Consider the following 56,751-nt stretch of genomic DNA (forward strand, 5'->3'; position numbering starts at 1 on the left):
GCATATTCGTCGCCCGCAAACGTCGGCTTGCCGCCCTTCCAGATCGACTGGTGCACGTGCATGCCCGAGCCGTTGTCGCCGAAGATCGGCTTCGGCATGAAGGTTGCCGTCTTGCCATAGGCATTGGCGACCTGGTGCACGACGTACTTGTAGATCTGCATCTTGTCGGCGCTGGAAACCAGCGTGTCGAACTTCACGCCCAGCTCGTGCTGTGCGGCAGCCACTTCGTGGTGGTGCTTTTCGACGACGACGCCCATCTCGGCCAGAACCGTCAGCATTTCGGAACGCATGTCCTGCAGGCTGTCGATCGGCGGAACCGGGAAATAACCGCCCTTGACGCGCGGACGGTGGCCGAGGTTGCCGGTCTCGTAATCCGTGTCGTCGTTGGACGGCAGTTCGGAACTATCGAGCTTGAAGCCGGTGTTGTAGGGGTCTGCCTTGTACTTCACGTCGTCGAAGACGAAGAATTCCGGCTCGGGGCCGACAAAAACGGTGTCGCCGATGCCGGATGCCTTGAGATAGGCTTCGGCCTTCTTGGCGGTGCCGCGCGGGTCGCGGTTATAGGCTTCGCCCGAAACCGGGTCGAGAATGTCGCAAAGGACGACCAGGGTGGACTGGGCGAAGAACGGGTCGATATGGGCGGTGGCCGGATCGGGCATCAGCACCATGTCGGACTCGTTGATGGCCTTCCAGCCGGCGATCGAGGAGCCGTCGAACATGACGCCATCGGCGAACATGTCTTCGTCCACACAGACAATATCCATGGTGACGTGCTGCAGCTTGCCCTTGGGGTCGGTAAAGCGCAGGTCCACGAACTTGATGTCGTTATCCTTGATCTGCTTCAAGATATCGTTTGCGGTCGTCATTTAAACGTTTTCCTTGAGTGTGATGATGACGAGGTGAAAACCCAAGCCTCCCCGGCTCGGGACGTTCTTGATTATATGGCGTCCACGCCTGTTTCACCGGTACGGATGCGGATGACTTCCTCGACGTTGGAAACGAAAATCTTTCCGTCGCCGATACGTCCGGTCTGCGCCGCATTGCGGATCGCCTCGATGACGGCTTCCGCATTCTCGTCCGCCAATACGACTTCGACTTTCACTTTCGGCAAAAAGTCCACGACGTACTCTGCACCGCGGTAGAGTTCCGTGTGGCCCTTCTGACGACCAAAGCCTTTTGCTTCCGTGACCGTGATTCCCTGAAGTCCGACTTCCTGAAGGGCTTCCTTCACTTCATCGAGCTTGAAAGGCTTAATGATCGCTTCGATCTTTTTCATGAGAAAATATCTCTCCGCTTCTCCCGTTAAAGCAGGTTCTTCCCGCTCTGCCACAAGAATGCACGTATTGTGCCAGATCGGAAGCGGGCTTGAAGAAAAAACTTCGCTCCCCCGGCTTTCCGGCACAAAATGCATTCGCTTTTTGCGGTTTTCCGGGGAATTTCTCGCGAAAATCCGAAAAATCCATGAGCATTTCTGTTGATTTGTATTATTTTAGCAATACTGAATATTTTGAGTTCCGGTGCTGATATATTGGTCTGATGATTATATTTTATGCATTTGACTATAATTCATTCACGGCTATCTGCTTATTTTTGTATCGATTGCCTTTTCGGCGTTTTGAAGGGATGATCGCGCCATGATATCCCCTTTGCAGCTCTTCCTGATCGATCCCGTTGTGATGGCCCGCATCGATGCTGCGGCGGGGCAATCCGGCATTCCTCTTTATGATCTGATGGAGCGGGCGGGCCGGGCGGTCGCGGCGGCTGCCCTGCGTCATTATCCGCAGGCGCTGCGCTTCGTCGTGCTGTGCGGCGGTGGCAATAATGGCGGCGACGGCTACGTGGCGGCCCGGGTGCTTTTGGAAAGCGGGGCTGCGGTTGCGGTTCATCATCTCGGCGATGCCACCGCGCTCAAGGGCGATGCGCGGACGGCGTTCGAGCGGAGCGGGGTCGCGCCGCTGCCGTTTGGCGATTATGTGCCCGTTGCCGGCGACGTGGTGATCGATGCGGTTTTCGGGGCTGGGTTGTCGCGTGATATTCCCGGAGAGCTTGCCGGGGTGATTGCGGCGGTAACAGGGGCGGGCGTGCCTGTGCTTGCCGTCGACCTGCCTTCCGGCCTCTGCGGCCGGCGGGGCGTGCCTCTAGGAGCATCGTTCAGGGCGGAGCGGACCGTGACCTTCATGGCGCGCAAACCCGGCCATCTGTTGATGCCGGGGCGCGAGCTGTGCGGGGCGCTTGAGGTCTTCGATATCGGCATTCCCTCCCGCATCCTTGCCGCGCACGCGGGATCTGTGGCGGAAAACGACCCGCTTGTCTGGCGAGAGGCCTTGCCCCGCGCCGATATGGAAACGCATAAATTCCGTCGTGGTCACCTCACCGTGTTTTCCGGGCCGGCCCATGCGACGGGCGCAAGCCGCATGACGGCGCTTTCGGCGCTGAAGGCGGGGGCGGGCATCGTCACCATTGCCGCCCCGAAGGCAGCGCTCGATGTGCTTTCAGTGACGCTGACGGCGGTGATGAACACGCCCATGGATAATGGCGATGATCTGCAGGACTGGCTGGACGACGGGCGCCACGGCAGTTTTGTCATAGGTCCGGGTTTCGGTGACCTCGAAAAGGCGCGGCAATTTGTGTCTCTGATTGGTGATAAGTCCGTCGTGCTGGATGCCGATGCGATCACGGCGTTCAGGGATCGCCCGGAAGCCCTGTTTGAACGGATCACATCCGGCGCGGGCAAATTCGTGCTGACGCCGCATGAGGGCGAGTTTGCGCGGTTGTTCCCTGACCTTGCCGCCGGGTCGGCGCTGAGCAAGATCGAAAAGGCACAGGCTGCTTCGGCGCGCAGTGGTGCGGTGCTGGTCTACAAGGGTGCGGATACGGTGATTGCCGCGCCGGATGGCCGGGCGCTGGTTAACACCAATGCCCCGGCAAGCCTTGCCACGGCGGGTTCCGGCGATGTGCTTGCCGGTATCATCGGGGCGTTGCTGGCGCAGGGAACGCCCGCTTTCGAAGCGGCGGCCGCCGGTGTCTGGCTGCATGGGGAGGCGGGACAGAGGGCAGGGATCGGCATGACGGCGGAGGATCTCGCCCATGCGGTGCGGCCGTTTAGATGAGTTCCCTCTGATGGTGTTGGGGTAGGGATTTGGGTCGAGTTTCTGCGGGCAGCTAGCAGCTCGCTGAACTTGTGGTTTTTGGGACAGTTCCATCATCCGTACTCCGTCACCCCGGACTTGATCCGGGGTCCAGCGCGATCAAGTCCTTGATCGCTAAAGACTCGTCTCACGGCGTAGACGCGCCGTGACTGGATGCCGGATCAAGTCCGGCATGATGGAGGTGCTTTGTCTTCGATCTGCCTGCCATCGTGCCCGAGGCTTTTTAAGGCCGCGTCTTCAATGCGCGGCTTTGCCACCCTGGCTCGCCATTGCCATTCGCGATGCACTGATCAAGAGCTTGCGTTCGGCGCGTTCCTGCTGCGGCGTGCGATTGTAGATTTCGCGATAACATTTGGAGAAATGTGAGGCGGAGACGAAACCGCAGGCGACGGCGACTTCGACCACTGGCATGGCCGATTGCACCAGCAGGTGACGGGCGCGGTCCAGACGGATTTCGAGATAATAACGGGCAGGCGAGCGGCCCATTTCCTGACGGAAGAGACGTTCCACCTGCCGGCGCGACAGATCGGCGGCATCGGCGATATCGAGCAGCGACAGCGGCTCGGCAAGATTGCCTTCCATCAATTCGATGATCGACAGGACCTTGCTGTTCTGCACGCCGAGGCGGGCGCGCAGCGGCAGGCGCTGGCGGTCGTTGGGGCTGCGTACCCGGTCGGTCAATTGCTGTTCACAGACACGGTTGACGAGGTTCTCGCCGAAATCCTGCCCGATCAGGCTCAGCATCATGTCCAGCGAGGCCGTGCCGCCAGCGCAGGTGTAGATGTTGCTGTCGACTTCGAAGAGATCGGCATAGACTTCCACCTGCGGGAAGGCCTCGGAAAAACCCGGCAGGTTCTCCCAGTGGATCGCGCAACGCTTGCCGTTCAAAAGGCCGGCCTGTGCGAGGATATGGGCGGCGGTACAGAGGCTGCCGATGGCGATGCCGCGATTATAGGCTTCGCGCAGCCAGGCGTTGACGGACTTGTTGATGTGCTGATCCACATCGATGCCGGAACAGATGATCGCCATCTCCGGGCGATTTTCGCCGCTGACATAACGCCGCTCGTCGGCAAGACAGGTATCGGCCTCGAGACAGATACCACTGGACGACATGACCTTCTGGCCATCGAGCGAAGCGATGCGCCATTCATAGGCCTGATAGCCCAACATTCGGTTGGCGATGCGAAGCGTTTCAACCGCTGCGGCGAAGGGCAGCATGGTAAATTGCGGAATGAGAAAAAAGACGATTGAGCGTTTCTTCTGGGAGTTCTTGCTCATTTGCCCGTGCTCCGTTGCGAATACGCAATTCCTCTCTTGGAATTGGTCTTCTGGATGTCCTGTTTACGACATCTTTAACGAAAAATACGCCTTGGAATCGGGGCTGTCAAAAAATCGCTTTTGAAATATGCAAAATTTACGACAAGCCTTTTAAAAAGGCGTTGTGTCGCATGTAAAACAGGCAGGCCGTTTTGCGCCGTTGCCGGGGTGTTCGGGGATTGGCCGGAGATCGCTCGCAGGTGTCGAAACGGCTGCGAGCCATGGGCTGGTCGTCATTTGCGGATGAGGCTTATGCGATTGTTGTCTGTCGTCGGCCATCCGATATCCTTCAGTGTTTCAGGCGGCAATGCCTCCAGTGCGCGGAGCATCCTTGCGCGACGCCATGATGCGTAAGCGGCGGAAACATGGCTGGACAACCGATGCAGCCAGCCGCCGGACGAGGGGCGGTGTGTGGAACGGTTCGCCGCCGGAAGATAATGTATCATGGTCATGTCTTGATCCTTTCCTGAACCACGATCGGTTTGCGATGTCGATATGCGCCTGCATATTCCATCAAACAAGAGAATGAATTTTATGTCATTCATCAATCATACGAATGATTTCCAGGTGGCCTTGCCGGATGTGTCCTGCTTCCCGTCTGGGGCCGCGTCGCACTTCGGCGATATGTCTTCCGGTCCTGTTCATTCGATGTCCGTGATGGTGCGCGCTTGTTGACATTCAATCAAACGAAATGATATCCATCTATAAATCAAAATATTTGAAGGTACGTGCCATGACCGTGACTTTCCGCCAACCGCTGCCGTTGCTGGATAACGACATATTGAGAACCTTCGTCGCCATTGCGGAAACGGGAAATTTTTCCACCGCCGCTGAAGTGGTGTTCAGAACGCCGTCAGCCGTTTCCATGCAGATCAAGAAGCTCGAAGAGCAGCTGAAGACGACGCTGTTCCTGCGAGATGCCCGCTCGGTGACATTGACGGCGCATGGGGAGACGCTTCTGACCTATGCGCGCCGTATGATCGCGCTGTCCAATGAAGCCGTGTCGCGTTTCGTCATGCCCGAGCTTTCCGGTGTGGTGCGTCTCGGCGCGCCGGAGGATATTGGGGAGCGTGGCCTGTTGCCGGGCATTCTCAAGCGTTTCGCCGAGGCTTTCCCGGGCATCATGATCGATGTCACCATCGATTCCAGTTCCAATCTTTACAAGCGCATGGACGAGCAGCGGCTTGATCTTGCCCTCGTCAACTGTGCCTCGCATCCCTTGAGGGACACCGGCGAGGTGCTGATGCGCGAGCGCCTTGTCTGGGCCGGGGCCAAATGCGGCACCGCCTATCTGCGCGATCCGCTGCCGATCTCCATCTGGGAAGAGGGTTGCATCTGGCGCTCGGAAGCGATCCATTCGCTGGAAAGACGTGGGCGCAATTTCCGTGTGGCCTATCTCAGCGGCCATACGATGGCGCAACGCGCGGCGATTGCCGCCGATCTCGCCATCGCGCCGCTGCCGCGGTCCTATGTGCAGAACGACATGGTCATTCTGGGCGACAAGGAGGGATTGCCGGAACTTGGCTGTTTCGATATCCGCCTGATCACCGGCGACAAGCCGTCGCGTCCGGTGCTTGCGGTTGCGGAAAGCATTCGCAATGCCTTCGTAGAGGCCGCCAAGGCTGCGTGACAGGGCAGGTGCCCGAGCGGCGGCGCCATGGCCGGGCAGACGGGCGTGGTGTCGTCAAACCGCCAGCGAATCCGGGGGCGCCGAACGGGACGTGTTTCCGGTTTGCCAGCTTCCGCGTTTGACCAGCCAGTCGGACGATGCCTGTAATCCGCCAAAGGGGAAGACGTGAATTTGCCGGACGGCTCCCTGCGGGTTGGCCTGCCAGTGCTGTTCGATCGGCCCGACGATGCTTTCCGGCGAATGCCCCTTGGCCAAAGTCGTGAGCGACAGCGCATTCTTCCTGAGATAGGCGATGGAATTGCCGACGCCGCAAAGTGCGGCATATTTCAGCAGCGTCGTGATCTTGGCCGGGCCGGAAACACCGATATGCACCGGCAGGTCGATGCCTGATGCGGCAAGCCCTTCCGCCCAAGCGATGAAGCGTGCGGGGTCGAAACCGAACTGGGTGACGATGCGCATGGTGGCATCGCTTCTTTCGGCAAAATCGCGTTTCAACCGCATCGCCGCCAAGGCCGTCTCCTCGCTGAAATCGGGACTGCCTTCCGGGTGGCCGGCGATTGCGATCCGGCTTATTCCATAACGGTCGAAGATACCGGTGGAGAGCATGTCCATGCTGGAGGCGAAGGGACCGGCGGGCCTGTCGACACCGCCGCCGACAACCAGCACATCCGATACGCCGGCTTCACCTGCCAGCCGCTTTACCTGCTCCTCAAATTCCACGCGTGAGGGGATGCGCCGTGCCGCAAGATGCGGCACAGGTTCGTAACCGAGATCGCGCAGATGTCTTGCCGCATCAACCAGCCTTTCCTGCGAGGCTGCGCCGGTGTCGGTCAGATAGACGCGTACAGCCTGCGGAAAAAGACCGGCCAGGCTGGCTGGGCCGAGCACCTGCGCGGGTGAGGCTTCAATGGAGGCGGGGATGATGGAAGAGGCGGAAATATCGGGCAATTTGTGCTTGATCCTTTTTATTATCATGCACCGATTTTGCGGCGAAGTCTGTGCCTGTTGCGGCAAGACAGCCCTGCATCTGCGACGAAGCTTGGCAACGGGGCGCGGCGCGGGGTCACCAGATCCGTTTCGTCAGCCCGTTCCACAGCCAGGTCCAGATCGTCGGCGGAAAGCGCAGCACCGATTTTCCCGGTGAGGGCGGCTGCGGCGCGAGGCTGCCGGAAAGCGCATCTTCGATGGCGTTGACGGCGATATCCACCGAGGCGGCGGTGAGAAGCAGCGGATAGGTGGCGATGGTATCGGCAGGCGATGGCTTCAGCCGTTTTTCATAAAGCGTGGCGCCGGTATCCACGCCCCTGTCGACCAGATGCACGGTCGCGCCGAAATTGCCCCGGTCTTTTTCCACCAGCGCCCAGTAACCGCCCATCTGGCCGCGATAGGCGGGATTGATGCCGGCGTGGAAATTGATGACCGGGCATTGCAGGGCCTGCAGCGTCGCCGGGCTCAGAAGACGGCAGGAAATGGTGAAGATCGCCGCCGGTTTCAGCAGATTGGCGGCCTTGTGACAGTCTTCATCGTTCAGCGAGGCAAACTGCGAGACGGGAATGGCAGGGTCAAGTTCGGCGAAGAGGCCGTGCCCGGCGATGATCTCCTGGCTTCTTCGAGCCGTGAAGCGTTTGCCGAGGCGGGATGCGACCATCGTCGCCATCTGGCCTGCGGCGACAATCCAGCCGAGCCGTCGCGCCCGGCGCCTGAGAATGGCGGATTTGCTTTCGGGTTGCTCCATGAAGACGTGGATATCCGGAAAGCGGGCGGCCAGTGCATTGATCATGACATTGGGGTTCGTGCCGCCTGCCGTCATCACCAGAAGCCGATTGTTGATGTCAGTCATATCACCCACGGGATTTTCCTAAACCATGATCCAGCCACGGAGTTTCCCTCGCGAAGCTCAAAACCCTGTTAATTTTCATCGACAGGAATTTTTGAAATGCCGCTGGAACCGATTTTCGGGACTCACGTTATTGTGACGCATATCACATCGGCGCTTGCCTTTGGACGGCAAGTCATAGGGGAGTAGTTTCAAATGATCACACGCATTCTTTCGACCGTTTTCGTGGCTCTGTTGACCGTCGTGACCTTGAGTTCCTGCGGCAACACCATTCGCGGCATGGGCCGGGATACGGCGAATGCCGTTGATGCGACGCAGGACGCCGGCCGCAGTGTGGACCGCGCCGCCCGCCGCTGACGACACCTCCCCTTAAAAAGTCCGGCGTCACCCTGAAACAGGGGTGGCGCCTTTTCTTTGACCGAATTTTTTTGCGAATGTTTGCCTGACGAGAATCACGGGGTGGGCATGAACGGATCGCTGAAGAGACTGGCAAGCTTGCTGCTGCCATTGCTGTTGCCATTTTCGGCTCAGGCCGGCGGGCAGGCGGATTTCTGCAGGAGCATGGACCATGCGGGCGGCCGTTATACCGTCTGCAGTTTCGATCCGGCAAGGAACACGATCCGGATTTATGACCGCGACCAGCTTTCCGGGCAGGGATACCGGACTTTCGCCGACCTGTCCTCCGCCCTGTGGCGGCAGCACATGTTCAGCATCTTCGCCATGAATGGCGGCATGTATCACTCCGATTATTCGCCCGTCGGCCTTTTTGTCGAAAATGGCGTGGAACGTTCGCCGGTCAGCACTCGCGGCGGCTGGGGCAATTTTCACCTTCTGCCGAATGGCGTGTTTTATCTGAAGGGCGCAAGCGCCGGGGTGCTGGAGACACAAGCCTATCTGGCGGCAGATCCGAAGCCGGATTTCGCCACGCAATCCGGCCCGATGCTGGTGATCGACGGCAAGCTGCATCCGCGATTTTTACCCGATAGCGACAGTCTGAAGCGGCGCAACGGCGTCGGTGTTTCCCGCGACGGCGTGGTGCATTTCGCCATTTCGGAAAATACCGTGCGCTTTTATGATTTCGCCACCCTGTTCAGGGATGTGCTGGATGCGCCCAATGCGCTTTATCTCGACGGCACGATATCAAGCGTCGATATTCCCGCGATGAACCGGCGGGATGCGCTGTTTCCCATGGGGCCGATCATCGCTGTCGTCGACAGGGTGCCGGATTAGAGCGCTTTTGCTTTTCCTCAAATCGCGAAATCGATCTAGCCCTTTGTCTTCTCGTATTTCCGGGCACAAATCCGCTTCACGCTTCTGCCGGAAGTGCGCCAGCCGGAAAGATCAGATCGGCGCTTTGGGATAGGCTTTTTCCAGCCCGGCCGATGCCGTCAGCCCCTTGCGGAAGGCAAGGCAGGCGGGGTGCTGGCTGGCCCTGGCAGTTTCCGCGAGGCGGATCTGCAGGCGGGCAGGGGCGTTGCCGCCAAGCCATTCACCGGCGGCTTCCAGCTTCAGGCTGTTGAGGAAACGGGCATTGGCCTGCTGGTCGAGATAAAGATTGAGGCCGGCGAGCAGGTTTTCATCCTGCAGCGCGTTTTCCATCAGCAGCAATATCCAGGCCTTGTCCTCGCTTGTCAGCGAGGTGAGTTTCGACGCGACCGTTTCGCGGTCCGGAAAAGAGGATGCCTGCTGCATGGAGAGACTCGCACCGTTGCTGTTGCCATCGTCGATAAAGCAGCGGTCGCAGCCTTTCAAGGCGCGGCGTTTCACCCGGAGAAATTCGATCGTGACGTGCCGCCGCCAAGAGTTTTCAACAGGCGTTTGTATCAAACCTTTAAATAACGGTTACACTTTAGCCTAAATTGAGGCGAAGCCAAAAACGGCGTTTCTTTGAGCCTCACGCTAACGCCTTGTTTTTTCATATACCTATGCGTGAGGCGAATGGCAGACCGGCGAAAAAGCCTTCATTTAGCCGCTTTTTGCATTTGCCTTCGCTGTCGGATTTTAATAAATGCTTCTCCCACGGGCCGGGTCTTGAAGATCGCCCGGAGAGTGAATAGCTGGAGTAATCATGGAAGAAACCGCTCAGAAATCCTGCTGGGGCGTCACGTTGCGCGCACTTGCAGGCTTTGCCGCTTTTCTCGCATTGACGTACATTTTTGGCAGCCCATAAGCACTTCTCCTGAATTGACGGGTTTTGAAACGGCGCGGTTCTCCTCTGGAGACCGTGCTGTTTTCGTTTGAGCGGCTTGCATGTCGCAGCCGCAAAAGCCGGTGACGCTCTTCGTTCTTGCCGAAGCGCCGGATTTTTCCGAAAGTCCCGCTATATTTGTGTCCGATGCTCCGGTGGCGATCCGCCGCGGCTTTGGATATGATGGTGACGGAATCTGATTAGCCAGGACAAAGCGCATGTTTCTTTCGGTCTTCGACGTCTTCAAGATCGGTATCGGTCCTTCGAGTTCCCATACGATGGGGCCGATGACGGCGGCCAACCGCTTTCTGGCGCTGATCCTCAGCGATGAGTGGCCCCGTCCTGCGGGGGCGGCCGTTTCACAGCTGAAGGTCAGCCTGCATGGCTCTCTCGCCTTTACCGGCATCGGCCATGGCACCGGGCGTGCCGTCATTCTCGGACTGACGGGCGAGCGGCCGGACCTTGTCGATCCCGATGCCATGGATGCGATCATCGAGACGGTGGAAAAGGCTGGCACGGTAGCGCCGCCCGGCCATCCGGCCTACACGTTCCGGCCGGCCGAGGATCTGGTCTTCGACAAGAAGAACCCGCTGCCCGGCCATGCCAACGGCATGACCTTCTGCGCCTTCGACAATCAGGGCAGGCTGCTGATCAAGCGTATCTATTATTCCGTCGGTGGCGGCTTCGTCGTGACCGATACGGAACTGGAGGCAATCAAGCAGCGCGGCAAGACCATCGATAATGGTCCGCGCGTGCCCTATCCCTTCGCCTCGGCAAAGGAGATGCTGGAAATGGCCGGCCGTTCTGGCCGCACCATCGCGCAGATGAAACGGGCGAATGAGGAGACGGTGGTGTCCCGCGAGGAGCTGAACGAGCGCCTCGACCAGATCTGGGAAGCCATGAATGGCTGCATCGAGCGCGGGCTGAAGGTGGACGGCATCATGCCTGGTGGCCTGAAGGTGCGCCGCCGCGCCCGCTCGATCTATGAGAAGCTGAATGCGGAATGGCGCAGCAACCGGTTGAACCCGGTCATGGCGAATGACTGGCTGAGCGTTTACGCCATGGCCGTCAATGAGGAAAATGCCGCCGGCGGCCGGGTGGTCACCGCGCCGACCAATGGCGCGGCGGGCGTCGTTCCGGCCACTGTCCGATATTTCCGGCACTTCCATGAGGATGCGACGGTTGACGACGTGCGTGACTTCCTGCTGACGGCGGCGGCGATTGGCGGCATCATCAAGCACAATGCTTCCATTTCCGGCGCGGAAGTGGGCTGTCAGGGCGAGGTCGGATCGGCGGCGGCCATGGCGGCGGCGGGTCTTGCCGCGGTCATGGGCGGCTCGCCCGAGCAGATCGAAAATGCCGCTGAAATCGCGCTTGAGCATCATCTCGGCATGACCTGTGACCCGATTGCCGGGCTGGTGCAGGTGCCCTGCATCGAACGCAATGCGTTGGGTGCCGTGAAAGCGGTGACAGCGGCGTCGCTGGCGCTGAAGGGTGACGGCCAGCATTTCGTGCCACTCGACGCCTGTATCGAGACGATGCGCCAGACGGGCAACGACATGAGCGAGAAATACAAGGAAACCTCCACCGGCGGCCTGGCCGTCAACGTTGTGGAGTGCTGAGCGGGCAGGGCGGCCGGCATCGTCCAGATGCTTGACGCCCGCCGCAAAAAGGCATTGATAGGGGCATGCCTCTACATCTCATCAAACTTTGCGTCGGCGCGGATTCACTCCAGGATTTGAGAGACTGGGTCGCCCAGCGCTCGCTGACGGCGATGGCCGCAGGGCTTGAGCCGCATAGCGTGCACACCACCCGGATGATTCCGAAACGGGTCGAGGAATTGCTGGAAGGCGGTTCGCTCTACTGGGTCATCAAGGGACAGGTGCAGGCGCGGCAGAAGCTTCTCGACCTGCGTTCCTTCAAGGGGGAAGACGGGATCACCCGTTGCGACCTCATTCTCGGCCCCGAGGTCATCGAGACCTCACCCGCACCCAAGCGGCCGTTTCAGGGCTGGCGTTACCTGAAGGACGACGAAGCGCCGCGTGATCTCGGCGGCGGCGGTGCCGGCAGTGAAGACATGCCTTCCGATCTGAGGCGCGAACTGGCCGAGCTTGGCCTGCTCTGATCCTCGGTGGCGCCTTGCTGAAATGAAAAAGCCGGCTTCCCTGCGGAGCCGGCTTTTCATTTGGGGAGACGGTATGCTTTTGAGGACGCGTGGCTTTAGCGGATGCCGCCAACCGCATTCGTTGCGCGGCCGTCCTGAATTTTCACCCAACGACCGGGGTTGGCGGTGTCCTGACGCTTCAGGTAGGTATATTCGGTTTCCGACCAGTTCATGACCTTGTTGCGCATGTTGTCGAGAACGAAATCGCCGCGATCGGTGCGAACGGTCAGAACGGCATGGCCTTCGCCATTCGGCTGCAGAACGACTGTGATCAGCAGGTTGGAAGCGGAGAAGCCCTTGTTCATCAGCATCTTGCGCTTCAGAAGCACGAAGTCTTCGCAGTCGCCGACCGTGGTGGGATAGGCCCAGCGTTCCTCGACGCCGTAGATTTCCATGTCGGTCATCGGCGTGATCGTGGTGTTGGCGGTGTAGTTGACGTCGAGCATCGTCTTCCAGCGCTCTTCGGTCAGCTTCATCGGGCCGGTGTCGACCGAGGTCGGCTGGCATTCGCTCTGGTAGGTCTGGCAGAATTCATAATGACCGATCGGTGGATTGGCCTTGCCGATGACACGCATCACGGCGGCCGGCGAAGCGCTGGCCTGCTGGGCGAAGGCGCTGACGATGAATGCGATCAGGACGAAAACGATACGGTTGTTGTTCATTGCTTGTCTCCCCGTGTTGAGGAGACATTCGCAGCTATATTTTGACCCGCCGGAAATTTGCGAGAGGCAATTTGAGCTTAAATTTCAGCAAATTAGCCGTTGTTTTGAATTGTATTTGAGTGAATTTTTACGCGTATTCGAAGCAAATTTTATTACAATTTTACGGATCGTGGCCTTAGGATTCCGGTAGCCATTTATGCCGCTGTATTAAAAGCGGTTTTCGGTGCGGCGGGATTTTCACGGCCGCGTGATGTCATCAGGCGGTGTCAGGCAGGGGCGCGGATTTCCCGTTTTGGGATGGGTGTTTCAAGCCGGCACAGCGCGAAAAAGCGGCGAAAAAAACTTCAAAAAAACTGCATTTTTTCTGGAAAAATAATGTGGCGTGCGCTTTTCGTCTCGATCTGCGGCCATTGTCGGGCCGAAAATCGAACAATTTGGTGTCTCCAGCTGCCGGGCACCTGGAAGGATGGCAGGAGAGGGCTGGGCCGGGATTTTGCGCTGACGCGTTTTCATCTCGCCGTGACTACCCGGCGCCGGAAATGCGTCGATGCGGCTCGATACGACGGCGAGACTTCTTTCGGCTCGAGGGCTTGGCCGGCCGGATTCAGGCCAGTGGCTGAATGACGGAAAAAAAAGATGTGGCAGGTGCCCGTCAATGCCGGGCGAACAGCCATCGCAAATTCAGTATCGTGAAACGGAAAAGGGATCGTCGGGACTGTGGCGCAATCCCGGTACCATGGTTTTGTGGCTGTTAATTGCCGTGCAGGCCGCGTGGCAACGGTTCAGAGAAATTCGATCAGCGCGTCGGGCGACTGGACGCGGTCGAATTCCACCGCGACGCCTTCCATGAAATGGCGCACGATCTTGCCGCTCATGTTCTTGCCGAGCTGGACCCGGCTGCCGAGCGGTGGCCGGCTTTCGATTTCGATGGCCGCACCCGAGAGGGAAAGGTCGATCAGCCGGCAGGAGACGAGCACGCCGTCTTCCAGAACCAGATGCGCCTTGGCATTGCGCGGGGTCAGGCGATCGTGGCGGCGGTCTTCCGGCAGGCCGAGCAGCTGCCGCTTGGCGATCCAGGCCAGCTGGGCGGCAAGCTTTTCGCGCTTGCGCTCCGGCGCATTGATGGCGATGACGAAACCGGATGCGGTGAGCGATGTCACCGTGCCCTCGATCCGGCCGATATGCTGGAGATAGGCGATGACGCGGTCACCATTGCGGGCGATACCCGAACAGCTGAACTGCGCTCTTTCGGCGGTCATCTCCGTTGCGGTGCAGTCATATTCCTGATGGTCGGGCAACATGAGGCGGCCGGTAAAGGACACACTGACGGCATCGTCGAGGTGAACCTCTTCGACCGGACGCAGGATTTGGGCAGTGTTGACCGAGCGGGATGCAAACATGGACAGCGCAATTATAAAGGACGATGATGAGAAGTCTCTACCTTGCGCGGGTTAACAGACTGTATTGTTTGATCTCTACAATTCTTCCGATCGACAATATCGTTACACTCCTGACGTATCTGGTGCGTGATTGAGGCGGCCGCTCACCCTTCCTCGCGGGGTGCCTGCTATGGCTCGGCCCCCTCAGCGGCTTCCCGTACCCGACGCGACGATGGCTTCCATATCTGCAAAACAGGCCGCTGGCGCAATGTCCATGCGCAGCAGGCGGCTGCTTTTCATTGAAAGGCAATTGACGGGCGCGGCGAAATCGTGCCGCGGACGTTCCGGGAGCAGCGCGCCAAGCAGGCGCGGGGCGGCTCCGGCATCCGTGCGCAGTGGCAGCAGCAGCATTTCGAATGGCAGCTGTGCCGCGCCATAATCGTCTTCCGCCTCGACATCGAAGACGACAGGCAATTGGTGTTGCAGAATGCCGCGGGCGACGCGACAGGGGAAATCGGCGTTTGCCGCCGGCCAGAGTTCTGAAAAGCGGTGCCCCCGCAGCTCCCGGCCGAACAGGGCACAGATGCGTGTGCCGGCAAGGCGGAAGAACGGCGTTTCCTCTCCGTTATCCGTCAGGATGAAGAGGTCGCCGAGATGATGTTTCAGTTTTGCGGGATCAATGTCTTCGCGCCGCGGCGCGGCTTTCCTGCCGCGCAATTCGTCCCAATAGGCATATATATCCAGTCCGGCCATGCTCTTCATAGCATCTCTCCATGTTCGTTTTTGGGACGTCATGTCCATCCGAACGTTTGTATGTGGAGGTAAAGCGATTTTCGTGCCATCCGGTTTTGTTAAGGTTAACAAAGGGTTGATATTGCGCGGCGGCAAGGCGCGTGGCATCGGTGCGGCCATGTCGGGGAAGGCTCCCGTCAGCACAATTTCTGGCCGCGCCGCAGTCCTGCGGCCTGCCGGCAAGCCGGACCGCCCCCTGGCATCGGCGCTGAAACCCTTGCGGTTGCGGCGTTCGCTGCCTGACGGGCGGGACGGCTTTTTTTTCGCCCGGGCTTCCTATATTGCTCGAAAGACAGAAATTTCGAGCAAGACAGGGATGGGATCATGTCCTACGGGGACGGCGAACAGCCGCCGGTTTCGGAAACGCCGGAACCGAAAGACGACGCGAACAATCCCGTCTTCAACCTGCCGCCGCTTCTGGTCGGCATATTGGCGGCGCTGCTTTTCGCTTATGTGGTTCCTGCCTATCTCCTGTCGGAAGAAGGCAATGGCTGGTTCATCTTCACCTTCGGCTTCATTCCGCTGCGTTATGCCGTGCCTTTTTCGCAGCAGGGCCTGGAATGGCTCTGGACGCCGGTGACCTATTCCTTCCTGCATGGCGGCATCGAGCATATCCTGTTTAACGGCCTGTGGCTGATGGCCTTCGGCGCGCCGGTTCTGCGCCGGATCGGAACATGGCGCTTTGTGCTGTTATGGGGCATTTCCGCTGCCGTTTCAGCCTTTGGCCATGCGGCGCTGAACTGGGGAGATGTGACGGTGCTGATCGGCGCTTCCGGTGTCGTTTCTGCGCTTATGGGGGCGGCTTGCCGTTTTGCCTTTCCCGCCCGTGGTGGCTACAGCGCCTCCTTTGGCCATCTCATGCCGCGGCAGAGCATTCTCGGCGCGCTTTCCAACCGCACGGTTTTGATCTTCACGCTGATGTGGCTCTTCGGCAATGTGCTGATCGCGGTCGGCGTGCCGCTGTTTGGCGATGTCGGCGGTGAAATTGCCTGGGATGCGCACGTCTTCGGCTTCGTGCTCGGCTTCCTCTTCTTCGGACTGTTCGACCGCCCGCTGCGCTAACGCCGATCGGGCAGAGCGGTGTTTCAGCCGGTTCTGCCTGCCTTGGGGCGCGATCACGCTCCTTGTCGGCCATGGCGCAAATTTGCTCGCGCGCGTCCCATCCGGGATTGCATTCATACCGGCCTCAGCGCACCATGGTGCATGATTTGCAACCGCCGGGGGAGGCTGCGGCGCGGTGCGGATTGCCGACAAGAGGAGGAAGGCATGCCAACATTCGTAAAGGATCTTCTCGACCGCAAGGGCAGGGACGTCGTGACCGTCAGGCCCGAGGTCAGCATCGGCGAGGCCGCGGCAACGCTGCATGCGCACAAGATCGGTTCCGTCGTCGTCACGGATGCCGAAGGTGTCGTTCTCGGTATTTTCACGGAGCGCGATCTGGTGAAGGCCGTGGCGGGCCAGGGCGCCGCTTCCCTGCTGCAATCCGTCTCCGTGGCCATGACCAAGAACGTCATCCGCTGTCACCACAATTCAACCACCGACGAGCTGATGGAAATCATGACGGGCGGACGTTTCCGCCATATTCCGGTCGAGGAAAATGGCCGCCTTGCCGGCATCATCTCCATCGGTGACGTGGTGAAGGCGCGGATCGGCGAGATCGAGGCCGAGGCGGAGCACATCAAGGCCTACATCGCAGGATGAGGCTTCGCGCAGGGGGCAGGGCATTTTCGGTAAAGTGCGTCGGTTTCACGTCGGGATAACGCGCTACAACGAAGAGACAGAGCACTTCAAACGATTCCGTGCACACGGGGCGTGCCCTAGCACTACTTTGGCAGAATTGAATTTCCGGTTTTAAAGAGACGTTCGCAGTGCGGACATCGGATGTGTGCTGTCGGCAGGGCAAGGGCGTTGATGACCGCTCGACGCACAGCTGGTAAGGTCGGCTCAGGTGGTCCACGACGAATTCGTCGCTTCTTTTTTTCCCCGCGCTGCAGTCTGCAATCTCCGGTGCTGGAGGAAGGCATAGGCGATCATCGTCATCAGAGCGTGTCGGTGCAGTCCTTGCCATGATCGGCCTTCGAAGTGGTCGAGACCAAGCTCCTCTTTCATCTGCTGGTGCGCCTGCTCGCAAACCCATCTCGCCTTGATGGCGGCCGCCAGCGCTTTCAATGTCGCATCGGCCGGCAAGTTGGACAGGTAGTATTTGCGCTCGTCGTTTGATCTCCATTCGCCAACCAACCATGCTTCCTCGCCCGGCATGTGTTGCTGTCCCTTGTCAAGAATGCGTTGCGGCGTGCCGTCGGCGATCCGGACGCGCAATGCTGCAAAGCGTGCCGTCAGGCGGCCCTTTGTGCCACGCCGCCAACTGACCTTCTTCCAGCTTGCGTGCGTCAGGATCGTTTCTGCGGCAACCGACAGAATGTCGGGGATCGGATGCTTGCGCGGCCGACCATGACCGGAGATGGGAAAGATCAATGCGACATCATGGGGATAGACCTTCTGATGCTTGGGGATACCGACCGCCCAGGTGAGGCCACGTCCACTTAGCCCCTGGCGGAAGGCCGCCGACAGGCCGTAGCCTGCGTCAGCCAGCACTGTACCAAACCGGACACCGGTCACGATCAACCGATCGATCTCGGCAAGAGCAATCTCCGGCTTCGTGCGAGATGTCTGCATGGCATCGGGAACCCCGGCCTTGGCCATCCGTTCCGTGTCGCTGGTCCAGCTCTCGGGCAAAAACAAACGCAAGCCAACCGGAACAGGAACCTCGTCTCGCGCGAGCGTCACCGACACCAACGTCTGGCAGTTTGCTCTCTTGCCCAGCATCGAGGCGTATTGCGGCGCCACTCCGACCGAGTGGTCGCCCTTCTTCGGCAGGCCGGTGTCATCAATCACGAGAAACGCATTGGATGCGCCAACGATACTGTTCGCCTGCAGCGCAAGCTCGGCCTCAAGGGGTGCTGCATCCCAAAGTCCATCTGAAATGAAATGATGGAGACGATCGTACTGGCCTGGAGCGAACCGGTCCGCCATCGGTTCGATACTTTTGCGGTCACCGGGACCGATCAGCCCCGACACATAAACTGGGCACATCTGACGTCGCTTCTTCTGTCCAAGCTTCTCCAGAAACGGCTTCAAAAAGGCCGAAAGATCCGTATCCCAATCCACCATATCGCGCCCCAAAACTGAGAGCGCAGATCATCTCAAATCAGGATTGCCCCAATCTGCCAAAGTAGTGCTAGGCCGGGTTGACAAAGTTCTGCTCCCAATGCGGCTCCTGGCGTCAAGGAGAACACTATGACGACACTTAGAATTTACGATCTCAAACAGCACGTCCTTGCTCTTGATCTGAGGGACTTGCTGCGGCTTTTGGCGCCTCGCTCTTTCGAAGCAAATTGGGTTGTTTCGACCGTCAAGTCGTCCAAACCCAGGCACGAATGGTTTGAGGCCACAGGTGAAGGTGGCGAGCAGCTGGAAGAATTAGCGCGGCACAATGTCCAGCTTTCGGGCTCCGAATTAGCAGCCCTGGCAGAGAATACGCAGCAGGTTATCTGGGGTGAGTTTGTTGGCTCGGAACAAACGCAGACGGACAAGACTTGGGTGACAATCCGGGCCATCGACAGTACGTTCTACGAAATCGATACAGACGATGAAGCGGTGCTGAGTAAGATCAACTCAATTTACAAAGACGTACGAACTGGAGAGGCTCCGGGTACGTAGGACTTCCTCAGCGCCGGAAGGCCTGCTGCATCCGCTCCAGTTCCGGAATGCGGGAGCGCGTTTCCTCATATCCCCTGTCGATGGCTTCGCTGGCGCGATGGAATTCCGACAGGCCGATATCGTTGATGCGCGGGTGCAGCATGAGGTCGGGCGGATCGCCGGCGAGACGGGAGCGCGAAATCCGGTCCTGAATGATGTTGAAGGCCTGTACCATGACGCCCGGCAGGCCGGGGCGCGGCGTGCTGTCCGTCGCCGATGCGGAGCCGCCCGTCGAGGATGCGGCGTGTTTGACCACGGCGGAGCGGCCGAAAAGATCGTAATTGAGGTTGACGGCAACAACGAGTGCCTGCTCATAGGCCCGGCAGACCGAAACCGGCACGGGATTGACGAGCGCGCCATCGATCAGGGTGCGGCCATTGCATTGCACGGGCTCAAAAATTCCCGGCAGCGCATAGGATGAGCGCAAGGCCGTGACAAGATCGCCCTGATGAATCCAGACTTCGTGACCGGTGCGCAGTTCTGTGGCGACCGCGATGAAGGGGTGTTCGAGGTTTTCGACGCGCAGGCCTTCCAGATGCTCCTGCATGCGCTTGGTAAGGCGCATGCCGCCGAAAAGCCCGCCGCCGCCGATCGTCAGATCGAGCAGGCCGGCGATGCGGCGCATCGTCAGGGAGCGGGCGAATTCTTCCAGCTCGTCAAGCTTGCCGGCGAGATAACAACCGCCCACCAGAGCGCCGATCGAGGTTCCGGCAATCATGCCGATCTTCACTCCGGCCTCGTCGAGCGCCCGCAGGACGCCGATATGCGCCCAGCCGCGGGCGGCGCCGCCACCGAGCGCCAGCGCGATCCGGCGCGTATCGACACGTGCGTCGACAACGGGTGGCTCAAGGTCTTCCGGGTTGCCAGCCGCGAGCTGATTGTGACGATTTCCCCATCCCAACATGACCGCACTCCCTGCCAGTTCAACAAGGTTCCGCCCTTATCCCCGGAACCTGCTATATTGGTAGCAAATTGGTGCGGCCGATGGAAGGCGGCCGTTCATGTGCCGGAATAGGTCGTCGCCGGATCGAAATGGCGGGTGTCGTCGGTAATCGTGGTCACGGCCTCGCCGTCGGCAAGCCCCACCGTGCGGTAGAAGCAGGAGCGGCGACCGGTGTGGCAGGTGGCGTCGTGGCCGGCGACGGAGACCTTCAGCCAAACGGCGTCCTGGTCGCAATCCGTGCGGAATTCCTTCACCGTCTGCAGGTTGCCGGAGGTTTCGCCCTTCTTCCAGATCTTGCCGCGCGAGCGGCTGTAATAGTGGGCGATGCCGGTTTCCAGCGTCAGCGACAGGGCTTGCGCATTCATATGGGCGACCATCAGCAATTCGCCGTCACGGGCATCAGTCACCACGGCGGTGACAAGGCCGTGTTCATCGAATTTCGGTGAAAAAAGGCCTGCGTTTTCGAGCACTTCCTTATCCGCTGGCGCGGATGGAAAGGGAATGGACATGGTAACCCCGGAAACTGAGCTGGCGGAACGATCAGAGCGGCGAAAGAACGGAATCGATTCCGCCGCTCCAGGATTTATCTGATCACCGGAATTTCCGAAAACCGCGCCTGCGCGTTTCGGTCCGGCGCTTAGCGGTTCCGCACCATGGTCATGAAGCGTACCTGTTCGGCCGGGTCGTTCTTGAACGTGCCGGTGAAGCTGGTGGTCAGTGTCGTCGACCCCTGCTTGTTGACGCCGCGCATGGACATGCACATATGTTCGGCGTCGATCATGACGGCCACGCCGCGCGGTTTCAAGGTTTCCTCGATCGATCTTGCGATCTGCGCGGTCATGTTTTCCTGCGTCTGCAGGCGGCGGCCGAAGATTTCGACGACGCGGGCGATCTTCGACAGACCAAGCACGCGGCCGGCCGGAAGATAGGCGACATGCGCCTTGCCGACGATCGGCACCATATGGTGTTCGCAATGGGAGAAGAAGGGGATGTCGCGCACCAGCACCACATCGTCATAACCGCCGACTTCCTCGAAGGTCGTGCCCAGCACGTCCTGAACATTCAGCTCGTAACCGGCGAAAAGCTCACGGTAGGCCTTGGCAACGCGCTTGGGCGTATCCAGAAGGCCTTCGCGGGCAGGGTTTTCTCCTGCCCAACGCAGAAGAACGCGTACTGCTTCTTCCGCTTCCGCCTGGCTTGGGCGAGCCTCGGCCACGTCGGGTTTTGCGCCAGCGCCGGGGAAATTCTTCACGATCGCATCCATTTCGTCTCTCCCGATGCGGGTAAAGGCCGCACCTGAATTCGTTTTTCATCGCGAACTCTTGTTCGCAGCTGCTGCTATCTGGTTGTTTTACAGCATTTTGGCAAGGCCGATGCTGTTATTTCGGTATCGGAGCCGTTAATTTGATCACGGCTTGATGTCCAGAAAGCTCGTTAGCATATAATGAGAACGAAGGGCAGGAAAGCTTCACCGCGACAAACGCTGTGTTTGAAAAATCTGACCTGTCCTGTTTTTGGACATTCTTGAGCGCGCCGGGCACCGACGATGGATGACATCTACAATAATCGCATTCTGGACTTTGCCGGGAATATTCCGCTTATCGGGGTTCTTGAGGATGCCGATGCCAGCGCCGAGAAACACTCGCGGCTGTGCGGTTCGAAGCTCAAGGTCTATCTGAAGGTCGAAGGCGGCATCGTGACGGCGTTTTCGCATGAGGTTCGCGCCTGTGCGCTCGGTCAGGCCTCCGCCTCCATCATGGCGCACCACATCATCGGGGCTTCCAGCGGCGAAATCCGGCAGGCGCGGGAAGACATGCTCGCCATGCTGAAACAGGACGGCGAGGGGCCGACGGGCCGTTTCGAGGATATGCGGGTGCTTCAGCCGGTGCGCGATTTCAAGGCGCGCCACGCCTCCACCATGCTGACCTTCGAAGCGGTGGTCGATGCGCTCGACCAGATCGAAGGGCGGCCGGCTCTCAACGCCGCGGGTTAGGCGATGTGCGGCGAACCGGGTTGCCGGCACCAGCAGACGGCGGCAAAAGCGGGTCGATCCCGCAACTGGACGGGCAGTTTCGCCAAAACGCCGGGGCGGCTTCTGGGCGTTGGTTTCATCCGGCTTTATCAATTGACACTCTCCGGCTTCGTCGGAAATTCCTGCCGTCATATTCCGACCTGTTCCGAATATGGTTATGAAGCCATTGCCCGACACGGGCTTTGGGCCGGCGGATGGATGACGCTGTTTCGTGTCGCGCGCTGCGGGCCGGGCGGCACCAGCGGGCTGGACCCGGTGCCGGAAGTGCTCGATGGCAGCAGGCGCTGGTGGATGCCGTGGCGTTACTGGAGCCTGCATCGATGAATGACTATGTGGCCCTGCTGCACAGCATCGTGCTGGGTGCCGGCAAGCGGCTCGTCATGGCCGATCTGCGGGCATTGGCGGAAGAGCTGGGATTTGCCGAATGCAGAACCCTGGTCGCTACGGGAAATCTGGTTTTTCGCGCCGGGGCGGCATCTGTTCGTGAGATTGAGGACAGGCTGGAGCGCGCCTTCGAACACCGTTTCGGCAAACATGTCGATATTCTCGTTCGTTCGGGTGACGACTGGCTGAAACTGGCGGCGGACAATCCTTTCGCCCAGGGCAATCCGCCGGATGTCTGCGTCCGGGTGATGCGCGCGCCGCTGGACAACGGCGTCCTCGAATTGCTGGAGAAATACCGCGAAAGGGAAAGAATCGCTCTTGCCGGCGGCGGTCTATGGATCGATTTTGGCGGCAAGCCGAGCGAGAGCAGGCTGCTGTCCGTGCTGACCACCAAAAGGCTCGGTATCGGCACCACCCGCAACGCCAATACGGTCAATGGTCTCGCGCAAATGCTTCGCTGAGCTATCCTTCGCCTTTGACTGCAATGGCAAAAGCCTTTATCAGCCTGCCTGTCCGCCTGTCGCGGGCAGATCATTATTCCAACACCACCCGCATTCGTTGGCGGGACTGGACAGGAGCACTAGACGATGTCTGAAGCCATTTCCCTTACATTTCCCGATGGATCCGTGCGCAGCTACCCCGCCGGTACGACCGGCCGCGAGGTCGCCGAATCCATTTCCAAATCGCTTGCCAAGAAGGCTGTCGCCATTGCGCTTGACGGTACTGTGCGCGATTTGTCCGAGACCATCACCGATGGCAAAATCGAGATCGTCACGCGTGAAGACGGGCGTGCGCTGGAACTCATCCGCCACGATGCCGCGCACGTCATGGCGGAAGCCGTGCAGGAACTGTGGCCCGGTACGCAGGTGACGATCGGCCCCGTCATCGAGAACGGCTTTTATTACGACTTCGCCAAGAACGAACCCTTCACGCCGGAAGATCTGCCGAAGATCGAAAAGCGGATGAAGGAAATCATCCAGCGCAACAAGCCGTTTACCCGCGAAATCTGGTCGCGCGAAAAGGCCAAGGAAGTCTTCGCCGCCAAGGGCGAGAACTACAAGGTCGAGCTGGTCGATGCCATTCCGGAAGGCCAGGACCTGAAGATCTATTATCAGGGTGACTGGTTCGATCTCTGCCGCGGCCCGCATATGGCCTCGACGGGGCAGATCGGTACGGCCTTCAAGCTGATGAAGGTGGCCGGAGCCTATTGGCGCGGTGACAGCAACAATGCGATGCTGTCGCGCATCTACGGCACCGCCTGGGCGACGCAGGAAGAGCTGGACAATTATCTCCATATTCTGGCCGAAGCCGAAAAGCGCGACCACCGCCGCCTTGGCCGCGAAATGGACCTGTTCCATTTCCAGGAAGAGGGTCCGGGCGTCGTTTTCTGGCACGGCAAGGGCTGGCGCATGTTCCAGACGCTGACGGCCTATATGCGCCGCCGGCTCGCCAATACCTATCAGGAAGTCAATGCGCCGCAGGTGCTGGACAAGTCGCTGTGGGAAACCTCCGGTCACTGGGGCTGGTATCAGGAAAACATGTTCGCGGTGAAATCCGCCCATGCCTTCACCCATCCCGATGATGAGGAAGCCGATCAGCGCGTCTTTGCCCTGAAGCCGATGAACTGCCCCGGCCACGTTCAGATCTTCAAGCATGGCTTGAAGTCTTACCGCGAAATGCCCGTCCGCCTTGCGGAATTCGGCACTGTGCATCGTTATGAGGCTTCCGGAGCGCTGCATGGCCTGATGCGCGTTCGCGGCTTCACGCAGGACGATGCGCATGTCTTCTGCACGGAAGAGCAGATGGCGGCGGAGTGCCTGCGCATCAACGACCTGATCCTCTCCGTCTATGAGGATTTCGGCTTCAGCGAAGTCGTCGTCAAGCTATCCACGCGCCCGGAAAAGCGCGTCGGTTCCGACGATCTCTGGGATCGCGCCGAAAGCGTGATGATGGATGTTCTGAAGACCATCGAAGAGCAGTCCGAAGGCCGCATCAAGACCGGCATCCTGCCGGGCGAGGGCGCGTTCTACGGGCCTAAGTTCGAATATACGCTGAAGGACGCCATCGGCCGCGAATGGCAGTGCGGCACGACGCAGGTGGATTTCAACCTGCCGGAACGCTTCGGCGCCTTCTATATCGACCAGAACTCCGAAAAGACGCAGCCGGTGATGATCCATCGTGCCATCTGCGGCTCGATGGAGCGCTTCCTCGGCATTCTCATCGAGAACTTCGCCGGCCATATGCCGCTGTGGTTCGCGCCGCTTCAGGTCGTGGTCGCGACGATCACCTCGGATGCGGATGATTACGGCCGTGAAGTGGCTGAAGCGCTGCGCGAGGCGGGCATGGCGGTGGAAACCGACTTCCGCAACGAGAAGATCAACTACAAGATCCGTGAGCATTCGGTGACCAAGGTTCCGGTCATCATCGTCTGCGGTCGCAAGGAAGCGGAGGAGCGCACCGTCAACATCCGCCGCCTCGGTTCGCAGAACCAGACGCCGATGTCGCTGGAAGACGCGATTACCAGCCTCGTGGACGAGGCGACGCCGCCGGATGTGAAGCGCAAGCTTGCGGCGAAGAAGCAGGTTGCCTGATAACAGTTACGGCCCCTTCGGGGGCCGTTTTTGTTTGTGGGGGGTGTGCGGGTAATTACACTGGCAAAGGCGACGCAGTCACGTCCGTCACCCCGGACTAGATCCGGGGTCCAGCGCGATCAAGTCCTTGATCGCGAAAGACCCTCTTCACGACGCAGACGCGTCGTGGCTGGATGCCGGATCAAGTCCGGCATGACGGATGAGATGTAGGTGACGCCTACTCGAAATCTCCGGTCATGTCTTCCGGCGCCTGATCCTTCATCAGCACTTCCACATCGGAATCCTGGCCTGACGTAACCTTGAAATTGCGCTGGAAGACCTTGTCCTTGTTGCGGGCGATGGCGGTATATTCGCCTTCCGCCAGAACCATGGTCGAAAACGCGCTGACGCTTTCATTCACCACGTCGCCGCCGCCGTTCAGCACGGACCAGGCCGTATCGGCAATCGCCTCACCACCTTCTTCCGATACCAGTTTCAGGGTGATCTGCGCCGCCCGGTGCTGCAGGGTCGCTTCGGTGAGTTTGCCGGCTTCAACCTGGATATCGGCGCGCACCACCGCGTTGACGTTGCCGTATTCGGAAACCACGTGATAGGTGCCGGCATTGAGGCGGACGATGGTGTTGGGTTTGATATCGGCCATGACGAGGCCACGTTCCCCATCCGGCCGGGCGTCGGAGGAATAAACGGAAAATTTCAGCTGGTTGCCGGAAATCTGCCTGTCGGAACCCGCGACCGCATTCAGCACGAAACCGCCCGCATCGAGAATCAGCACCTGTTTCTGGACGTTGCCGGAGGCCGGGATATTGAGTTTCTTGGTGACGCCGGCGCGACCGAAGGCGACATTGACGAAATATTCGCCCGGCACCAGATGAAATTCCGCCGAACCGCCCTCCGAACTTGCCAGCATCGGCAGCTTGCCGTCCGTACCGGGGATGGGGCTGAAGACGCGCCAGGACAGGCCTTCCTTCACCGCTTCGCCTTCGCTGGTCAGCTTGGCTTCCATGGCGATGTCGCGGGCGGTGCTTTCCGGGGCATTGGGTGCCGTCGGGGCGGTGAAAGCATTGAGTTTCGGCATTTTCGGCGTGCCGCCGAGCTGCTTGAAGTCTTTAAAGGCATCCTGCGAAAAAGCGGCTTGCGATAAAAGGCCAAGCGCGGCACATGCAATGGTCAGACGTGCCGCGATTTTGATTGCAGACATTTTCGATACCGATTGACTTCTTGATTTTCCCGGACCACTTCAAAACCAATGCCGTGGCTATTTCAAGGCCCATATTTTCGCGATGACAGCAGAATGGAAGATTTTTGATCATGACAAGCGATATCAAGCTCCTCGATTATCTCAAGCTTCGCCGTTCCACCCCCGCCCTGCAGCTTTGCGAGCCCGGGCCTTCGAAGACGGAAATCGAGGATATACTGCGTCTTGCCGTGCGTGTGCCCGACCATGGCAAGCTCGCGCCCTGGCGTTTCGTGGTCTATCGCGGTGAGGAGCGGGTGCGTCTCGGCGAGACGGCGCTCAGGATCGCGCTTGAGAAGAACCCCGAGCTCGACCTGCAGCAGCAGGAAGCGGAACGGACGCGCTTTACCCGCGCACCCGTCGTCATCGCTGTCATCAGCACCGCAAAGCCGCATTTCAAGATTCCGGAATGGGAACAGGTCATGTCCGCCGGCGCCGTGTGCCTCAACGTCATCTTCGCGGCCAATGCCAATGGTTTTGCCGCAAACTGGCTGACGGAATGGCTCGCCTTCGATCCGGCCTTCCTGGCGGAAACCGGCGTCAGCCCGGAAGAGAAGGTGGCGGGCTATATTCACATCGGCTCGACGACATTCCCACCGGTGGAGCGGCCGCGCCCGGAGCTGGCCGATGTCGTCAGCTGGGTTGGGGACATCTGATGTTCTATACCACCGATACCAACCGGCACGGCCTGCCGCATGATCCTTTCAAGGCCATCGTCGCGCCGCGGCCGATCGGCTGGATCGGCTCGAAGGGCAGGGACGGTTCCATGAACCTCTCGCCCTATTCCTTCTTCAACGCGATTTCGGACCGGCCGAAGCTCGTCATGTTTTCTTCCAGCGGCAGGAAGGACAGCCTTCGCAATGTCGAGGAGACCGGTGTCTTCACCGCCAATCTCGTCAGCCGCCACCTGATCGACCGCATGAATGCCTCTTCCGCACCGGTTGCCTATGATGTCGACGAGTTCCGGCTTGCCGGCCTCACCGCCGTCGATGGCCGGGTGGTGGATGCGCCCTTCGTGGGCGAGGCGCTGGCGGTTCTGGAATGCCGTGTCACCCAGATACAGCAGCTTGAGGACGTCGATGGAAAGCCATCGGAGTCCTGGATGGTGATCGGTCAGGTCATGGCGATCCATATCGATGAGACGATCATACGCGATGGTCGCATCGACATGGGGCTTGCCCGCCCCGTGGCGCGCATGGGCTATATGGATTACTGCGACGGCGGCAGCGATGTATTCCAGCTGCAACGCCCCTCTACTGCGCCGTAAATATAGTCCTTCTTCCGCGGCGGTTAATTTTTATGGTGAACCAAACGTAAACCATTTGCGCCTAGAGTTTTATACATGGTGGCGGCGATGATGCCGTCATCCATTGTTGCGAATGTGTTTCGAGGCTCAGGTGATCGTACAGGCATTTCTTCGCTGGTCTGAAAAGGCTGGATCGACCGAGCGGGCAAAGGCCGCCAATGCTCTCGGCCGTGCCTATCTGCATTCCGACATGGCGCGGGAGAACCGCGATGCCGCGTATATGGCGATGACCTATCTGCTTGACGACCCTTCGCCACGTGTGCGGCTGGCGCTTGCCGAGGCGCTGGCGGATGCCCATGACGCACCGCGTGCCATTCTTGTTTCACTTGCCGAAGACCAGCCGGAGATCGCCTGCACGGTGATTGCCCGTTCGCCGGTTCTGGGTGAGGCCGATCTGGTCGATCTTGCCGGGCGCGGAGAAAGCCTGACGCGCTCCCTCATCGCCGCAAGGCCGCGCCTGCCGCGCGGTGTTTGCGCCGCGCTTGCCGAAGTCGGCGATCTGCCGGAAACCATCATCCTGCTCGAAAATGACGATGCCTTCATCACGCCGTTTTCACTGCGGCGCATTGCCGAGCGCCATGGCTGCGATGCCGATATACGCGACCTCCTGCTTTGCCGCGACGAACTGCCCGCCGATGCGCGCCACCTGTTGATGGGCCGCATCAGCGAAGCTCTGGCGGGTTCCGCGCTGGTTCACGCGATGATCGCGCAAAACCGCGCCGACAATCTTTTCCGCGAGGCGGAGGATTCCGCCACCATCCTCATCGCCGCCGGCGTTTCCGCGCCGGAACTGCCGGCGCTGGTGGAGCATCTGCGCCAGCGGCTGGAACTGACGCCGGCGCTGCTCATCCATGCCGTCTGTTCGGGCCGGCTGGAATTCTTCACGGCGGCCATGGTCAATCTCTCCGGTCTCGATGACCGCAAGGTGCGCGCCATTCTGGCGACCGGGCGGCCGCACGCGCTGAAGGCCCTGTTCCAGTCGATCGGTCTTTCGGGTGATGTCGTCGATGTCTTCATCGAGGCGACGCTGATGTGGCGGCGCGCGGCCCGTTCGCAGCTTTCCGATGTGGCGGCCTCCGTCTCGGCGGAATTGCTGGCGCATTTCCGCGACGTCAACGGTTCCGAGACACTGTTCGAGCTGCTGCATGCCGTGCGCAAGCTCGCCATTGCCGAAGAACGGCAGAAGGCACGGTATTATGCGGAAGCGCTGACGGTCGAGGCGGCGTAAGGTCCGGGTTTCCGCGGGTGCATCCTCTCATAGGAAACCTCTGCATTGCAGCGGCAAAGAAAGCTGGCGTGACATTTCCCAGCAATCACTTGTCGAACCGCTTGGCGATCCAGGAATAGCTGTTTTCAACCATCCTCACCGGTGTCCCGAGGAGGTGCTTTATGCCTTCGGTGGAAGGCAGGATACGGCTAACGCGGCTGATTGCCTGTTTGGTGAGGCTTTCCTCTTCCTTCGGCGTAACCGCCGCCGTTGCCTGCGGTGTAGTCGCCGGTGCCGTGGCGGGAGGTTGCGCGCCGGCCGTCTGCGGGGCCTGCTCACCCGGTGTCTGGCACACGGCCACCACGACGGGGTAGGGCGCGTTGGCGTAACGTTCCAGTTCCTTTTCCGACACGGCGTCGCACAGTTCGATGCTCGTCCAGCGCTGCTGCGAGGTGGCGAGGTAATGGCAATCGGTGGCGCTGTCGTCGCAGCCAAGGAAGGTCATGAGAACGAGGGCTGTTTTCATGGGGTGTGTTGCCTCTGTCGGGAATAATGCTCTAGAAACTCATCTATCGCGATTGCAGTGACATTACGACGAAATACGCATTTTTTGAGAGAAAGCAGGCATCGCATTGGCCATCGAAATCAAGCTTGAAACACCCCGGCAGGAAGCGGTTCTGCACCTCATCGACCTTTCCAACGCCTATATGGCCTCGCTTTATCCCGCCGAGAGCAATCATCTGGTCGATATCGGCGCGCTCGAGCAGGACAATGTCTCGTTTTTCGTGGCGCGGCATGATGGCCGTGTGGTTGGCTGCGGCGCGCTGGTGGAGGCGGGCGATGGCACGGCGGAGGTCAAGCGCATGTTCGTTGATCCCGATGCGCGGGGTTTGCGGATCGGCAAGCTGATCATGGATACGCTCGTCGCGCGCGGTGCCGAGCTTGGCCTTTCCGCCATCCGGCTCGAAACCGGCATCAGCCAGCCGGAAGCGATCGGCCTTTACCGCAAGGCGGGATTTGTGGAGATCGAGGCCTTCGCACCCTACAGGCCGGATCCGCTCAGCCTGTTCATGGAGAAGGTGCTTTAAGCCTGCGGCGTGCGTTTGCCGTATCCTGCACGTCATCCTCGGCCCTGTGCCGAGGATCTAATCACGTATCGTAGAATCAATCGATGGCAGATGCCCGGGACAGGTCCGAGCATGACGGATGCGCGGTTTGAGGACTACGTGTCGGCGCCGGAGCAGAGGCGTCTGCCGCCGGCCTCACCAATCAAAACGCCGCTTTCCGCAACGCCGTCGTTTCCCCGCTATTGTCTTCAAGCGCGGCAACCTCATCAACGGTGCCTTCCTGCGTGGATGGCGGCGGTGGAACCTCGGTGCTGGCAGCGGCGGAGATTTCCACTTCGCGTACCCATTCGCGCCAGATCGCGACCAGCAGCGCCATCAGCACCGGGCCGATGAAGAGGCCGAGGAAGCCCATGGTCTTGACGCCGCCGACGAGACCGAAAAAGGTGGGCAGGAAGGGCAGCTTGATCGGTCCGCCGACGAGTTTCGGGCGGATGGTCTTGTCTACGATGAAAAGTTCGACCGAACCCCAGAGGAACAGCGCCAGGCCGTAGGCCGGGGAGCCGCTGGCGACCAGATAGATCGACACAAGCGTAAACGAGAGCGGCGCGCCGCCCGGAATGAGCGCCATGACGCCGGTGAGCACGCCGAGCGTGACGGGCGAGGGCACACCGGCGATCCAGTAGGCGATGCCGAGGATGATGCCTTCGCCGATGGCGATCAGCGTCATGCCTGTCACGGTGGAGCTGATGGTGGCAGGCACGACGCGGGAAATGCGCTCCCAGCGTGTCGGCAGGATGCGCTCGCCCACGAGATCGACCTGACGGGTGAAGCCGGCGCCGTTGCGATAGACGAAGAACAGCGCGATCAGCATGAACAGCAGGGTCAGCACCAGATGGAAGGCACCGTTGCCGGCGGCCAGGATCGCCCGGTAGATATTGCCGATATTGGCGCCGCTGACGAGCTGGATCACTTCGCCGATGGCACCCGGCGTGCCGATATATTTCACCCATTGCTCCCCGAGCCAGGGGCCGACGCCGGGCAGCGCGGCAATCCAGTCGGGCACCGGTGCGCCTGTCTTGTTGACATGCACCGCCCAGCCGAACCATTCGCGGATTTCGCTAGCCGTATAGGAGGCGGCGATGAAGATCGGCACGACGAGGAAGGCGAGGATGAGGATGATGGCGATGGTGGCGCCGAGCGTGGTGTTGCCGCCCACCTGCCGCAAAAGCCGGGTATAGACCGGCCAGCTGGCAAAACCGATGACGAGAGCGGCGAGAACCGGAACCAGAAAACCGTGGAAGAAATAAATGCCCGCAAGGGCGACGAGAACAAGAAGCCAGCGCGCAGCCGAGATGGGCGGGATCAGGGCGATCCGCGTCGGGCTGGCGGGACCAAGCCATCTCGGTTCGCCACTGGGCTTACGGCTGTCATTGTTACTCACGGCAGGCTCTTTCTCGCATTCTCCCCCAAAAGGGCTGCATTCACTCTGTCACACCGATACATATAAGTGCAATATAATCCGATCACATTACCGTTGTGTGTTTATTGCGGAAGCTATTGAACGATTTTGGTAAAAATAGAACATCGGTCTTGGCGCGCGCATTGAAATATGACAATTAAACTCCCGTTTTTCCGCGGCGCGCGTTTTGCCGCGCCCCCTCTCCAGGTCATGCCATGCTGCGCCGTTTCTTCGCCTATTACCGTCCCTATCGGGGTCTCTTCATTCTCGACTTCTCCTGCGCGGTTTTGTCCGGCGTGCTTGAACTCGGTTTTCCGATGGCCGTGAAGGCCTTTGTCGACGTGCTTTTGCCGGGCGGTGAATGGGCGATCATCCTTGCCGCCTCCGTGGGGCTGCTCGTCATCTACGTGTTGAATACCGGGCTGATGGCGACGGTCACCTATTGGGGACACATGCTCGGCATCAATATCGAAACGGACATGCGGCGTCTGGCCTTCGATCACCTGCAAAAACTCTCCTTCCGTTATTTCGATAACCAGAAGACCGGTCATCTGGTCGGGCGGCTGACCAAGGATCTGGAAGAGATCGGCGAGGTGGCCCACCACGGTCCGGAAGACCTGTTCATCGCCATCATGACCTTCATCGGCGCATTCCTCTTGATGCTGTCGGTCAACGTGCCGCTGGCGCTCATCACCGCCGCCGTCGTGCCCGTTACCGCCTGGGTGACCAGCCGTTACGGCGGCCGCATGACGCAGAATTTCCGCGCGCTTTATGGCCGGGTCGGGGATTTCAACGCCCGTATCGAGGAAAATGTCGGTGGCATGCGGGTGGTGCAGGCCTTCGCCAACGAGGACCACGAGCGCGCGCTGTTCGAGAAGGACAACCAGAAATACCGCCGCACGAAGCTGGATGCGTACAAGATCATGGCGGCCAGCACCTCGCTCAGCTACATGAGCATGCGTCTGACGCAGATGATCGTGATGATCTGCGGCGCCTGGTTCGTGCTGACGGGCGGCCTGACGGAAGGCGGTTTTGTCGGTTTCCTGCTGCTGGTCGGCGTGTTTTTCCGGCCGGTGGAAAAGATCAATTCGGTCATCGAGACCTATCCGAAGGGCATTGCCGGTTTCCGCCGCTTCACCGAACTTCTGGACACGGCGCCTGATATCGTCGATGCGCCTGACGCAATCGAGGCACCGGCGCTTTCCGGCAGCATCGAATATCGCCATGTCGGTTTCGGTTATGCCGAGGGCAAACAGGTCCTCGCCAATATCGACCTGAAGATTAGCGCCGGCGAAACGGTCGCCTTTGTTGGCCCCTCGGGTGCGGGCAAGACGACGCTCTGCTCGCTTTTGCCGCGCTTTTACGATGTCACCAGCGGTGCGATCACCATTGACGGTATCGATATCCGCAAGATGAAACTTGCGTCGCTGCGCAACCAGATCGGCATCGTGCAGCAGGACGTCTTCCTGTTTGGCGGCACGATCCGCGAGAATATCGAATATGGCCGGCTTGGCGCCTCTGACGGGGAGATCATGGATGCCGCGCGGCGCGCGCGCCTCGACAGCGTCATCGAGGCCATGCCGCTCGGGCTCGATACTGTCATCGGCGAACGCGGTGTGAAATTGTCGGGTGGGCAGAAGCAGCGTCTTGCCATCGCCCGCATGTTCCTCAAGAACCCGCCGATCCTCATTCTGGACGAGGCGACCTCGGCGCTCGATACGGAAACCGAGCGGGCCATCCAGCAATCGCTGACGGAGCTTGCCAAAGGCCGCACCACGCTCGTCATCGCCCACCGGCTGGCGACGATCCGCGATGCCTCGCGCATCGTGGTGGTGGACCAGACAGGCATTGCCGAAACCGGCGCCCATGCCGAACTTCTGGCTGCCAAGGGCCATTACAGCCGCCTGCACGAGGCGCAGTTCAGCGGGCATCTTGCGGGCCTCAGCTGATGAGCGGCGCGTTCTGCGCCGCCCGCCGCTTATCCGCCGTTTTCCGTTGCCTGTTCCTCCACGATGCCGGGATTGGGCTCCGGCTTGCCGGGATGGCTGGTGACGAGATAACCCATGGCAACCGCGGCGGCGACCACGAACAGCAGGACAATACCGCTGATCGTCATCAGCCAGTCGCGTGGCCGCCGATGCGCCATGATATATTCCGGCCATCGGCTAGGATGGTTCACCAGGCTGAATTTACTGCCGTGTCGCATGAACTTCCCCGGAATTGAGTTGTTTCCCTGAAGATCAACGCAGGCATGGCGCGGCTGTTCCGCCCTGGCGGGGGCAGGGATGATGACAAGGCCGTGAGGATCGCGGCCTGCGTGGCCGAACCTGTCGCCGCCACGGGTGCGGCGCGCAAACCGGAATGATGTTCCGGCCATTCTTCGGCCTGCCACGCAACCGGTCGATCAGACGGACTGGATCGCGATGCGGTTTCCTTCGCTGTCGGAAATTTCGGCGACGAAGAGCGTGTCATCGACCGGCGTTTTGGGAAACAGAATCTCGCTGCACTGCCGCACGGCTCTCTCAAGGACATCGTCAATGTCCTTCACGCCAAGATAGATGATTGCCCCGTCTTTGGTGGGAACATAGGTCTCACCCTGGGCGAGCGCGCCGCTTGCGCCGTCCTTGCCTTCCACGAAGGGGAAATAGGCCATTTTATTGTCGTGGATCGTGACGACTTCCGCAAAGCTCACACCGAAAACGGCGCCGTAAAAACGCATCGCCCTTTCAATATCAAGTACCGGAATTTCGACATGGGCGATCAGGTTCACGCGGCTGCTCCTTCTGAAATATGCCTGATGTGTATCGTGCCTCTGTGTACACGGCACGCCATCGCAACTGTCAATGGGCGGGTGCAGTCGCCAGACGGAAGCCTGCTGCGGGATGGTGCACGCTCCGGCCATCCTGCGTGTGCTTGATCCGGCTGCTTTCGACATGGCTCGCCTGTCTGGCGCGGGAAATGGTGTCCTCTGCCGCAAGGCCCGCCGGCAAAACGCCCGGCGATGGCCTGTGATGGCGCGTGGGCCAAAAGCCCGCTTGCCAGCCTGTTCTGTTTATGCGAATGATTTGCAATTGCATTAAATTGCCTCCCATTTGAAAGTTCAGAGAATGGACAAGCCTGTCTTTGGATGGCGGCGGAATGGCGACGACCTGTCGCTGTCCGACGTGCACGGTTCGATCAGGGTCAAGCCGAATGCCGGCACGTTTCGCCGGGCGATGGCTTTTTTCGGCCCCGGCTATCTCGTTGCGGTCGGTTACATGGATCCGGGAAACTGGGCGACATCGCTCGCCGGCGGCTCAAGGTTCGGCTACACGCTGCTCACCGTTGCGCTGGTCTCGAATATCATGGCGATCGTGCTGCAATCGCTCTGCGCCCGTCTGGCGATTGCCTCCGGACGCGATCTCGCCCAGGCCTGCCGTGACGCCTATCCAAAACCCGTAGCCATGGTGCTGTGGCTGCTGGCGGAAATCGCCATCATCGCCACCGATATCGCCGAGGTCATCGGCACGGCCATCGGCCTCAACCTCATTTTCGGCATTCCGCTCGAACTCGGCGTTCTCATCACCGCGCTCGATGTATTCCTGATCCTTTATCTGCAGAAGCTCGGTTTCCGCTGGGTGGAGGCGCTGGTCATCACGCTGCTTGGCGTCATCGCCGTGTGTTTCGCCATTCAGGTGGCGTTGGCTGATCCTGACTGGGGGCAGGTGATCCTCGGTTTTGCGCCGACGACCGAGATCGTCACCAATCCGGACATGCTCTATCTGGCGCTCGGTATTCTGGGCGCTACCGTCATGCCGCATAATCTCTATCTGCATTCCGGCATCGTGCAGACCCGCGAAATCGGTGAAACAATTGCCGAAAAACGCGAGGCGCTGAAATTCGCCACGCTCGATTCCACCATTGCGCTGATGTTCGCGCTCCTCATCAACGCCTCGATCCTTATCCTCGCGGCGGCGACCTTCAACAAGACGGGGCAGACCAATGTCGCCGAACTTGGTGAAGCGCATAATCTGCTTGCGCCGCTGCTTGGCCTTGCGATTGCGCCGACGCTCTTCGGCGTGGCGCTGTTGTGCTGCGGCATCAATTCCACCGTCACGGCAACACTAGCCGGCCAGATCGTGATGGAAGGTTTCCTCAAGATGCGGCTCGCCCCCTGGCTGCGCCGCCTCATCACCCGCGCCATCGCCATCGTCCCCGCCGCCGGCGTCACCGTCTTCTATGGCGATAGCGGCACGGCGGAACTGCTGATCCTGACGCAGGTGGTGCTCAGCCTGCAACTCTCCTTCGCCGTCTTCCCGCTCGTGATGTTCACCGCCGACAAGGCCAAGATGGGTGAGCTGCGCTCGCCGCTCTGGCTCTCGGCCTTTGCGTGGTTGATCGCGGTGGTGATTGCGGGGCTGAATGTGAAGTTGCTGGTGGATTTTATGGGGTGAGGCGGCCGCCGTTCCGTCGGGATGGACGCCGATGACTATCAGGTAGGCGCGGGCTGGTTGATCTCAGTTGACTGAACCTTGCTCCCAATCGCGTAGGGTGCCGGTAATCAAACCGCGAGTACTGATCACTATGGGGTCGCATAAAATCAGCGCTGGCTGCTGGACATGCGCGCCTCGACTATGTCGTCATCGGTCAAAACGATCATCTCGCTGTTAAATCCTGAAATCTTTGCAAGATGATGAAATAGCTCGATTACGCGCTGATATTGTTTAATGACGAGATCCAATACATCTTCGCCCGTTTCGGTCTGAAACGGGCGTCTATAGCGATATAGCTGGCCTGCGGGCGATAGAGGGATCGCGATACCCGAATGCTCTGCGAAACGACTGCCATAAGGACGTCTGTGGGTGAAGGTGTTTCTCAGGTCCGTTAGTTCCCACATCCAACCGCCGGTCTCCCATTGCCCCTTCTGTTTGGATTCCTTGATGAGACCGCGCGCCACCAAGTAAGCGAGCAGCGGATCCATACCTAGGTGGCGTGACCTGAGTTTCTTGCATAGCAATTTATACGAATCCAATTTGGCAGGATCTTCTCCAATCCTCAATGCTATAAACGATGCAAGGTAATCCCGAGCAGCTCCGGCATGCATGAAAAAGGAGTGAACGTGTGTGTTCAGCACCTGATCTAGCGTCACGGAAACACGCTCTCCATTCAATTGGTCCGTCGCCATTAGATCTACTAGCTGTTCATAGTAGAAAGCGGAGATATGTTCGACGCTGATATCCATCCCTCGAAGACTGAGGGCGACAAATTGTGCTAATTTCTCGTCGGGCTGCTGATCGTCTATGATTGCGGCAATATCTTCGTGACTGGGTGTGGAGAGTGAATTCAGTCGGTGTCCGCATCGTTCGTCGCCGATTCTGCTGGATATGTTTCTCCAAAGGTCCGCTGCACCCAACATGTGGTTGGACCTCCCAGGAATGATGGGAACCCACTTGCTGTAATAGGATCCATTGCTCCATCCAGAGTGCTGAAAGGCGATAGGAGTGATGCCTAACGAGCGCGCCATATTCCAGATCTCTTCTCTTGAGAAGGGTCCGAACGTGGCTAGCTGCCCTCGAACTAGAACAGGTTCAAATGCCCAGTGATCATCTTGGATGCGTGCGGCACGAATGCCTCCCGAAAAATGGAGATAGAAGCTCTCCCCGTCTTTTAAACGTGGGATCCATCGCAGTGGCTGCCCGTCGAAGCGAAGACTTTTTTGTTCCTTCACTTTCGCTCCCTCGTGCTTCCAGGTTTGCTGTGCGACATCCGTTTTCACTGTTTGTTCTGGTAAGCCTATTCCGGGCGCAGGAAAGCGCCCGGATTATGAGTTACATTGCGTTGGCTAGGCTTAACTTCCGAAGTGGCAAGTTAGAGGTTCTTGTCCGGCCTAGCCTCGGTTTTTCAACCCTCTTGTTTGTTACTTGCTTAAATCTTATCAAGAGCAACCGCTCGTCGCACCACAAGTATCGCACTTCTCACAAGTGCCGTTCCGCACCATCGTGAAGTTCTGGCATTCCGAGCACATGTTGCCCGTATAGCCTTGCGCGATCGAGCGCATGCGGCGTTCGTTTTCCACCTTCTTGGCTTCCGTCTTGGCCGATGCAGCGTCGGCGGCGGCCTTGTCGGAGAAGAGGGCGGTGGCCGTCTGCTGGGATTCCTGGGCGACGTCGTCGATGACTTCCTCGGCGATTTCTTCGGCCAGTTCCTTGGCGCGCTCTTCATAGTCCCGCTTGAAGGAGACGATTTCCGAGGTTGCGATGGAAACCGTCGGTTCCAGCTTGCGGGCGGCGGAGCCGGCGAAGGAGGTGACGTTGGCGGAACCACGGGCAGGGGTGGCCGTTGCCGAGCCCTTCGGCTCGGAAGACGACCGTTCGCCGCCATTGCTGGAAACCAGCGTCGGCTTGTAACCGCGGGTCCAGCCGGTGGAAACGAGGTTGGTCTTGCCTTCCTGGATGCCCTTGCCGAGTGCGGTGTTGGAGAAATCCGACGTATCGACATGGGCCAGATCGTGACGGCCGAGATAGGAGACGGCGAGTTCGCGGAACACGTAGTCGAGGATCGACGTGGCGTTCTTGATCGCGTCGTTGCCCTGCACCATGCCGGCCGGTTCGAACTTGGTGAAGGTGAAGGCCTCCACATATTCTTCCAGCGGCACGCCATATTGCAGGCCGAGCGAAATGGCGATGGCGAAGTTGTTCATCATCGCGCGGAAGGCGGCACCTTCCTTGTGCATGTCGATGAAGATTTCGCCGATGCGGCCGTCACCGAATTCGCCGGTGCGCAGATAGACCTTGTGACCGCCGACGGTTGCCTTCTGGGTGTAACCCTGACGGCGGTTCGGCAGCTTTTCACGCTCGCGCGAGACACGTTCGATGACGCGTTCGACGATCTTTTCGGTGATCGTCACGGCCTGCTGTGCAGCCGGCTGCTGGATCAGCTCTTCGATCAGGTCTTCGTCGTCCTCATCTTCCACCAGCGAGGCGTTGAGCGGCTGGGAAAGCTTGGAACCATCGCGGTAGAGGGCGTTGGCCTTCAGCGCCAGCTTCCAGGAGAGCATGTAGGCTGCGCCGCAATCCTCAACCGTCGCATCGTTCGGCATGTTGATCGTCTTGGAGATCGCACCCGAGATGAAGGGCTGTGCCGCTGCCATCATGCGGATATGCGATTCGACCGAGAGGTAACGCTTGCCGATCTTGCCGCAGGGGTTGGCGCAATCGAAGACCGGCAGGTGCTCGGCCTTCAGGAACGGTGCGCCTTCCAGCGTCATCGCGCCGCAGACGTGAACGTTTGCCGCCTCGATGTCCTTCTTGCCGAAGCCAAGGTGCTCGAGCAGGTTGAAGCTCATGTCGGAGAGCTGCTCGTCGGAAACTTTCAGCGTCTCCTTGAGGAAGTCGGCGCCGAGCGTCCACTGGTTGAAGACGAACTTGATGTCGAAGGCGCTCTTCAGCGCGCCATTGACGGCCTCGATCTTCTCATCGGTGAAGCCCTTGGCCTTCAGCGTGGAAGGATTGATGCCGGGCGCCTGGTTGAGATTGCCATGGCCGACGGCATAAGCTTCGATCTCGGCGATCTGGCTTTCGGAGTAACCGAGCGAACGCAGCGCATCTGGAACCGCGCGGTTGATGATCTTGAAGTAACCGCCGCCGGCGAGCTTCTTGAACTTCACCAGCGCGAAGTCGGGCTCGATGCCGGTCGTGTCGCAATCCATCACGAGGCCGATCGTGCCGGTCGGCGCGATAACCGTCGTCTGGGCGTTGCGGTAGCCGTGCTGTTCGCCGAGCGCCAGCGCCTTGTCCCAGGCGGCGACGGCATGGGCGATCAGGTCCTGATCCGGGCAATCGCCATGGATGAGCGCCACCGGGTTGACCGACAGGCCTTCATAACCTTCCGACTGGCCGTGAGCGGCGCGGCGGTGGTTGCGGATGACGCGCAGCATGTTGTCGCGGTTCGGGGCAAAGCCGGGGAAGGGGCCAAGCTCGCCGGCCATTTCGGCCGAGGTGGCGTAGGAAACGCCGGTCATGATGGCGGTGAGCGCACCGGCAATGGCGCGGCCTTCGGCGCTGTCATAGGGAATGCCCGAGGACATCAGGAGACCGCCGATATTGGCATAGCCGAGGCCGAGCGTGCGGTATTCGTAGGAAAGTTCGGCAATCTGGCGCGAGGGGAACTGCGCCATCATGACCGAGACTTCGAGCACGACGGTCCACAGACGAACGGCATGTTCGTAATCGGCGATATCGATGCGCTTCGTCGCCTGATCCTTGAACTGCAGAAGGTTCAGCGAGGCGAGGTTGCAGGCCGTGTCGTCAAGGAACATATATTCCGAGCACGGGTTGGAGGCGCGGATCGGGCCGGCGGCTGGCGAGGTGTGCCAGTCGTTCATGGTGGTGTTGAAGTGCAGGCCGGGGTCTGCCGATGCCCAGGCGGCGTGGGAAATCTTTTCCCAGAGGTCGCGGGCCTTCAGCGTCTTCATGACCTTGCCGTCCTTGCGGGCGGTGAGGTTCCAGTCGCCGTCATTTTCGACAGCGCGCAGGAAGTCATCCTTCAAGGATACGGAGTTGTTGGAGTTCTGGCCGGATACCGTCAGATAGGCTTCCGAATCCCAATCCGTGTCATAGGTCTTGAACTGGATGTCCTTGTAACCCTGTTCGGCGAACTGGATGACGCGCTTGACGTAGTTTTCCGGCACCATGTCCTTCTTGGCAGCGCGGATTTCGCGCTTCAGGGCAGGGTTTCTGGCCGGGTCGAAGCAATCGCCATTGTCAGCCTCGCAGTTGACGCAGGCCTTCATGATCGCCTTCAGGTGCTTGGCGACGATCTTGGAGCCGGTCACGAGAGCGGCAACTTTCTGCTCTTCGTTCACCTTCCAGTCGATATAGGCTTCGATATCCGGATGGTCGGCATCGACAACGACCATCTTCGCTGCACGACGGGTCGTGCCGCCGGACTTGATGGCGCCGGCTGCGCGGTCGCCGATCTTGAGGAAGCTCATCAGGCCGGAGGAGCGGCCGCCGCCGGAAAGCTTTTCGCCTTCGCCGCGCAGATAAGAGAAGTTGGAGCCGGTGCCGGAACCGTATTTGAACAGGCGCGCTTCACGCACCCACAGGTCCATGATGCCGCCTTCATTGACGAGGTCGTCCTCAACGGACTGGATGAAGCAGGCATGCGGCTGCGGATGTTCGTAAGCGGACTTGGACTTGGTCAGCTTGCCGGTGAAGGGGTCGACATAGAAATGGCCCTGGCCGGGGCCATCGATGCCATAAGCCCAGTGCAGGCCGGTGTTGAACCATTGCGGGGAATTCGGCGCAACGCGCTGGGTGGCGAGCATGTAGGCAAGCTCATCGCGGAAGGCCAGAGCATCTTCTTCGGACGAGAAATATTTGCCCTTCCAGCCCCAATAGGCCCAGGTGCCGGCCAGACGGTCGAAAACCTGACGCGCATCGGTTTCGGAGCCGAAACGCTCGGCTTCGGGCACATCCTTCAGGGCCTTTTCGTCGGGAACGGAGCGCCACAGGAAGGAAGGAACATCGTTTTCCTCGACCTTCTTCAGGAACTTCGGCACGCCGGCCTTGCGGAAATATTTCTGCGCCAGAACGTCGGTGGCAACCTGGCTGAACTGCGCGGGAACGTCGATGTCCGCCAGACGGAACACGATCGATCCGTCCGGGTTCTTGATTTCACTGACGGCCTTGCGGAAGTCGATCTCCGCATAAGGCGATTGGCCGGGCTTCGTGAAGCGGCGTTCAATGCGCATGGTTTCCTGTCCTCGTCCATTGGGCGCCCGGTGAAGGGCGCAAAAATCCGGTCCAGCCGTGCGATGCCTTCGCGCAGCCGGTTGTTGCCGATCTGAAAGGGATGTTCATCCTTGGATGTGATCCCTGTATATCGTGGCTTATTCGGCTGCAAGCATAGTGTGGAATACTAAATATAGTATCAACAGCTTCCTGCCGCCAGTCCCCGCGTCATGTTTTTGGCGGTTTCCGAAAGGCGTGCGGAATCCAGCGGCGAACCGTCCCCTCATGGCCGGGACGCCGCTTTGGACTTGCGCGCTCAAGATGGAGAAGAACCGGCCTCGTTACTTTCCGGTCCGTTGCCGCCGCAACATAAGTGTCACTTTCCTCCCACGGCATAGATTCGTCAAGCCATAGATTGAAACCCATTTTTAACCACAAGATATTGTGTGAAGCGCCTGTGGAAAACGGGGAAAGCAAAAGCGTTCAAAAAAATCAGTAACTTGGCAGCGAAATTTGAAGCTTGCGCGAGGCTGGTTTCCGCAGCGGAATGCCAAAACCGCGCGTTTCCGGGGTGCGGCATAAAGGCGACACTACGGTTTTTCCGTGTTTTTCCGCTGTCGCCAGAATGGCGTTTTCAAACAAAAAGCCGCCCCGGAGGGACGGCTTTTGCAGCTCTTGTTTTTAAGGACGAGGGGCGATCAGCCGCGCGATCCCTTGGCGATCGGCTCCTGATAGGTGAAGCCCATATCCCAGGGGAAATAGATCCAGGTGTCCTGGCTGACTTCGGTGACGAAGGTGTCGATGGTCGGCACGCCCTTCGGCTTGGCGTAGACACAGGCGAAATGGGCTCTCGGCAACATTTCGCGCACTTCCAGCGCCGTCTTGCCGGTATCGGTCAGGTCGTCGAGGACGAGCACGCCTTCGCCGCCATCTGCCGCCAGCTCCGGGGCGACGCCCTTCAGCAGAACCGTGTCGCCCTGATTGACGTAGTCATGGCGGGTGGCGATGCAGACGGTGTCGATCAGGCGGATGTTCAGCTCGCGGGAAATGATCGCCGCCGGCACGAGGCCACCGCGGGTGATACAGACGATTGCCCGGAACTCTTTGTCGAGACCGGCAAGACGCCAGGCAAGAGCGCGGGCATCGCGGTGAAACTGGTCCCAGGAGACGGGAAAGGCTTTATCGGGAAGGGACATGTCGTCTACCATCTGGTCAAAATTGTCGATGGCTTTGGCTAATAGCCGCAAGTCCGGCAAAAAGGCAAGCTTTCCGCGCAGGACTGTTATTATGGAGGGGCCGAGAGATTGCCGCCTGTTTCTTCTCCCCGCCGGGGAGAAGGTGGCCCGAAGGGCCGGATGAGGGGGCAACCTCTCGGTTTATCTCAACCGTCGCCTCCTCATCACGCTGCCGCGGACTTCTCCCCGGCGGGGAGAAGGGACAAGCGGCAGACGCTCGTTTCAAGCAAGATGGCGGGGCTTGCGGCGCTGTTTACGCCGCATCTATATTCAGCGCGACAAAAGCGTCATCGCCGTCATGGAATCGAGCAGCGTGCGTGTGACGCCGCCGAACAGCAGCTCCCACCAGCGGGAATGGCCATAAGCACCCATGACCAGAAGGTCGATGCTGTTATCGGACAGCCGGTTTTCGATTGCCGCCTGCGGCGAGACGCCGGCGATCTTTTCCTGCGAGGTCACGGTGACGTTGACGCCGTGGCGGGCGAGCGTGGCGGCCAGTTCCGTGCCGGCAAGGCCCGAAGACTGCGTTTCGCTTTCGGCCTGATCGACGGAGAAGATCTCGACGCTGTCGGCCGCCTTGAGGAAGGGCAGGGCATCAAAGGTGGCGCGGGTCGCCTCGCGCGAGCCGTTCCAGGCGATCAGGACGCGCTTGATCGGTTTGGCCACCGTCAGCACATGCGGCACGAGGAGAACGGGGCGGCCGCTTTCATAAAGAAAACCGTCAATATCCGAACGGCTGTCGGACAGTGCGGAGGAGCTGCTCTGGCGGGCGACGATCAAATCGGCGCAGCGGGCGCTGTCGATCGCGGATGCGGAGGCGTAACCGACCGATGTGACGAAGCTGCGCCATTCATGCGAGACGCCGTTGGCAGACAGCGTGCGCTCGAAAAGCGTTCCGACATCGGTGGTTTCCTTGTGCGCCACGTCCTGCAGCGCCTGCACGGTGGCGGGATCGGGAATTTCCATCGGCGCGACAAGCGGAACGGCGGCCAGCGTTTCCATATGCAGGCCGATCACATGCGAGGAAAACTGGTCGGCAAGGCTTACCACGAATTCGCCGAGCTTCTGCGTGTTCGCAACATTGTCGACCACTGCCAGTATCGTTTTGTAACCCATTTCTCTCTCCTCGGTGATATGTCGTTTCTAGGGGGAGAGTGGCCGTCTTTGCCGATGGCCACCTTGATTTTGGTCAAACCTTCTCGTCGCAGGCCGGTTCCGTTTCAGGCGGTCGCATCGCCCTTGCCGGCCGCCAGCCTTTTTTCCTGGCCGATGGTTTCGATCATGGCGGCAACCGCCTCGGTCGCCGCCTTCAGCACGCTGGCGTCACGGGCGCGCACGACGATCTCGGTCGAAAAGCGCTGCCCGTCATATTTCGGATAGGAGCCGATGCTGGTTTCGGGATGGGCCTTCTGGATGGCCGTCAGCGGCGTGCCGATATCGCCTTCGCCATAGGGCGAGCGCACCGCCTGCGACATGACCTTCGCGCCGGTGCGCAGGGTCGGCATGACATTGTCGAGCATCGCCTGGAACACCTGCGGCACGCCGGCCATGACATAGACATTGCCGATGACGAAGCCGGGAGCGACGGAAACGGGGTTGGCGATATGCGCTGCGCCTCTCGGCATACGCGCCATGCGCTTGCGCGCCTCGGTGAACTCCATCTCCCGCACACGGTACATGTCGCCAAGCAGGCGCAGCGCCTCGGCATCGTGTTCGCAGGGCAGGCCGAACGCCGCCGATACCGCATCCGTTGTGATATCGTCATGGGTCGGGCCGATGCCGCCCGAGGTGAAGACATAATCATAGCGGCTTCGCAGCGCATTCAGCGCCTCGACGATCGATTCCTCCTCGTCGGCGACAATGCGCACTTCCTTGAGATCAATGCCGGACATGGTGAGCACATCCGCGAGATGCCCGATATTCTTGTCCTTGGTGCGGCCCGACAGCAGTTCGTCGCCGATGGCGAGCATGGCGGCGGTGACAACGGAAGAAGTGGAGGAGGGGTTGGACATGGGTGCACTCGTCATCTGTTTTGTCAGACGTTAGCCCCGCTCCCGGGGAATGCAAAGCGGTTTTGAAAAAATGTCTTTTTGTAAATGGTTGACGTTCCGGTTTTCCGTTCACTCATCGTGAACAGTGCGTATGCCAATCCCCGGCTGGCGGGATCACGGTCTGTCCGCTACCTTTTCTTCACACGGATTTGACGGGTAAACGCCGATGATCATCGAGTTTTTGAAGAAGCTTCTGGCCGGTACGCCGGAAACAGTTCCAGCAAAGGAAACGAAGAGAATGACGAAGGTTCTGGTACTTTATTACTCCTCCTACGGCCATATCGAGAAAATGGCCTATGCGGTTGCCGAAGGCGTGAAGTCCACCGGCGCGGAAGCCGTGGTCAAGCGCGTTCCCGAACTCGTTCCGGAAGCGGTCGCCAAGTCCTCCCATTTCAAGCTGGACCAGCCGGCTCCGGTGGCAACCGTGGATGAGCTTGCCGAATACGACGCCATCATCGTCGGCGCTGGCACGCGCTTCGGCACGGTCGCCTCGCAGATGCGCAATTTCTGGGATCAGACCGGCGGCCTGTGGTTCAGCGGCAAGCTGGTCGGCAAGGTCGGTTCGGCCTTCACCTCGTCCGCCACCCAGCACGGCGGCCAGGAATCGACCATTCTCGGCTTCATCCCCACCTTCCTGCACCATGGCATGGCCGTTGTCGGTCTGCCCTATGCCTTCCAGGGCCAGATGGGTGTCGATGAGATCAAGGGCGGCTCGCCCTATGGCGCTTCCACCATCACCGATGGTGACGGTTCCCGCCAGCCGTCCGAAATCGAACTGGAAGGCGCACGCTTCCAGGGCGCGCATGTGGCGAAACTCGCCGCCAAGCTTTCGGCCTGAACTGAACCTTGCTGAAAAAGAAATGCGGCCCGAAAGGCCGCATTTTCCTGTTCTGACAGCGTCAGATTGTCGGAGCCGTGGGGGACAGGATTTCCAGGCGGTTCAGATCGGCAGGTTGACCATGAAAAGGCAACTTGCGACCACGAAGCCGAGCATCGAGATTTCGAGAAAACCGTTCAGTCCGTCACGCATTCCAATCCTCCTTGTGTCGAGCGGAAAGAGAACGGACAGAGCCTATTGCGGTTCCATAACAGAAGAATGAAATTTAGAGATTTTTAATGCCCTGACATTCCGCTGCCGGGCGGAGGTCACTCATGCATGTCAGCCGGTGACAACGAAGGCGACGACGAGATGGCCGAGAAGGCCTATCGCCAGGCAGGAGAGAAGAAAGATGAACAGGGCTTTTTTCATGTTTCCGGCAGCTTCCATCTGTTTTGACCCATTGAACCATTTTCTTGATCTTGCGCCGCCGCAGGGCACGTCTCGTCTTCCTGCGGCAGGCGGACCGGTGGCCGTCAGGCCTTGATGTCGAGGCCCGCCTCGATGGCGGCGGCGATGAAGGCCCTGCGCGCATCCTCCGGTTTCTTGCGGCCGGCATCGACGGCGGCGCAGATCAGCAGCGCCTTGTCCAGCTCCTCGCCATCTTCAACCGGCCAGTCCTCGATCAGCGCCCAGGAGGCCGCCTGCGTGGTTTCGATGCTCGTATAGTCGCCCGGCGTTTCAAACGCGATCAGGACGGGTTTTTGCCAGCGCGTGTTCATCGCCTATCCGTATTGGTTACCGTGCCCGGCTCTAAACGAAGCGGCGTGAATGCGCAATCCCGCGAACGGTGCGGTCAGTCGTCGCGTCCGAACAGCCAGTCGCGGATGATGCGCCGGTCGATGAGTTCCAGCGAGCGGTCGGGCGCGATGCGGTAGGTCTCGACCGCCCTCGTGCTGCCGTCGATACGGAATTCGTGGCTGAACGTGCTGCCGATCGGTGATTTCGTCAGCTTGGTGCGCGGCTGGCCTCTGTAGGTGATGCTGCCGGGAATCGGTTCGACATAAGGCGCCGGTCCGACATAGGGGCCGGGTCCGACGGTGGTGCATCCCGCAAGTGCGAGTGCGATGATGGCCGATGATAGGAGCGTTTTCATCCTGTCCTCCGAAGTGCGTCTGCGAAAACGATATGGAGGCGCAGCGGTTCCCGACAGGCAGCAAGACCAGGGGTAATTTGTCCCGGTCACTTGCCCTTCGGATTCTGAATGTCGCGCGCGACCCAGCGGAAGAAAGCGTAGACGAGGAGGCCGAAGATGAAAAGCGGGATGAGGTTCGCAAAACCGGACATATGATTCTCGTTTCTCCCTCCCTGTCCGGGGTCTAGCCGGACTGAAACCGGCAAGGCAAGACACGCGGATATCACCACCGGTAAAATATCCGTGTGCCTGCAGGGGAGAATCTGGGGCTGTGGGAAGGGGCGGGAGAGATCTGGCGCACTGCCAGTGATGCCAGATCTCTCCGTCTCCCGCCAGTTTCAGGGTACGGGGGACTTGTCCTTACTATGACGGACAACGGCCAATCGACATAGGCCGAGAAATCACCTCGAATAATTCGCTGCCGCGGCCCGCCAACCGGGGCCGGAGCTTTTTATCCGGCAAATTATTTCAGGCGCGGCGGCCGGCGGGAGCGCGATCCACCATCCCGGCGATCTATAATGGCCTAACCCGTTGAAACGGCTTGGGTGCATTCCGCAGGACATGTCGCGGAGAAGGGTGCGGAAGGGAACTTTTGTCAGGCTGCATCATTGAAGCAGGCAGGACATATGCCAATAGTGGAGGATTACACATGCTCGGCACCATCCTCGTCATTCTGCTCATCCTGTTTTTGATCGGCGCGCTGCCGAGCTGGGGTTATCATAATTACGGTTATGGCCCGTCGGGCGGCTTGGGACTGGTTCTGGTCATCGTGCTTATTCTGGTTCTGCTCGGGCGCATCTGATTGATCGCTCAGGAAAATGAAGCAATGCCCGCATCGCCGCAAATGCGCGGAATGCGGGCATTGTTTCTTCTGAAATATGAGTAAGATACAAAAAACCACGCAATCTTAAGCGTTTAGATGGTTGGCGATGGAGTTGCGCCCATCCGGTTCGAAAAAACATCACATTCGGGACGAACCCTCTTGCGCCCAAAATGGATTCGTTCTAAATGCCCGCCATCGCTTGAATTGAAGAGCGTGTGAGGCCTCGTGGCGGAGTGGTGACGCAGAGGACTGCAAATCCTTGTACCCCGGTTCAATTCCGGGCGAGGCCTCCAAATTTCCACCGACATCGATGTTTTTCGGGCAAAGCGGTCTCGTTTTGCGGCGATTTGCCGTTCTTTGCGTTGTGAAAATCCCCGTGGTTTCGCTTTTTCCCGCACATCCCGCTTACCGCGCTTGAAAGCGTGCGCCTTGGCAATTATGAGATTATCCAAAGGCGAGGGAGACCTGCGCCGTTTTGAGCTTTTGGAGCCGAGGCTTCCCGACCGGCATCCGCGAAATTGAGGCGATAACGATATGATGGATTTCGAAACCGCGCGCGCCAATATGGTCGACAGCCAGCTGCGCACGACCGACGTGACCTCGCATTCGGTGCTGAAGGCGTTTTTGAGCGTGCCGCGCGAGGCTTTCGTGCCGGCGGGCGTGCGGCAGATTGCCTATGTGGACGAGGATCTGCAGATCTGTCCCGCCCGCGACGGCCGCCCGGCCCGTTACGTCATGAAGGCTTCGCCGCTGGCGAAGCTGCTGCAGCTTGCCGCCATATCCAAGGAAGACGTGGTGCTGGAAGTCGGCGGCGGTGCCGGTTATGCGGCCGCCATTCTTTCGCAGCTTGCCGGTTCGGTCGTTTCGCTCGAATGCGACGAGGCGCTGGCGGCGCAGGCCACGGAGACGCTGGCTTCGCTCGGATATGACAATGTTGCCGTCGTCACCGGCGATCTCGAAAAGGGTTATGCGAGCGAAGCCCCCTATGATCTGGTTTTCGTCAACGGTTCCGTCGAGGAAGTGCCGGCGGCGCTGACCGATCAGCTGCGCGACGGCGGACGTCTGGTCGTCGTTGTCGGATATGGCAATGCCGCCAAGGCCACCGTCTATCGACGCGATGGCAACAGCACCTCGGCCGCAAGCTCTTTCAACGCGTCGGTCAAGCCTCTGCCCGGTTTCGCCAAGGCGGCCGAGTTCGTTTTCTGATCGGCAGCGATCATCCTGTTCGTGGCGCCGGGGTGGCCTTCCACCCCGGCGTTTGTTTTTTGGGGCAGGGCGCGGCCCCGTTTCATGGTGGGGTCCGAGCAGCCTTCCCACAAAGCTGTGCATCACCGCGAAACTTGTCGAATCAGTGATTTAGTTCCGGGCTATGCTACCCTAGACTAAGGGTGATTCGGGGTGTGCGTATTCCTGCCCCGCATGACCCTGCAACAGGGACGGCAAAAACGCCCGGCGGTTTTGTTCCAACCTGTTTCAGAGCATCGGCATGGCAGCAGGTCCGGCTGCCGTTCGCGCGATGCAGGAATTGAACAGGTGCGAAGCGTCCTGTCCGGCACCCGACTGGTGCGGCTGGAATGCTCAAGAGTGGAAACCGGGGATTGATATGGCTCAGCCAAGCGTAGCGCGTGAACCGTCCATGGAAGAGATATTGGCGTCGATACGCCGGATCATCGAAAGCAACGAGCCGGGACCTGCCGGTGCGTTTTCCGGACAGTTGCCGCCGGTCTATGACGATGAAGACGATGCCGCAGGCGAAGCGGCCTTTGTGACGGAGCCCGTCAGCCCGCCGGCCCGCGTTCCCCCCGCCGCAAATCAGGCTTTTGGCGCACGGCCAGCGCAGGATTTTTCGCCGGCTTCCGAAAAGCAGATGGCTGAACAGCAGGAAATCTCCGCCGAAAAGACCATGTCTCTGGCCGATGTCGCGGCGCGCGTGCGCGCTGCCGCCGATCGCAATGCCGCCATGGGGCCGCAGGCATTTGCCGCGCAGGCGCAGCGCGGCGCGACGGAAGCTGTGAAAGCCGCGCCTGCCGCCCCTTCTCTCGACGTGGTGCAGGCTGAACGTCCCGCGCCGCAGCGTCCGACGGATGTGCGGCCGCTGATGGCCGCGGCCGCTGCCAGTGCCAGTGCCAGTGAAAAGGCAGCGCCTTTCGCCACCGAGGATCACGCCGCAGCGGCGGCCATCGAAAATACGTCCTTTGCCGAAGGCCGTTTTGATCAGCTTGCGCTGCGCGGCGCCATCGAGGCGCCGGTTGCCAGAGAGCATTTTGAAATCGAAGTGCACCAGCCCGCCGACGAGGCGCCAGAATTCGAACTGGCCGAGCCGCAGGTTGAGGCCGGGCGTGAAGCCCATGGCGGTCTGTCGCTCAATCTCATTTCCGCCGAGGCCGGTGCGCAGATCGCGCGTTCCTTCAGCGAACTGGCGGAGGTTTTTGACGGCGTCGAGCGTCGTTCCATCGAGGATATGGCCGCCGAGATGCTGCGTCCCATGCTGCAGGACTGGCTGGAAGACAATCTGCCGACCCTGGTGGAACGCCTCGTGCGTGAAGAAATCGAGCGCGTGGCACGCGGTTCGCGTCGCTGAATCGTCCGGCCGCTCGGCGCAAATGCGTCGCGGGCCAGGAAACGGGAGCCGCTCCGGCATCGGGGCGGCTTTTTTGTTGAAGATGAAGGTGTTATGGGGGCATAGTCATCCTTGGGGCTGCTCAATGGCGGCTCGCGTCTCGGTTTCTGTTGACTCTCGACCGTCCATCCTTATTTAAAAAATCCACACAAGAACTCTAAAATTCAGGTCAGGAAATGCTCGAAAAGACCTACGATTCCGCAACCGTCGAACCGAAGATCGCCAAAGCCTGGGACGAGGCGAATGCGTTTCGTGCCGGCGCCAACGCCAAGCCGGGCGCGGAAACCTTCACCATCGTCATCCCGCCGCCGAATGTGACGGGCTCCCTGCATATGGGCCACGCGCTCAACAACACGTTGCAGGATATATTGGTCCGTTTCGAGCGCATGCGCGGCAAGGATGTGCTGTGGCAGCCGGGCATGGACCATGCGGGTATCGCCACCCAGATGGTGGTCGAGCGCAAGCTGATGGAACAGCAGCTTCCGGGCCGCCGCGACATGGGTCGTGAAGCTTTCGTGGAGAAGGTCTGGGAGTGGAAAGCCGAATCCGGCGGCCTGATCTTCAACCAGCTGAAACGCCTTGGCGCATCCTGCGACTGGTCGCGCGAGCGCTTCACCATGGACGAGGGCCTGTCCGAAGCCGTTCTGGAGGTCTTCGTCACGCTCTACAAGCAGGGCCTGATCTACAAGGACAAGCGCCTCGTCAACTGGGACCCGAAACTTCTCACCGCGATTTCCGACATGGAGGTCGAGCAGATCGAGATGAAGGGCAATCTGTGGCACCTGCGTTATCCGCTGGAAAAGGGTGTCACCTATCAATATCCGGTTGCCTTCGACGAGGAGGGCAAACCCACCGAGTTCGAAACGCGCGATTATATCGTCGTTGCCACGACGCGCCCGGAAACCATGCTCGGTGATACCGGCGTTGCGGTGAACCCGGAAGACGAGCGTTACAAGGGCATTGTCGGCAAGCACGTCATCCTGCCGATCGTCGGCCGCAGGATTCCGATCGTCGCTGACGACTATGCCGATCCGACAGCCGGCACGGGCGCCGTGAAGATCACGCCTGCCCATGACTTCAACGATTTCGAAGTCGGCAAGCGCTGTGGCCTGCGCGCCATCAACGTCATGAATATCGACGGCACCATCTCCATCAAGGAGAACGAGGATTTTCTCGAAGGCCTCGATCATCCCGCCGCCCTGCATGGCGCATGGGATCGTCTGGAAGGGCAGGATCGCTTCTTCGCCCGCAAGGTCATCGTCGAAATCTTCGAGGAAGCCGGCCTGCTCGACAGGATCGAGCCGCACAAGCATGTGGTGCCGCATGGCGACCGTGGCGGTGTGCCGATCGAGCCGCGCCTGACCGACCAGTGGTGGGTGGACAACAAGACACTGGCCCAGCCGGCCATTGCCTCGGTGCGCGAAGGCCGCACCAACTTCGTGCCGAAGAACTGGGAAAACACTTATTTCCAGTGGATGGAGAACATCCAGCCCTGGTGTATCTCGCGGCAATTGTGGTGGGGCCACCAGATCCCGGCATGGTATGGTCCGGATGGTCAGGTCTTCGTCGAAAAGACCGAAGAAGAGGCGCTGCAGGCGGCCATCCAGCACTATATCGCCCATGAAGGCCCGTGGAAGGCCTGGGTTGAGGAGAAGCTCGAGAACTTTGCGCCGGGCGAAATCCTGACGCGCGACGAAGATGTGCTCGACACATGGTTCTCGTCGGCGCTCTGGCCGTTCTCGACGCTCGGCTGGCCCGAGCAGACGCCGGAGCTGGCGCGCTATTACCCGACCAATGTGCTGGTCACGGGCTTCGACATCATTCCGTTCTGGGTGGTTCGGATGATGCAGATGGGTCTGCATTTCATGAAGGACGATGCCGGTAATCCGGTCGAGCCTTTCAGCACGGTCTATATTCACGCGCTGGTTCGCGACAAGAACGGCCAGAAGATGTCGAAGTCCAAGGGCAACGTCATCGATCCCCTGGAACTGATCGACGAATATGGCGCCGATGCGCTGCGCTTCACGCTCGCCATCATGGCGGCGCAGGGGCGCGACGTGAAGCTCGACCCCGCGCGTATCGCCGGTTATCGCAACTTCGGCACCAAGCTGTGGAACGCCACGCGCTTTGCCGAAATGAACGGCGTGAAGCGCGATCCGCACTTCCTGCCGGAAACCGCGTCGCTGACGATCAACCGCTGGATCCTGACCGAACTTGCCAATACCGCGCGCGATGTGACGGCGGCTCTCGAGAATTTCCGTTTCAACGATGCGTCCGGCATTCTCTACCGTTTCGTCTGGAACCAGTTCTGCGACTGGTATCTGGAACTGCTGAAGCCCGTCTTCGGCGGCGAAGACGAAAAGGCGAAGACGGAATCGCAGGCCTGCGCGGCCTATGTTCTGGACGAAATCTATAAGCTGCTGCATCCCTTCATGCCTTTCATGACGGAAGAACTGTGGGCGCATACGGCCGGCGAGGGCGAGGAGCGGGACGATCTGCTTTGCCTCACCGACTGGCCGGCGCCGGAGTTCCGCGACGATGCGGCGGCTGCGGAAATCAACTGGCTGATCGATCTCGTTTCCGGCATCCGCTCGACACGCGCCGAGATGAATGTGCCGCCGGGCGCGACTGCCTCGCTGGTGGTCGTTGGCGCCAACACTTCCACCGAAGCGCGGCTCGACCGCCACGCCGCCGCCATCCGGCGTCTGGCGCGGGCCGACGAAATCCGTGCGGGCGAAGTCGCGCCGAAGGGTTCGGCCCAGATCATCGTCGGTGAAGCCACCATCTGCCTGCCGCTCGGCAATCTCGTCGACCTTGCGGCGGAAAAGGCCCGTCTCGAAAAGGCGATCGGCAAGGTGGATGCGGAAATGGAACGCATCGACAAGAAGCTGTCGAACGAAAAATTCGTGGCCAATGCCGATCCTGAGGTTGTGGCCGCCGAGCGCGAGCGCAAGGCCGAACTGGAGGTTCAGTTGACGAGCCTCAGAACCGCCATGCAGCGGGTGAACGAAGCGGGATAACGCCCGGTCTCGTCAAAACACCGAAACGCCCCTCAAATGCGGGGCGTTTTTTTGCTTTTTGTCACGTTTGATTTCGTTTCATTGCTGCGTTGCAGCGCCGAATCATTTCTGCGCCGGAGTGGGATTATTTCATCGCGGCTGCTTGCCCGGACAGCGCTGAAAAGCCGAAAAAACCAATAAAAACGGCCTCATAAGCGGGTTTCTTCGGGAAAGTACCACTGTGGTTATTTGGCGACATTTCCATTTCGTGTTGGGAATTTGTTTCGTTTTGTATCAATTTTTTCGAAGGGATTAGAAAAATAGCCTAAAATGATTATTTAAGAGGGTAGACATAAAATTCTTACGTAAAAAAATTGCCGCATTCGTGCGGCAGCCGCAGCCTGCGGCAGATTGTCATTTAGCCTTTAGCACTTCACTCTATCCTCGATCACATTGCCTTGATTGGGGAGAGAGATGGCAAAAACTGCAATTTTTCGCGGCGCGGTATGTCTCGCTGTCAGCATCGCGGCGGTCACGCCTTCACTGGCCGGCGGCCTCGAGCGTGGCGGTTACAATATCGATCTACTGTTCGATCCGTCCGACTACGTTCTCGACAGTTCGGCTACTTTCGTCGCGCCGCAGCGTAAGGTTGAGAATGCGCGGGACAACCCGCTGAAGAGCGGCGGTCCGCTGCCTGCATCCTGGTCTACGACTGCCGATGATTCCGAGAACTACTGGTCGACACGCGTTGGCGCGAAGGCCGCGATCGGCGATTTCGGTGATTGCATGTTCGATTATTCGCAGCCGTGGGGGGCGGACCTTAACCCCGGCATCTGGCAGGGATCGAGCTACAACATCGAAACCAAGGTGAAGTCGCATAACTACGCTACCACCTGCCGCGTAAAGTTCGATCTCGGCAAGGGTGACTTCTCGATCATCGGCGGTGGTTTCTATCAGGAGATCAGCGGTTATAAATATCGTCAGGTCGTTTCCCCGACAGCGCTCGGCCCGGCTTATCCGTCGCTTTATTCCGGCGTCGGCAAGCTGGACATGGAAGGCGACGGCTGGGGATGGCGCGCGGGTATCGCATACGAGATTCCCGAAATCGCTTTCCGCACCAGCCTTGTCTATAACAGCGCTGTCGATCACGATCTGAACGGTACTGTCGACCTCAGGGGCCTTCCGGCTGCAGGCAGCCCGGCCCTTATCGCCTACGGCGGCAAGGTCACGCCGGTTTACGGTTCGGTCTCCATGCCGGACAGCCTGGAACTGAAGGTACAGTCGGGCATTGCGCCGGACTGGCTTGCTTTCGGTTCGGTGAAATGGACGGACTGGAGCCAGATTCAGGTCGTGCCTTTCTGCCAGGTCGGTGTTCCGTCCTGTATTGCGGGTGTCACCTCGCTCACCACGCTTGATCTTTATTATCGTGACGGCTGGACGGTTACCGGTGGTATCGGCCACAAGTTCAACGATCAGTGGAGCGGTGCCGTCAGCCTTACCTGGGATCGTGGTACTTCGACGGTGATCGGCACGCAGACCGATACCTGGATGATCGGCACCCAGGTCGTCTATTCGCCCACCCCGAACCTCGAGTTCAAGATTGCCGGCGCTCTCGGCCTGCTCACCTCGGGTGAATCCTCCATCAATGGCGGCCGTTGCAGCTCGGCCGGCACGGCGACCTGCGGTGATGAGGCTGGCTACAGCTTCGGCAGCGATCTCGTGGCGGCGATCTCCACCGGCGTCAAGGTCAAGTTCTGATCCCATTCTTCCGCTGATGCTAAAATAAAGGCCCGGTTTACCAACCGGGCCTTTTTTCATGATCGACTGTGATTCCTGCTCCATAAAATTTTCCAGGCCGAAAGTTTTGTGACGATTTGGCAACACTTTTCTGCAAGCGTGGGGCCGCGTTGGAATGTGAGCATATCTGTCCATTTCCCGCCACAAACAGGGTGCTTGGCTTATGTTTATGGGCACGGGAATGGAAGAACATGCAGGCGTTTGATGTGGATCTCTGGAATTGCAGAAAGTGAAAACAGGTTTGGATTCAGGGTTTAAGCAAGTAATACGGGAATTTCGTCCGGCTTTCTTGTTTGACGCTGACCGGCAGACGGTAAGACGCCGTTATATTGCCGGAAATTATGCCTATATCTGTTTCACTGAAAAACTTGGGCAATTACCACGAAAGACCACCGGTGGTGCGCTGGAAAGTGCTGCCGGAAAGACGCAGTGTGTTCGAAAAATCGCGACCCGGCGGGGTTCGGCTTTGCAGTATTCCGCAAGTATTGGCTATATGCCGGGAAGAGTGAGAGAAGTTCGCCGAAATGCTGAAATGTGAAGCCAACGTTTTAAAGCCGCTCCTTATGGGCATGTTGCTTGCGTCGCTCGCAATGCCTGCCGCAGCTTTTGACATTAATGCGGGCGTGACCAAGGAATCCGGCCCCTTCGACCTGTTCAAGTTCGGTTTCAAGGCCTACAAGAACGGCAACAAGGGCGAAGCCGTCGAGGCCTATCGCTACGCGGCTGAAAAGGGCCATACCGGCTCGCGCTGGGCGCTTGCCAATATGTATGCCTTTGGCGATGGCGTCGCCAAGAACGACTTCGAAGCTTTCAAGATTTACAGCGAAATCGCCAGTCAGGGTGTAGAGCCGGGTTCCGAAGATACCGGCTTTTTCGTCAACGCGCTTCTTTCCCTTGCTGATTATTACCGTCACGGCATTCCCGGCAGCCCGGTGAAAATGGACCTTTCACAGGCTCGCCAGCTTTATTTTCAGGTCGCTTCCACCTTCGGTGTGGCTGAAGCGCAGTTCCGGCTGGCGGAGATGATCCTGGCCGGCGAGGGCGGCCGGGCCGATGTGCAGCAGGCCAAGAAGTGGCTCAATCAGGCGCGCAAGCACGGCCACGCCGGCGCCATGTCGATCTTCGGCAATCTGATCTTCCAGGAAGGCCAGACGGCGCAGGGGCTGGCTTTCATGACGGCGGCGCTGGACAAGTGCACGGCGGTAGACTGTACGTGGATCCAGAACCTGCAGGAGCAGGCTTTTTCGCTGGCGGGCGAAAATGATCGCCGCGCGGCCATCGCGATGGCGCAGAACATGCAGATCGACGATTCCAATTGAGATGATGCCGGTCGAGGCGATTTCGCTGGTCTGACGCGAGCCGGTCAGCCGACCGGCTGGAAATCGAAATAACCGCAGACCGGCACGTGGTCGGACGGTTTTTCCCAAGCCCGCACATGTTTTTCGATGCTGACGGATTGCAGCCTGTCGGCCGCTTCCGCCGAGAGCATCAGGTGATCGATGCGGATGCCGTTGTTCTTCGGCCATGCGCCGGCCTGATAATCCCAGAAGGAATAAAGTCCGGCCTCATCCGTCGTCGCGCGCGCGGCGTCGGTAAGGCCCAGATGTTCCAGCCTGCGGAACGCCGAGCGTGTCTGCGGCAGGAACAGGGCGTCGCCTTCCCAGACGCGCGGGTCGTGGCAATCGAAGGGTTCGGGAATGACGTTGTAGTCACCCGCCAGAACAAGCGGTTCCTCAAGCGCCAGACGGTCTTCGGCAAATTGCCGCAGCCGTTCCATCCAGGCGAGCTTGTAGGGATATTTGACCGGGTCGTCTGGCGGATTGCCGTTCGGCAGGTAAAGCGAGCAGACACGGATTGCGCCGCCTTCGACGGAAAACACACCCTCGATGAAACGCGCCTGTTCGTCGGTATCGTCGCCCGGCAGGCCACGATTGACCTCGTCCGGCCTGACCTTCGACAGCAGCGCGACGCCGTTGAAGCCCTTCTGGCCATGGGTCTCGACATGATAACCGAGCGCTTCCAGCTCAAGCCGGGGAAAACCCTCGTCGACCGACTTGATTTCCTGAAGGCAGACGATGTCAGGCGATGAATCCTTCAGCCACTGGCAGAGGTTTTCGATACGCGCCTTGACGCCATTGATGTTCCAGGTGGCAATCTTCATCGGAGTTTCCCTTTTGTGAGGGTACTTTTACCCGATGCAAAGACGATTGCCACCGTTTTTGGAATGTGGTGACGAGGATGTGGTGGAAAGATATCTCAGATCGAAAAGCTCGTCCCACAGCCGCAGCTTGCCACCGCATTCGGGTTCTTGATCTGGAAGGACTGGCCAAGCAGATTGTCGACGAAGTCGATTTCGGAGCCGGCCATATAGACGACCGAGAGGCTGTCGATCAGCACCCTG

Annotated in this window: 55 protein-coding genes and 1 tRNA gene (2 of these 56 cut by a window edge); 28 read left to right on the top strand and 28 right to left on the bottom strand. The window is 59.6% G+C overall.

Translation table 11 applies throughout. From position 1 onward, the window contains the following. Positions 1–866, bottom strand: partial view of a type I glutamate--ammonia ligase gene (glnA, locus tag N434_RS07835; RefSeq protein WP_065115890.1) — the 5' portion only. Its footprint begins 544 nt before the window's first position; the window shows 866 of its 1,410 coding nt (coding positions 1–866); its start codon is at positions 864–866; the stop codon falls past the left edge of the window. 71 nt (positions 867–937) lie between these two features. Next, positions 938–1,276, bottom strand: coding sequence for a P-II family nitrogen regulator (locus N434_RS07840; RefSeq protein WP_003515720.1), 339 nt, complete (start codon positions 1,274–1,276; stop codon positions 938–940). Positions 1,277–1,634: 358 nt separating this feature from the next. Here N434_RS07840 and N434_RS07845 point away from each other — a divergent pair, with 358 nt between their 5' ends. Then, a complete protein-coding gene (locus N434_RS07845) occupies positions 1,635–3,110 on the top strand; it encodes an NAD(P)H-hydrate dehydratase (protein WP_110757013.1) in 1,476 nt (491 codons plus the stop codon). A 276-nt stretch (positions 3,111–3,386) separates the two neighbouring features. Here N434_RS07845 and N434_RS26190 read toward each other — a convergent pair whose 3' ends face one another. Next, a complete protein-coding gene (locus N434_RS26190) occupies positions 3,387–4,427 on the bottom strand; it encodes a GlxA family transcriptional regulator (protein ID WP_065115888.1) in 1,041 nt (346 codons plus the stop codon). A gap of 272 nt (positions 4,428–4,699) precedes the next feature. Then, positions 4,700–4,918 carry a DUF1127 domain-containing protein gene (locus N434_RS07855; RefSeq protein WP_110757218.1) on the bottom strand — a complete coding sequence of 73 codons (219 nt, stop codon included), beginning with the start codon at positions 4,916–4,918 and terminating at the stop codon, positions 4,700–4,702. A gap of 239 nt (positions 4,919–5,157) precedes the next feature. Here N434_RS07855 and N434_RS07860 point away from each other — a divergent pair, with 239 nt between their 5' ends. Continuing rightward, positions 5,158–6,096, top strand: a complete 939-nt coding sequence (locus tag N434_RS07860) for a LysR family transcriptional regulator (protein ID WP_174029578.1) — start codon at positions 5,158–5,160, stop codon at positions 6,094–6,096. Positions 6,097–6,150: 54 nt separating this feature from the next. Here N434_RS07860 and N434_RS07865 read toward each other — a convergent pair whose 3' ends face one another. Further along, positions 6,151–7,071 (bottom strand): methylenetetrahydrofolate reductase, encoded by a 921-nt coding sequence (locus tag N434_RS07865; RefSeq protein ID WP_110757015.1) that lies wholly within the window; start codon positions 7,069–7,071, stop codon positions 6,151–6,153. A gap of 88 nt (positions 7,072–7,159) precedes the next feature. Next, the gene (locus N434_RS07870; protein WP_110757017.1) at positions 7,160–7,936 is read right to left on the bottom strand and encodes a formyl transferase; all 777 of its coding nucleotides are present in this window, start codon (positions 7,934–7,936) and stop codon (positions 7,160–7,162) included. 192 nt (positions 7,937–8,128) lie between these two features. Between N434_RS07870 and N434_RS07875 the strand changes: the two genes are divergently transcribed. Then, positions 8,129–8,290 carry an entericidin domain-containing protein gene (locus tag N434_RS07875; RefSeq protein ID WP_004442283.1) on the top strand — a complete coding sequence of 54 codons (162 nt, stop codon included), beginning with the start codon at positions 8,129–8,131 and terminating at the stop codon, positions 8,288–8,290. A gap of 108 nt (positions 8,291–8,398) precedes the next feature. Next, entirely contained in the window at positions 8,399–9,163 is a 765-nt protein-coding gene (locus N434_RS07880; protein WP_110757219.1) for a phosphodiester glycosidase family protein, read from the top strand. 111 nt (positions 9,164–9,274) lie between these two features. On the opposite strand, the gene N434_RS07885 is transcribed toward N434_RS07880, so the two are convergent. Further along, positions 9,275–9,625 (bottom strand): hypothetical protein, encoded by a 351-nt coding sequence (locus N434_RS07885; RefSeq protein ID WP_110757221.1) that lies wholly within the window; start codon positions 9,623–9,625, stop codon positions 9,275–9,277. 714 nt (positions 9,626–10,339) lie between these two features. Here N434_RS07885 and N434_RS07895 point away from each other — a divergent pair. Next, the gene (locus N434_RS07895) at positions 10,340–11,743 is read left to right on the top strand and encodes an L-serine ammonia-lyase (RefSeq protein ID WP_065115883.1); all 1,404 of its coding nucleotides are present in this window, start codon (positions 10,340–10,342) and stop codon (positions 11,741–11,743) included. A 65-nt stretch (positions 11,744–11,808) separates the two neighbouring features. Continuing rightward, the gene (locus tag N434_RS07900; RefSeq protein WP_065115882.1) at positions 11,809–12,246 is read left to right on the top strand and encodes a DUF1489 family protein; all 438 of its coding nucleotides are present in this window, start codon (positions 11,809–11,811) and stop codon (positions 12,244–12,246) included. A gap of 95 nt (positions 12,247–12,341) precedes the next feature. Here the strand turns inward: N434_RS07900 and N434_RS07905 are convergent, their stop codons facing one another. The 3 genes from N434_RS07905 to N434_RS07920 form a co-directional block, all read right to left on the bottom strand. Continuing rightward, positions 12,342–12,947: a transglutaminase-like cysteine peptidase gene (locus tag N434_RS07905; RefSeq protein ID WP_065115881.1), complete on the bottom strand. Its 606-nt coding sequence runs from the start codon at positions 12,945–12,947 to the stop codon at positions 12,342–12,344. A gap of 782 nt (positions 12,948–13,729) precedes the next feature. Beyond that, on the bottom strand, positions 13,730–14,347 hold the full coding sequence (locus N434_RS07915; protein ID WP_065115880.1) for a PilZ domain-containing protein: 618 nt from the start codon (positions 14,345–14,347) through the stop codon (positions 13,730–13,732). Between the two features lie 183 nt (positions 14,348–14,530). Continuing rightward, positions 14,531–15,088, bottom strand: a complete 558-nt coding sequence (locus N434_RS07920) for a PAS domain-containing protein (RefSeq protein ID WP_065115879.1) — start codon at positions 15,086–15,088, stop codon at positions 14,531–14,533. Positions 15,089–15,442: 354 nt separating this feature from the next. Here N434_RS07920 and N434_RS07925 point away from each other — a divergent pair, with 354 nt between their 5' ends. Together N434_RS07925 and N434_RS07930 are read left to right on the top strand one after the other, a co-directional pair. After that, complete coding sequence (locus N434_RS07925; RefSeq protein ID WP_065115878.1) at positions 15,443–16,180, top strand: rhomboid family intramembrane serine protease; 738 nt, start codon at positions 15,443–15,445, stop codon at positions 16,178–16,180. Between the two features lie 204 nt (positions 16,181–16,384). Beyond that, complete coding sequence (locus tag N434_RS07930; RefSeq protein WP_065115877.1) at positions 16,385–16,819, top strand: CBS domain-containing protein; 435 nt, start codon at positions 16,385–16,387, stop codon at positions 16,817–16,819. A 243-nt stretch (positions 16,820–17,062) separates the two neighbouring features. Here the strand turns inward: N434_RS07930 and N434_RS07935 are convergent, their stop codons facing one another. Next, positions 17,063–18,289, bottom strand: a complete 1,227-nt coding sequence (locus N434_RS07935) for an IS701 family transposase (RefSeq protein ID WP_110757022.1) — start codon at positions 18,287–18,289, stop codon at positions 17,063–17,065. Positions 18,290–18,415: 126 nt separating this feature from the next. Between N434_RS07935 and N434_RS07940 the strand changes: the two genes are divergently transcribed. After that, the gene (locus tag N434_RS07940) at positions 18,416–18,838 is read left to right on the top strand and encodes a hypothetical protein (RefSeq protein ID WP_110757024.1); all 423 of its coding nucleotides are present in this window, start codon (positions 18,416–18,418) and stop codon (positions 18,836–18,838) included. Between the two features lie 7 nt (positions 18,839–18,845). Here the strand turns inward: N434_RS07940 and N434_RS07945 are convergent, their stop codons facing one another. From N434_RS07945 to folE, 3 genes are all read right to left on the bottom strand, one after another. Further along, on the bottom strand, positions 18,846–19,781 hold the full coding sequence (locus N434_RS07945; protein ID WP_110757026.1) for a patatin-like phospholipase family protein: 936 nt from the start codon (positions 19,779–19,781) through the stop codon (positions 18,846–18,848). Positions 19,782–19,876: 95 nt separating this feature from the next. Further along, a complete protein-coding gene (gene hisI, locus N434_RS07950; protein ID WP_110757028.1) occupies positions 19,877–20,329 on the bottom strand; it encodes a phosphoribosyl-AMP cyclohydrolase in 453 nt (150 codons plus the stop codon). 128 nt (positions 20,330–20,457) lie between these two features. After that, positions 20,458–21,084, bottom strand: coding sequence for a GTP cyclohydrolase I FolE (folE, locus tag N434_RS07955; protein ID WP_003495569.1), 627 nt, complete (start codon positions 21,082–21,084; stop codon positions 20,458–20,460). A gap of 282 nt (positions 21,085–21,366) precedes the next feature. Here folE and N434_RS07960 point away from each other — a divergent pair, with 282 nt between their 5' ends. From N434_RS07960 to thrS, 4 genes are all read left to right on the top strand, one after another. Beyond that, positions 21,367–21,813 carry an iron-sulfur cluster assembly scaffold protein gene (locus N434_RS07960; RefSeq protein ID WP_003523393.1) on the top strand — a complete coding sequence of 149 codons (447 nt, stop codon included), beginning with the start codon at positions 21,367–21,369 and terminating at the stop codon, positions 21,811–21,813. A 3-nt stretch (positions 21,814–21,816) separates the two neighbouring features. After that, on the top strand, positions 21,817–22,176 hold the full coding sequence (yidD, locus tag N434_RS07965; RefSeq protein WP_110757030.1) for a membrane protein insertion efficiency factor YidD: 360 nt from the start codon (positions 21,817–21,819) through the stop codon (positions 22,174–22,176). Next, positions 22,173–22,697: a DUF1697 domain-containing protein gene (locus N434_RS07970; RefSeq protein WP_110757032.1), complete on the top strand. Its 525-nt coding sequence runs from the start codon at positions 22,173–22,175 to the stop codon at positions 22,695–22,697. The genes yidD and N434_RS07970 overlap by 4 nt, the downstream gene beginning before the upstream one ends. 126 nt (positions 22,698–22,823) lie before the next feature. Further along, positions 22,824–24,827 (top strand): threonine--tRNA ligase, encoded by a 2,004-nt coding sequence (gene thrS, locus N434_RS07975; protein ID WP_110757034.1) that lies wholly within the window; start codon positions 22,824–22,826, stop codon positions 24,825–24,827. Positions 24,828–25,044: 217 nt separating this feature from the next. Here the strand turns inward: thrS and N434_RS07980 are convergent, their stop codons facing one another. After that, on the bottom strand, positions 25,045–26,025 hold the full coding sequence (locus N434_RS07980) for an RgsD C-terminal domain-containing protein (RefSeq protein ID WP_065115869.1): 981 nt from the start codon (positions 26,023–26,025) through the stop codon (positions 25,045–25,047). A 110-nt stretch (positions 26,026–26,135) separates the two neighbouring features. Here N434_RS07980 and N434_RS07985 point away from each other — a divergent pair, with 110 nt between their 5' ends. The 3 genes from N434_RS07985 to N434_RS07995 all read left to right on the top strand — a co-directional run bounded on the left by N434_RS07985 (position 26,136) and on the right by N434_RS07995 (position 28,595). After that, complete coding sequence (locus tag N434_RS07985) at positions 26,136–26,717, top strand: nitroreductase family protein (RefSeq protein ID WP_110757035.1); 582 nt, start codon at positions 26,136–26,138, stop codon at positions 26,715–26,717. Then, entirely contained in the window at positions 26,717–27,328 is a 612-nt protein-coding gene (locus tag N434_RS07990) for a flavin reductase family protein (RefSeq protein ID WP_110757037.1), read from the top strand. Before N434_RS07985 ends, N434_RS07990 begins: the two co-directional genes overlap by 1 nt. A gap of 112 nt (positions 27,329–27,440) precedes the next feature. Continuing rightward, positions 27,441–28,595 (top strand): DUF2336 domain-containing protein, encoded by a 1,155-nt coding sequence (locus N434_RS07995; protein WP_110757039.1) that lies wholly within the window; start codon positions 27,441–27,443, stop codon positions 28,593–28,595. A gap of 85 nt (positions 28,596–28,680) precedes the next feature. Here the strand turns inward: N434_RS07995 and N434_RS08000 are convergent, their stop codons facing one another. Continuing rightward, a complete protein-coding gene (locus N434_RS08000) occupies positions 28,681–29,100 on the bottom strand; it encodes a hypothetical protein (protein WP_065115865.1) in 420 nt (139 codons plus the stop codon). A gap of 106 nt (positions 29,101–29,206) precedes the next feature. Here N434_RS08000 and N434_RS08005 point away from each other — a divergent pair, with 106 nt between their 5' ends. Further along, a complete protein-coding gene (locus N434_RS08005) occupies positions 29,207–29,662 on the top strand; it encodes a GNAT family N-acetyltransferase (RefSeq protein WP_110757041.1) in 456 nt (151 codons plus the stop codon). Between the two features lie 181 nt (positions 29,663–29,843). Here the strand turns inward: N434_RS08005 and N434_RS08010 are convergent, their stop codons facing one another. Next, positions 29,844–31,082 (bottom strand): AI-2E family transporter, encoded by a 1,239-nt coding sequence (locus N434_RS08010; protein WP_110757043.1) that lies wholly within the window; start codon positions 31,080–31,082, stop codon positions 29,844–29,846. Positions 31,083–31,315: 233 nt separating this feature from the next. On the opposite strand from N434_RS08010, the gene N434_RS08015 reads away from it, so the two are divergent. Continuing rightward, on the top strand, positions 31,316–33,049 hold the full coding sequence (locus N434_RS08015) for an ABC transporter ATP-binding protein (RefSeq protein ID WP_065115862.1): 1,734 nt from the start codon (positions 31,316–31,318) through the stop codon (positions 33,047–33,049). 29 nt (positions 33,050–33,078) lie between these two features. Here N434_RS08015 and N434_RS08020 read toward each other — a convergent pair whose 3' ends face one another. Further along, positions 33,079–33,306, bottom strand: coding sequence for a hypothetical protein (locus N434_RS08020; protein WP_065115861.1), 228 nt, complete (start codon positions 33,304–33,306; stop codon positions 33,079–33,081). A 198-nt stretch (positions 33,307–33,504) separates the two neighbouring features. Then, positions 33,505–33,870 carry a VOC family protein gene (locus tag N434_RS08025; protein WP_110757045.1) on the bottom strand — a complete coding sequence of 122 codons (366 nt, stop codon included), beginning with the start codon at positions 33,868–33,870 and terminating at the stop codon, positions 33,505–33,507. Between the two features lie 337 nt (positions 33,871–34,207). On the opposite strand from N434_RS08025, the gene N434_RS08030 reads away from it, so the two are divergent. Then, a complete protein-coding gene (locus N434_RS08030; protein WP_110757048.1) occupies positions 34,208–35,533 on the top strand; it encodes an Nramp family divalent metal transporter in 1,326 nt (441 codons plus the stop codon). A 146-nt stretch (positions 35,534–35,679) separates the two neighbouring features. Here N434_RS08030 and N434_RS08035 read toward each other — a convergent pair whose 3' ends face one another. The 5 genes from N434_RS08035 to N434_RS08055 all read right to left on the bottom strand — a co-directional run bounded on the left by N434_RS08035 (position 35,680) and on the right by N434_RS08055 (position 44,060). Next, positions 35,680–36,855 (bottom strand): hypothetical protein, encoded by a 1,176-nt coding sequence (locus N434_RS08035; RefSeq protein ID WP_110757050.1) that lies wholly within the window; start codon positions 36,853–36,855, stop codon positions 35,680–35,682. Between the two features lie 159 nt (positions 36,856–37,014). Next, a complete protein-coding gene (locus tag N434_RS08040) occupies positions 37,015–40,833 on the bottom strand; it encodes a vitamin B12-dependent ribonucleotide reductase (protein WP_110757052.1) in 3,819 nt (1,272 codons plus the stop codon). 678 nt (positions 40,834–41,511) lie between these two features. Continuing rightward, positions 41,512–42,009 carry a xanthine phosphoribosyltransferase gene (gene gpt / locus N434_RS08045; RefSeq protein ID WP_065116229.1) on the bottom strand — a complete coding sequence of 166 codons (498 nt, stop codon included), beginning with the start codon at positions 42,007–42,009 and terminating at the stop codon, positions 41,512–41,514. Positions 42,010–42,318: 309 nt separating this feature from the next. Next, entirely contained in the window at positions 42,319–43,164 is an 846-nt protein-coding gene (locus N434_RS08050) for a universal stress protein (protein WP_065115855.1), read from the bottom strand. A 104-nt stretch (positions 43,165–43,268) separates the two neighbouring features. Further along, positions 43,269–44,060, bottom strand: coding sequence for a competence/damage-inducible protein A (locus N434_RS08055; RefSeq protein WP_110757054.1), 792 nt, complete (start codon positions 44,058–44,060; stop codon positions 43,269–43,271). Positions 44,061–44,337: 277 nt separating this feature from the next. Here N434_RS08055 and wrbA point away from each other — a divergent pair, with 277 nt between their 5' ends. Further along, positions 44,338–44,937: an NAD(P)H:quinone oxidoreductase type IV gene (gene wrbA, locus N434_RS08060; RefSeq protein ID WP_065116228.1), complete on the top strand. Its 600-nt coding sequence runs from the start codon at positions 44,338–44,340 to the stop codon at positions 44,935–44,937. Between the two features lie 515 nt (positions 44,938–45,452). Here the strand turns inward: wrbA and N434_RS08070 are convergent. Both N434_RS08070 and N434_RS08075 read right to left on the bottom strand, forming a co-directional pair. Beyond that, positions 45,453–45,698, bottom strand: coding sequence for a DUF982 domain-containing protein (locus N434_RS08070; protein ID WP_110757056.1), 246 nt, complete (start codon positions 45,696–45,698; stop codon positions 45,453–45,455). 74 nt (positions 45,699–45,772) lie between these two features. Continuing rightward, positions 45,773–46,072 carry a hypothetical protein gene (locus N434_RS08075; RefSeq protein WP_110757058.1) on the bottom strand — a complete coding sequence of 100 codons (300 nt, stop codon included), beginning with the start codon at positions 46,070–46,072 and terminating at the stop codon, positions 45,773–45,775. 688 nt (positions 46,073–46,760) lie between these two features. Between N434_RS08075 and N434_RS08085 the strand changes: the two genes are divergently transcribed. From N434_RS08085 to exoR, 8 genes are all read left to right on the top strand, one after another. Beyond that, a complete protein-coding gene (locus N434_RS08085) occupies positions 46,761–46,913 on the top strand; it encodes a DUF3309 family protein (protein ID WP_003495626.1) in 153 nt (50 codons plus the stop codon). Between the two features lie 240 nt (positions 46,914–47,153). Further along, positions 47,154–47,227 (top strand) — tRNA-Cys (locus tag N434_RS08090). 241 nt (positions 47,228–47,468) lie between these two features. After that, a complete protein-coding gene (locus tag N434_RS08095) occupies positions 47,469–48,140 on the top strand; it encodes a protein-L-isoaspartate O-methyltransferase family protein (protein ID WP_110757060.1) in 672 nt (223 codons plus the stop codon). 397 nt (positions 48,141–48,537) lie between these two features. After that, the gene (gene popZ / locus N434_RS08100; RefSeq protein ID WP_110757062.1) at positions 48,538–49,515 is read left to right on the top strand and encodes a cell division protein PopZ; all 978 of its coding nucleotides are present in this window, start codon (positions 48,538–48,540) and stop codon (positions 49,513–49,515) included. A 215-nt stretch (positions 49,516–49,730) separates the two neighbouring features. Continuing rightward, complete coding sequence (locus N434_RS08105) at positions 49,731–52,574, top strand: valine--tRNA ligase (RefSeq protein WP_110757064.1); 2,844 nt, start codon at positions 49,731–49,733, stop codon at positions 52,572–52,574. 453 nt (positions 52,575–53,027) lie between these two features. After that, the gene (locus tag N434_RS08110; protein ID WP_110757065.1) at positions 53,028–54,311 is read left to right on the top strand and encodes an outer membrane protein transport protein; all 1,284 of its coding nucleotides are present in this window, start codon (positions 53,028–53,030) and stop codon (positions 54,309–54,311) included. A gap of 268 nt (positions 54,312–54,579) precedes the next feature. Next, positions 54,580–54,888: a hypothetical protein gene (locus N434_RS08115; protein ID WP_286172167.1), complete on the top strand. Its 309-nt coding sequence runs from the start codon at positions 54,580–54,582 to the stop codon at positions 54,886–54,888. After that, the gene (exoR, locus tag N434_RS08120) at positions 54,875–55,669 is read left to right on the top strand and encodes an exopolysaccharide production regulator ExoR (RefSeq protein WP_065115847.1); all 795 of its coding nucleotides are present in this window, start codon (positions 54,875–54,877) and stop codon (positions 55,667–55,669) included. The genes N434_RS08115 and exoR overlap by 14 nt, the downstream gene beginning before the upstream one ends. A gap of 44 nt (positions 55,670–55,713) precedes the next feature. Here the strand turns inward: exoR and xth are convergent, their stop codons facing one another. Further along, complete coding sequence (xth, locus tag N434_RS08125) at positions 55,714–56,511, bottom strand: exodeoxyribonuclease III (RefSeq protein ID WP_110757067.1); 798 nt, start codon at positions 56,509–56,511, stop codon at positions 55,714–55,716. Between the two features lie 95 nt (positions 56,512–56,606). Continuing rightward, positions 56,607–56,751 carry the end of an iron-sulfur cluster insertion protein ErpA gene (erpA, locus tag N434_RS08130; protein WP_065115845.1) on the bottom strand. Its footprint extends 188 nt past the window's final position, so 145 of the gene's 333 nt are visible here — the last part of the coding sequence; its start codon lies beyond the right edge, outside the window; its stop codon occupies positions 56,607–56,609.

Source organism: Rhizobium sp. UGM030330-04, from assembly GCF_003208455.1.
Classification (GTDB): domain Bacteria; phylum Pseudomonadota; class Alphaproteobacteria; order Rhizobiales; family Rhizobiaceae; genus Agrobacterium; species Agrobacterium rhizogenes_A.

Bases quoted from the DNA above. Each gene is read 5' to 3' on its own strand.
- N434_RS07840 (WP_003515720.1), bottom strand. From the start codon at position 1,276: ATGAAAAAGATCGAAGCGATCATTAAGCCTTTCAAGCTCGATGAAGTG.
- N434_RS07845 (WP_110757013.1), top strand. From the start codon at position 1,635: ATGATATCCCCTTTGCAGCTCTTCCTGATCGATCCCGTTGTGATGGCC.
- N434_RS26190 (WP_065115888.1), bottom strand. From the start codon at position 4,427: ATGAGCAAGAACTCCCAGAAGAAACGCTCAATCGTCTTTTTTCTCATT.
- N434_RS07855 (WP_110757218.1), bottom strand. From the start codon at position 4,918: ATGACCATGATACATTATCTTCCGGCGGCGAACCGTTCCACACACCGC.
- N434_RS07860 (WP_174029578.1), top strand. From the start codon at position 5,158: ATGATATCCATCTATAAATCAAAATATTTGAAGGTACGTGCCATGACC.
- N434_RS07865 (WP_110757015.1), bottom strand. From the start codon at position 7,071: ATGATAATAAAAAGGATCAAGCACAAATTGCCCGATATTTCCGCCTCT.
- N434_RS07870 (WP_110757017.1), bottom strand. From the start codon at position 7,936: ATGACTGACATCAACAATCGGCTTCTGGTGATGACGGCAGGCGGCACG.
- N434_RS07875 (WP_004442283.1), top strand. From the start codon at position 8,129: ATGATCACACGCATTCTTTCGACCGTTTTCGTGGCTCTGTTGACCGTC.
- N434_RS07880 (WP_110757219.1), top strand. From the start codon at position 8,399: ATGAACGGATCGCTGAAGAGACTGGCAAGCTTGCTGCTGCCATTGCTG.
- N434_RS07885 (WP_110757221.1), bottom strand. From the start codon at position 9,625: ATGCAGCAGGCATCCTCTTTTCCGGACCGCGAAACGGTCGCGTCGAAA.
- N434_RS07895 (WP_065115883.1), top strand. From the start codon at position 10,340: ATGTTTCTTTCGGTCTTCGACGTCTTCAAGATCGGTATCGGTCCTTCG.
- N434_RS07900 (WP_065115882.1), top strand. From the start codon at position 11,809: ATGCCTCTACATCTCATCAAACTTTGCGTCGGCGCGGATTCACTCCAG.
- N434_RS07905 (WP_065115881.1), bottom strand. From the start codon at position 12,947: ATGAACAACAACCGTATCGTTTTCGTCCTGATCGCATTCATCGTCAGC.
- N434_RS07915 (WP_065115880.1), bottom strand. From the start codon at position 14,347: ATGTTTGCATCCCGCTCGGTCAACACTGCCCAAATCCTGCGTCCGGTC.
- N434_RS07920 (WP_065115879.1), bottom strand. From the start codon at position 15,088: ATGAAGAGCATGGCCGGACTGGATATATATGCCTATTGGGACGAATTG.
- N434_RS07925 (WP_065115878.1), top strand. From the start codon at position 15,443: ATGTCCTACGGGGACGGCGAACAGCCGCCGGTTTCGGAAACGCCGGAA.
- N434_RS07930 (WP_065115877.1), top strand. From the start codon at position 16,385: ATGCCAACATTCGTAAAGGATCTTCTCGACCGCAAGGGCAGGGACGTC.
- N434_RS07935 (WP_110757022.1), bottom strand. From the start codon at position 18,289: ATGGTGGATTGGGATACGGATCTTTCGGCCTTTTTGAAGCCGTTTCTG.
- N434_RS07940 (WP_110757024.1), top strand. From the start codon at position 18,416: ATGACGACACTTAGAATTTACGATCTCAAACAGCACGTCCTTGCTCTT.
- N434_RS07945 (WP_110757026.1), bottom strand. From the start codon at position 19,781: ATGTTGGGATGGGGAAATCGTCACAATCAGCTCGCGGCTGGCAACCCG.
- hisI (WP_110757028.1), bottom strand. From the start codon at position 20,329: ATGTCCATTCCCTTTCCATCCGCGCCAGCGGATAAGGAAGTGCTCGAA.
- folE (WP_003495569.1), bottom strand. From the start codon at position 21,084: ATGGATGCGATCGTGAAGAATTTCCCCGGCGCTGGCGCAAAACCCGAC.
- N434_RS07960 (WP_003523393.1), top strand. From the start codon at position 21,367: ATGGATGACATCTACAATAATCGCATTCTGGACTTTGCCGGGAATATT.
- yidD (WP_110757030.1), top strand. From the start codon at position 21,817: ATGTGCGGCGAACCGGGTTGCCGGCACCAGCAGACGGCGGCAAAAGCG.
- N434_RS07970 (WP_110757032.1), top strand. From the start codon at position 22,173: ATGAATGACTATGTGGCCCTGCTGCACAGCATCGTGCTGGGTGCCGGC.
- thrS (WP_110757034.1), top strand. From the start codon at position 22,824: ATGTCTGAAGCCATTTCCCTTACATTTCCCGATGGATCCGTGCGCAGC.
- N434_RS07980 (WP_065115869.1), bottom strand. From the start codon at position 26,025: ATGTCTGCAATCAAAATCGCGGCACGTCTGACCATTGCATGTGCCGCG.
- N434_RS07985 (WP_110757035.1), top strand. From the start codon at position 26,136: ATGACAAGCGATATCAAGCTCCTCGATTATCTCAAGCTTCGCCGTTCC.
- N434_RS07990 (WP_110757037.1), top strand. From the start codon at position 26,717: ATGTTCTATACCACCGATACCAACCGGCACGGCCTGCCGCATGATCCT.
- N434_RS07995 (WP_110757039.1), top strand. From the start codon at position 27,441: ATGTGTTTCGAGGCTCAGGTGATCGTACAGGCATTTCTTCGCTGGTCT.
- N434_RS08000 (WP_065115865.1), bottom strand. From the start codon at position 29,100: ATGAAAACAGCCCTCGTTCTCATGACCTTCCTTGGCTGCGACGACAGC.
- N434_RS08015 (WP_065115862.1), top strand. From the start codon at position 31,316: ATGCTGCGCCGTTTCTTCGCCTATTACCGTCCCTATCGGGGTCTCTTC.
- N434_RS08020 (WP_065115861.1), bottom strand. From the start codon at position 33,306: ATGCGACACGGCAGTAAATTCAGCCTGGTGAACCATCCTAGCCGATGG.
- N434_RS08030 (WP_110757048.1), top strand. From the start codon at position 34,208: ATGGACAAGCCTGTCTTTGGATGGCGGCGGAATGGCGACGACCTGTCG.
- N434_RS08040 (WP_110757052.1), bottom strand. From the start codon at position 40,833: ATGCGCATTGAACGCCGCTTCACGAAGCCCGGCCAATCGCCTTATGCG.
- gpt (WP_065116229.1), bottom strand. From the start codon at position 42,009: ATGTCCCTTCCCGATAAAGCCTTTCCCGTCTCCTGGGACCAGTTTCAC.
- N434_RS08050 (WP_065115855.1), bottom strand. From the start codon at position 43,164: ATGGGTTACAAAACGATACTGGCAGTGGTCGACAATGTTGCGAACACG.
- N434_RS08055 (WP_110757054.1), bottom strand. From the start codon at position 44,060: ATGTCCAACCCCTCCTCCACTTCTTCCGTTGTCACCGCCGCCATGCTC.
- wrbA (WP_065116228.1), top strand. From the start codon at position 44,338: ATGACGAAGGTTCTGGTACTTTATTACTCCTCCTACGGCCATATCGAG.
- N434_RS08070 (WP_110757056.1), bottom strand. From the start codon at position 45,698: ATGAACACGCGCTGGCAAAAACCCGTCCTGATCGCGTTTGAAACGCCG.
- N434_RS08075 (WP_110757058.1), bottom strand. From the start codon at position 46,072: ATGAAAACGCTCCTATCATCGGCCATCATCGCACTCGCACTTGCGGGA.
- N434_RS08085 (WP_003495626.1), top strand. From the start codon at position 46,761: ATGCTCGGCACCATCCTCGTCATTCTGCTCATCCTGTTTTTGATCGGC.
- N434_RS08095 (WP_110757060.1), top strand. From the start codon at position 47,469: ATGATGGATTTCGAAACCGCGCGCGCCAATATGGTCGACAGCCAGCTG.
- popZ (WP_110757062.1), top strand. From the start codon at position 48,538: ATGGCTCAGCCAAGCGTAGCGCGTGAACCGTCCATGGAAGAGATATTG.
- N434_RS08105 (WP_110757064.1), top strand. From the start codon at position 49,731: ATGCTCGAAAAGACCTACGATTCCGCAACCGTCGAACCGAAGATCGCC.
- N434_RS08110 (WP_110757065.1), top strand. From the start codon at position 53,028: ATGGCAAAAACTGCAATTTTTCGCGGCGCGGTATGTCTCGCTGTCAGC.
- exoR (WP_065115847.1), top strand. From the start codon at position 54,875: ATGCTGAAATGTGAAGCCAACGTTTTAAAGCCGCTCCTTATGGGCATG.
- xth (WP_110757067.1), bottom strand. From the start codon at position 56,511: ATGAAGATTGCCACCTGGAACATCAATGGCGTCAAGGCGCGTATCGAA.